Below are 57,370 nucleotides of genomic sequence, written 5' to 3'. Positions count from 1 at the left end.
GCGTGATGGGCGAGCGTGCCTGATGCCCAAGAGGGCGATCTCATGTCTGCACCATGACATGAGAAAGCCCGTGGCCCGCATCTGCATGGCAGGACTTTCGCTCCCCAGAGCCTGTGTCATGACGGCGTGAGGGTGCGGACGTCTTTGCTGATCTCGACCGTTGCGTTCACAAGAATGGCCCGCGATCGTTCCTCCGGGGAACAGGATCGCGGGCCGGTTGTGGTGTAATTGCTCTGGCTCAGCGTGGTTTCGAAGTTCCGTTGCGAGTTGACTGCGGATTGGACCCATTCCCTGGCCTTCGGCCACCCGCGCTCCCATCACCCGGGCATTGGAAGATCACGGTGAGACTGATCCAACCGTCCGGGAACCACGCTCCCAAGCGAGACGGCTCAACCTAACTCACGACGCCTTCGTTGCAGCGCAGCAGGCCTTGGCGTCGGCACAGCAAGCCTTAGCCTCGGCACAGCAAGCCTTGGCGTCGGCGCAGCAAGCCTTGGCCTCGGCACAGCAAGCCTTGGCGTCGGCGCAGCAAGCCTTGGCTTCAGCGGCCTTCTTTGCGGCGTCGCAGCAGGAGGCGCAGGCGTCGGCACAGCAAGCCTTGCAGGCGTCTTGATCCTTGCAGCATGAGGCGTCGCAGGTCTTGGCTTCGGCAGCCTTAGCCTCGGCACAGCAGGCCTTGGCGTCGGCGCAGCAAGCCTTGGCCTCGGCACAGCAAGCCTTGGCGTCGGCGCAGCAAGCCTTGGCTTCAGCGGCCTTCTTTGCGGCGTCGCAGCAGGAGGCGCAGGCGTCGGCACAGCAAGCCTTGCAGGCGTCTTGATCCTTGCAGCATGAGGCGTCGCAGGTCTTGGCTTCGGCAGCCTTAGCCTCGGCGCAGCAAGCCTTGGCGTCGGCGCAGCAAGCCTTGGCTTCAGTGACAGTGGTGGAGGTAAGCGTGACCTTCACATCGGTGGCGCAGCAAGCCTTCGCTGCCCCTTGATTTAGGGCGCACGCGGCGGCGGGTGTGTCGGCAGAAGCGGGTACGGCCGCAAGGGCCATGGCAACAAGCCAGGCACCCAGGGCGAACAGATTCGATCGGCGCGTCATGGGTCTCAAACTCCTCAGGAAAGATCAGTCGAATTCGGTTCCGAACATGAAATGCACGTGATGGACGCTCTCCGACCGCAGACGGGACGCGGGCCGGTCACCGATCGATCAACACCTCAACCGGTTCGGTTCAAGGGTGAATCGCTCGGCGATCTCGGCGGCGAGTGTCGCGTGAGGGAACGGTGATGCGAGGCGCGCCCGGTCGGATGGCGCGCGATCACTCGCGACCCGTCGGCGTTGGCAAACACACGGGGCAGCGGCAGTTCAGGGATCGTTGTAGAGAGGCACCTGATCCGATCCGTCGACCCTGGAAGAACGCGACCAGGGAAGATCACGGGGCGGATGGAGAACGCCAGACAACAACAACGAACGGAATGCGCCGGCCTCAATGAGCGAGGGGCGAGGCCTTGCTAATTCCGCAACCGAGAGGTCGTCAGAATGAGGGGAACCGAGGATGGAGCCGGTCGGGGGAGACCGCTCGCGAGAAGGAGGGACGCCGACGGCGAGCTTGGAAGCGTGAGCGTCGGCTCGAAGGAGTGGGATGTGCGGGACTGATCGCGCGAAATGCTGGAACGAACCGAGCGATCGACCACCGGTTGCGCGACGTTCGTCACGCAGCAACAGGAGTTGGTTCGCGTCCGACAGTGTCCGTCAGCCGCTGGGGAGACGGGAACCGGCACCGCTGATCGGGTGGGAAGGGCGTTCGGAACCCCTGGAACAGTGTGACAGCAGTGGTGCTTTGACGGCTCAGGCTCCGGCAACGGCTCGCAGTGATGCGTCGAACGGGCGCCGGCTGGCAACGGGCAAACGTCGACGGTCGGCAAACCACCGATCATCAACCCGAGCAGAATGCCCAGGCCGATCCAGCCACGATCCCGTTTCCGATCGCCTCGAATCATGCGAGTTTCCTCGACCAGGGAGATGTGGAACATCGCGAACCCTGGCAATACAGGATCTTATCTGTCAAGGTTGTCGGAGTCAATCGAGAACGAACTTGAATCCCCTCGTCCAACTTCCTGTTGGGAGCAACCAGATCGAGGGGTGGGTGAGCGGTTTCCTGATGGGTCTGCGCTCGGGTGCCTTGGTTGTTTGGGGCGCGCGAACAACTCGTCGGTCGTGACGGCCCGATGGCACCGTTGTCAGTCGGTTCGGTTTGTCGATGGACCGAACTGCCGATTGGATCGGAATTTGCTCGGACATGGTGCCACCTGGTGGTTGCTGTCGTAGCTGCCAGGTTCCGCGGCACTTGAGCCGGGAGTCCAAAACGGCGTAGGCTGAAGGGGTGTCGTTCTCGCAAAGCCGGATTTGTGAGCAGGCTGCGCGGTTCTTTGAGGTCGGGAGGGAGCAGATGAAGGCGATGGTCCTCCGAGAGTTTGGGTCGATTGAGCACTTCCACCTTGAAGAGGTGCCCGACCCATCCCCCGGTCCCGGCGAGGTCGTCATCCGGCTCCGGGCGGCGGCGCTGAACCACCGCGATCTCTGGATTTCGCGGAACATGTACCCGAATGTGACCTTGCCCGCGATTCTCGGTTCCGACGGTGCCGGGCAGGTTGCAGGGTTGGGAGACGGAGTCGAGGGGCTCCGGATTGGGCAAGATGTGATCATCAACCCGAGTCTCGATTGGGGCCGGAATGAACGTGTTCAGGGAGAACGGTTCCGGATTCTCGGCATGCCCGATCACGGGACCTTTGCCGAACTGATCGTCGTGCCCCTGGAGAATGTCTTCCCCAAACCGGCCGGGCTGCATTTCGAGCAGGCGGCCGCACTGCCCCTGGCCGGGTTGACGGCGTATCGGGCCGTGGTGACCAAGGGGCAGGTCCAGCCCGGTGAGGTGGTGCTCGTGACCGGCATCGGCGCCGGGACGGCGATCCATGCCTTGCAAATCGCCCGAGCCCTGGGAGCGAGGGTCTTCGTTACGTCGGGAAGTGACGCGAAGCTCGAACGAGCAAAAGAGCTGGGAGCCGAGGGCGGCGTCAACTATCGAGATCCGAACTGGCCCGACACGCTTCGGGCGCTTGGGGGCAGGCCTGACGTGGTCATCGACAGCGCCGGCGGAGAAACCTTTGCCCATGCCGTCGACCTGCTCCGGCCCGGCGGTCGGCTGGTCAACTTCGGGACCACCACCGGACCGGTCCCCTCGCTCAACGTGTTTCCAATCTTCTGGAAGCAACTCCAGTTGCTGGGCACCACCATGGGCACCCCGGCTGAATTCGCCGCGTTGCTCGAACTCGTCGAGGACCGTGGAATTCAGCCCGTCGTCGACCAGACCTACTTCCTGGACGATTTACGCGATGCCCTTCGACGCATGGAGCACTCTGAACAATTCGGAAAAATTGTTATAAAAATTGATTGATTCGGCGATTGTGGGCCGTTGCTACGCGACCAACCGGACCAAGTTCGTTCTTCCGAACCGAGGAGAGGAGAGGCAGGAAGAACGGGGCCTGGTGTTGATGTGTCTTCCGAATTTCGCCGAGCGAGGTTGTCAGGCGGGATCGCCGGTGACGGCCTTCATCTTGCGAAGCCCTTCGCGGGCAACCTCAAGCGGATCACGGGTCCAGTACGTACGATTGAACAGTTCGAGCGAGAAGGTGCCGTTGAAGCCGATCGCACTGAGGATCTCCCTCAATCGATCAAAGGGGGCAACGCCGTCTCCCGGAAACACGCGATCGGCATCACTGATCGACTCCCGAGGGGGTTCGGCGGGGTAATCGTTCAGATGGAAGACATGAATCGAGGCTCCGTTGAGGTACAAGAGCCCTTCAAGGCTTGATCCACCTTTATATAAGTGATACACGTCGGGCAAGATGCAGGCGTCGGGTCGGCCGCTTTCGACCGCGACAAACGCCACCTCGCCAAGCCGCTGGAAGGTTTGGGAAAAACCCCAGACCTCCAGTTGGGGGACCACGCCGAACTCGGTGCCCAGTTCGAGCAAGGTGGCGTAGCGCTCGGCCAGGGTGAGCAAATCGCCGTAGCGTTGATCGGTCAGGCCGACAGGAGGGGCGGCCAGCCGGGTGCCGCCGATCGCGGCCAGCGTGGCCATGTCGCGTCGGGCTTCCTCCAGGCCGGCGGCCCGTTCGTCGGTGTTATCAACCGCCCACCGGGCAAAGCCGATAGCGCTGGGCACGGCCAGTCCTGCATCGGCAATCTGCTGCCCGAGATCACGGACGGAACCGCCCTCATCCTTGAATCGGTTGATGTCGCGGAGCCAGGGTTCGATCGCGTCGTAACCAGCTTCGGCCGCGATGCGAATCTGATCGACAAGACCGACCTCGGAATTGGCCCCCCGGATCGTGCTGGTGTTCAGGCAGTAGCGAGGGGGGTTCAGGGGGGCCCCTTTTGGGGTCGCCAGCAGGGTGCGAGCCGCGGCCGGAACCATTGCCGTCCCGGCGAGGGCACCGAGCGTTCCCTGAATCCACTGGCGCCTCGAAAGGGTTCGCGACCCCGATGGTGCCGTCGCGTCGTTGCTCGTCATGGGTTCCGGGCCTTTTTCTGTTCCGGAGCAGGGGCCAGCCCCGAAACCATTTCGGGAGGCGATGCCGCGCCGAGGGCTCGCCGTGCCGGCCCCGGCCGGGCTCGAATGATTTGAAACGGATCTTACCCACCCCCCGGCTGGGCCTCCAGTCCCGATCAGGCCGACGCGTCGGCCAACGGGCGATGCAGGACGTACGCCTGCCGACGTTCCTGACCCTCTCCGGTTCTGACGGTTCCGACCGCCCGGTAGCCGTTGCGGAAGGCCGATTCGAATGCCTCCCGAGCGGCCAGTCGCCAGCGGTTCGCCCGTTCGGGAGACGAGGCGCGGAGTGCGGCGAGGTCGCCCGGGATTTCGAGCAAGACGATCGGTACGCTCGGATCGATTGGCTTTGCGGTGGGACCATCAGGATCAATCAGCAAGGGCAACTCTCCAAAGGGGTGCTCCGGGAGTGTCGGGCGAGTCAACTGCTTTGGCTCCCAGACGGCGATGAGCCGATCGGTCGGAATGCCTGCGTTCAGGTCGTCGGTTCGGGGACCGTACATATCGACCAAATAATGCGATGCCGTGGCGTGCAGGGTATCGAGGTTGAACCGAGCGTTGCCGGCCTGGAGCGGATCGAACGCCCAGGCAACACAGGCCAGCCCTTCGGCCTCGGCAATCATGAACTGAGCCTGCTTCATCCGACGCCCGAGACCTCGTCCCTGATACTCGGGAACGACGCCGGTCAATTGCGAGTAAAGCCCGAGCTTCTCGTCGATCTTCCCGAGAAACGCAAACGACAAACCCGCTGCGGTGCCGTCGTCCAGGAAGGCACCCAGGACCAACCCTCCATGCAGGTTCGCGCCCACCAGGGTCGCCACCGGCACGACGTACGACTCATCAACCAGGCCCCACGATCGGCGCTGGGCATCCTGGCAGGCAATATAGTCGGCAGGGCTTTCAGCGCGGCGGATCACGATCGGTTCAATGGTGGGGTCGCTCATCCGTCTCGTACTCCACACGCTCAGATTAAAGAGACTGAATCAAGCTTGCGATCAACGCGGCGCGGAGGGGGAGGGAATCGACCTCGATGTGCTCGTGAACGGCATGGGCACCCGCTCCCAGGGGGCCAAGACCGTCGAGGGTGGGCAGGCCGATTGCCGAGGTAAAGTTGGCGTCGGAGCCTCCCCCCGTGGAGCCTTCGGTGAGGTCAAGGCCAAGCGGTTGTGCCGCCTCTCGGGCACGCTCGAAGAGTGAAGCCGTGGCAGCGGTACGCTCCATCGGAGGGCGGTTGAGCCGACCAGTGAGGGTGAGCGTAGTGCCGTCGAGGGTGGGAGTGAGGGCGTGTAAGGCATGGTCCACCCGGTCGGCCTCGTCCAGGGTAGAAACGCGCACATCGATCTCGGCCGTGGCGGAGGCGGGAACGACGTTCACGGCTCCTCCTCCTTCCGCGCGACCGACGGTCAGGGTGGTGCCGAGGGAAGGGTCGGCAATCGCGTGGATGGCGATGATTTGATGAGCGAGTTCGAGCAGGGCGCTTCTGCCTTTTTCGGGTTCGATGCCGGAATGGGCGGGAATGCCGCTGACGTTCAAGGTGTAGCGTCCGACCCCTTTTCGGGCCGTTTTCAGGCCGCCTCCAGGCAAGGGAGGTTCGGGCACCAGGGCATAAGCGGCGTTCTGAGCCGTCGCTTCAATCAGGGAACGCGAGTTGGGGCTGCCGATTTCCTCGTCGGAGGTGAGGAGGAACTCGACCGGACGAGGCGGGCTCAGATTCAGATCGCGCAGCGCCGTGAGGGCGGTGAGCAGGAGCGTGAGCCCTCCTTTCATATCGAAGGTTCCGGGGCCATGCACGCGACCATCCTCGACCCGAAAGGGCATGGTGGTCAGGGTTCCCACAGGCCAGACCGTGTCGAAGTGTGCCATCAGGAGGGCGGGCCTGGGGGCATCGGGTGCAGTGTGGCCGAAGTCAAAACGCGCGAGGAGATGATCGCCCCCCTCGACGTTGGCGATCCGATCGACGGACGATGCTCCAGCATGGTGCAGAAACCCGGTTAGACGATCGGCGAGGGCGTCGAGTGCGCCCTTGTCCTTGCTGGGAGATTCATGTTCGACAAGCGTCCGCAACAGCATCACGATGTCGTCGAGCCGGGACGAAAGGTGAGGGAGAAGGTCGTGAGGTGGCATGGAGGTCGGGTTCCGAGGAGAGGGTGATTCGATCATGTGTTGTGACTTGTAGGCCGAGTGAGTCGGGGCCTACCGATCGACCTCGTTCGCGTCGAGCGTCACCTCACGCCGGGTGTTGCCGATGATGATTTCTTCGACCGGTTCGTGACCGAGTCCCGGACCTTTGGGAACGGGTACGTCGCCGTCGAAGGCGAGGACGGGGGGATCGACGATGTCCTGAAGGTAGTACTTGTCGGAACCGGACACATCTCCCGGGAAGACAAAGCCGGGAAGGCTCGACAGTGCGACATTGGCGGCGCGGCCGATGCCGAACTCGTGCATGCCGCCGCACCAGACGGGAACACATCGCGTGAAGCAATAATCATGAATGCGGCGAGCTTCCATCAAGCCGCCGACCCGGCTGACCTTGATGTTGATGACCCGGCAGGCCTCAAGTTCAAGCGCCTTGCGGGCATCATCGACCGAGTGAATCGACTCGTCGAGGCAAATCGGCGTCTGCAGGGCAGCCTGGAGTCGGGCGTGGTCGATGATGTCGTCGTGCGCCAGCGGCTGCTCGATGAGGAGGAGATCGAACTCATCAAGACGACGCAGCATGTCAATGTCGTCGAGTGTGTACGCGGAATTGGCATCGACCTGAAGCAAGATGCCAGGGTAGACGCGACGGACCTCTCGGACCACCTCGACATCACGCCCGGGACCAATTTTCAGCTTAATGCGCTTGTAACCAGCCGAGAGATGCCGCTCGATCGTATCAAGCAGGGCGGACAGGTCATCCTCGATTCCCAGGCTCACCCCCGAGGCGATCTTCGGCCGCACGCCACCGATGAACCGGGCAAGCGAGATGTCTTGCGACCGGGCCAGTAGGTCGCAGCAGGCCATCTCCAGGCCGGCCTTGGCGAAGTTGTTCCCCTTCACCAGGCGATACAGGGCGGTGAGATCGTCGATCGTCTCCCAGTCCTTGCCCAGCACGAGCGGCCCGAGAAAATCGCGCAGGATGTGCCAGCACGTTTCGGTCGTTTCGGGGCAGTAGTACGGGTCGGACGGGCTGGCGCATTCGCCCCAGCCAACGAGTCCATCAGCCGACTCGGCGCGCACAAGAATATGTGCAAGATGATCCTTCACATGCGAGCTGGTTCGGAACGGACGAACCAGCGGAAGACGGACAAGCTTCAGGTCGATACGGCGGAGCTGCATGGTTGGGGGTGGTTGGGGGAAACCGGATGGAGGCACTCCGGCAAGGGGAGGGACGGTCGTCAGCGAATCACCGACGTTGCGTCAGGAGATCGGAAGCGTTCAATCGTCGTCAGGGTCGGCCGCCAGGGCGGAGGGATCGTCGAAGGGAGTGGTCAGGGCGTCTCCCTCCTCAGAGGTGCCGGTGAGCAGGGCGACCCGCCGCTCGGCGGTTTGGAGCGTGGTGCGGCACTGCGCGAGCAGGCGGACTCCGCGTTCGTAGCGTTCCAGCGAGGCATCAAGGTCGAGCGTTCCCCGTTCCAGATCGGAGACAATCGCCTCGATCTGTCCCAGGGCGACCTCGAAGGACGGGGGATTCGGTTCAGAAGCCGTTGGGGAGGTCTGAGGGTCGTCGGGCATCAGATCAGCTCCGTTCGGGATCGGTGCGGAAGGGGCCGGAGCCTCCGGGGGCGAGGCGCTTGCGGGGGCGATCAGTCGGCACGGGGGCCGCGGCACCTGGGGCGGGGCGGCGGTCGCGGCGGGCAGGCCGCTTGGTGTCGGCCGAAGAGGCGTTCAGCTCGTCGTGCGCGGGTTCCCCGTCGGTTGGGCTCGCTTCGACCCTGCTGAGGATTGATCCCGAGGCGAGCCGAGTCCGGATCACCGTCCCGGGCCGGGCATCGTCGGGCGCTCGCACGACTCGGCCGTCGTCGAGCCGTTGCGTCAGGCTGTAGCCTCGGGAAAGAACGGCGAGCGGACTGAGGGCATCAAGCTGACCGGCCAGGGCGGCCAGGCGATCGCGGCGACGATCGAGCAGGCGAGCCATCGCCCGATCGGACCGATCAGCCAGCGATTCGAGCCGCGATCGAGCGTCGCTCGATCGGAGCGCCAGCGCGCGGGCCATTCGACCAGAAAGCGTTTCAAGCCGATCCAGCACATCACGAGCGTCGGGCACGGCCAGTTCGGCCGCGCCGCTGGGGGTCGGGCCGCGCAAGTCGGCCACGAGGTCGGCGATCGTCAGGTCGGTCTCGTGCCCGACTCCGGAAACGATCGGAACGCGGGAAGCAACGATTGCCCGCGCCACCACTTCTTCATTGAATGCCCAGAGGTCTTCCAGGCTGCCGCCGCCTCGGCCGACGAGGATCAGATCGACCTGGCGGAGGCGATTGGCCATGGCGATGGCGGCGGCCACTTCCTCGGCCGCCCCCTGGCCTTGAACCTTGGCCGGGGCGATCAGGATCTCGGCCGACGGCCAGCGCCGACCGGTGATCGTCAGGATGTCTCGGACCGCCGCGCCGGTCGGGCTGGAGACGACCACGATTCGCCGGGGAAACTTCGGAAGGGGGCGTTTGCGGGCCGGGTCGAACAGACCTTCGATCCGGAGGCGGTCGCAGAGCTGCCGGAAGGCCAGTTCGAGCGGCCCAATCCCTTCCGGCTCGATGGTCCGAACATTGATCTGATACGAGCCGTGCGGCGGGTACAGATCGACGCTGCCCCATGCTCGCACTGCCAGGCCGTTTTCCAGATCAAAAGGAACCCGGGCGGCCTGAGTCCGCCAGAGGACGGCCCGGATGCGGGCCCCTTCGTCCTTGATGTCGAAGTAGACGTGGCCCGACTTCGGGCGGGAAAGGTTGGAGATCTCGCCGCATACGGCCACCTCGGCAAATGCCGATTCGAGCAGCTCGCGGATCAAGCTGGTCAGTTCGGTGACACTGAGCACCGGTGGAGCGCTGGGCAGACCAACTCCCCCGGCGGTCGCCTTTGGATCACGGTCATGAGGATCAGGCAGGGAATCGAACAGCGACGGACCGGGCATGGCAACAACGATCTCTCGACGAGCAGGGCGTCTGCACCAGGCCAGGGCCGGCCCGATCGCTCAACGAACCACGGTACGCCCAGTGTAGCGATTCGCCGCGATCCGTCCCAGATCGGATGATTGGCCGGTCCTCCGGGTGCCATTGCCCTTGAGTCGGTTTGCCGCACGGTCGAGGGATCGGAAACCGGGGATTGCCTCTCCCCGGTGCGTCCCGGATTCACGATCAGGTGAAGCAGCGTTCGACAGATGCAGATGTCACAGCACAACGTGTGCGGGGAATCATGCAACCCAAGCTGGCTTGAGTACCGGGGGGCGTAGGCCACCCCCCGGAACCGCTCCCGGTTTACCCGATGCTCAGGCGGCGTACTCGGAGTGTGCCGAGAGAGCCTCGCCCGTCTCCAGCTCCGACTTCGTCGCGGCAATCGAGTAGATGTACAGACCAAACGCAGCCTTGGCCAGCACGTCGGCAATCGAGTAGCCCACCTGCAAGGCGACTTCCGCGCTTGCTCCCGAGAGGCCGATCATCGGGGCGAGGTAGGCGATCGGGTAGAACGACCAGGTGATCACAATCAAGTATCGAGCAAAGCTGATTCGTCCCCGGACCTCACTCGGTTGGCGTTCGAGCGAGGTCGACAGCTCGGTCAGCAGGACAAACAGGATATACAAGAATGGGAGCATGCTCAGGCCCCAGAAGAGCCATCGTGTCCCATTGTCGCTGGAAATCTCACCAGGGTAGCCGAGGATGATCATCAAGACAGCCGCCCCGCCCAACCGCCACGAGAGCGAGCGAGCCACGGGGGCCGCCAGGGCCATGACGGCAATCAGCTCGATGACAAGCAACGGCACGGTCAAGATCCAGTCGGCATAGCGGTAGTAGTCGTTGAACGGCGTGGCCGTTTCCTGGAAGACCACGCCCGATTCGGTCTCGGTCAGGGCATAAGCGTCGTGCCAGCTATCGTAGATCCGGACGTAGTGGTAACACGCCAGGGCGACGACCACACCCGAGACCAGGACGGCGAGCCGGTACTTCGGGTGGATCTGAAAGCTGGTGAAGAAGAAGAACAGGGCCGCCGCTCCCATCGCGGCGATCGTAAAGGAAAACATGTTCGAGACCAGCTCGAACTGGGAAAGGGACAGTTCCACGGCGTCGTTCCTCCGGGTGCGGGAAGATGTGACCGTTCACGACAAGGGCGAACGTGCGCAGACCGAGAACCACCCGGTCCGCACAGTCGGAACGTTTCAAGACTCGCCGAGATGTCGTTGGTCGATGCGGAAGGCTTCCGGCGATAATGTGATGGGCGGAACCCACGCCGTGCGAGACGTTCGTCCGGAGTGGTCGCCGGTATGTTGCACTTCCTACAGGGTGGCATAGTCGAGGGGAATCCGTCGTCAAGAGAAAATCGCCGGGAAAACCCGGCTGAATTGTGATGAGCGTGCGGTTGCAGACAGAAGGGGACATGTTTCTCAAGGGGACATGTTTCTGCGTTCGCTTCGACTCAAGGCTCGACGACGACGGAGTCATGTCTACAACATCGCCGGGGATGCAGCCACTTCCATTGAACGACCGGATTCTTTATGGGGTTCCCCGACCCGAGTTGAGGGTCACATGTCATATCTATCTGCGTCGATGAGCCTGATGGCATCGGTTCCAGGGATTCTGGCCTGTACCGCTGCGCTGGGGCTGGTCGCACTTGCCCCTGAGGTTGCCGAGTGGCCGGCGGTGCAGTGGGCACCCTGGGGGGTGGGGCTCCTCGTGTTCGGGATTCCCCACGGAGCGCTCGATCATCGGATTCCTACCGAGAGCGATCGGTCGCCGGGCGGCCTGGGGTTTCTTGCGGGGTATTTGGGGGCAATCGCGGTTGTCTTGATGCTTTGGTGGATCGCGCCCATGGCGGCTCTGATTGGGTTTCTGGTCGTGGCAGCATTCCACTTTGGCCAGGGCGATCTCTACTGGAGCCGAGTCGACCGGTTCGGGCTGCAAGTCGAGGGAGATGATTCGCCTGACCACACCGGCGAATGGCCGGCCTGGCGGTCGGTGCTGCTGCTTCTGGTTCGGGGGGTGGTGCCCATCGCCCTTCCGGTGCTGGTCTTCGACGCCATGTTCGCCGAGGCGGCCAATGCCCTCACCGGCCGTCTCTTTGGCGATTCGGCCCGCTGGGCCATTCCGGAATCGATTCGGAAAGCCGGTCTGGTCGCGGTGGGACTTCTCGTTGCTTTTCATCTGGCAACGCTCGCCGTGGAAGCCTGGCGACGTCCCGATCGCCGAGCCGTTGCGCTGAGCGAGGCGGCGGGTTCGGCGTTGCTGGTCGTCCTGTTTTCGGTCGTGCCGCCGGTTCTGGCGATGGGAGTTTATTTCAATGCCTGGCATTCGGTTCGGCATGTCGTGCGTTTGCTGCCGGTGGCCGAGCCCACCCGATCGGCGGCCCGTGCCGGCCAATGGCTCACCGCACTGGCCCGGTTCCATCGTTCCACCCTGCCGACCACGTTGATCGCCCTGGCCATGATGGGGGGCCTTTGGTGGTTCGTGCGAGCCAGAACCGGAGACGTGGCCGATTTCGGCCTGGCAGCGTTGGCGATGGTCAGCGCATTGACACTGCCTCACGTCATCGTCGTGCTGGGGATGGACCGCATGCAGGCGGTCTGGGATCGGCCGAGGGCAGGGGAGGTGCGGTCGTGATCAGTCCACCCAGGATGCCCCAAACCGCGATCAGTGATTCCCGCGACTCGATCCTCGTGCCCCGGCACCGAACGCCGCGGCCGTCGACGACGACCTACGATCATGTGATCCTCGGAGCCGGATGTGCCGGGCTGAGCCTGGCCTGGCACTTGCGGTCGCTCGGCGATCGCGGGTCGATGGCGCTGGTCGATCGGCGGCCGGGGTACGCGAACGACCGTACCTGGTGCTACTGGGATGTGGAGCCGACCCCCTTTGACGACCTCGCCACCCACGCCTGGACTCGATGGGCCGTCGTGGATGAGCGGGGGAACTGGATCGAATCGCAGTCGACGCGCTACCGATACCGACGCTTGCGGTCGATCGACGTCTACCGCCGCATTCTCGATCGCCTGGCCGGGGACGACGCGATCGACCCGTACCTCGGCGCGTCGATCCGAGCGACGACCCTCGAAGCCGAGACCGTTGCGGTCGATCTGGCTCAGGAGACGATTCGCGGTGTCCGGGCCTATACCAGTGCTCGGCGACCGGCAGCCCTGGCCGAAGCCGCGCGTTCGGGAGAGGCCGCCATGGTCCAGCACTTCCTCGGCCAGACGGTTCGGACCGAGCACTCGGTGTTTGATCCCGCCTGTCCAATCCTTATGGACTTCCGTGTCGATCAGTCGGATGGGCCTCATTTCGTCTATGTCCTTCCACTGTCCGATCGCGAAGCGCTGGTCGAGAACACGTACCTCTTTCCCGATCCGGTTTCGGCGAGTCGACACCGAGAGGAGATTGCCTCCTACCTCGATCGCTGCTTCGACGTCGAGCGGTACGAGGTGATCGAAGAAGAAGCCGGACGCATTCCCATGACAACCCATCGGCCGAACACCGCGCCAGGAGCCCGGATCGTGCCGATTGGCCTGGCTGGAGGAGCGGCGAGGCCATCCAGCGGGTATGCCTTCGTCCGGATCCAGCGGCAGTGTCGGCGGATCGCGGAACAGATCGCGGGCAACAGATCGACCCGCGCACGGCTCGATGCACCAATCGCCGATCGGAAATATGATTTCTTTGACGCCGTGTTCCTTCGGGCGCTCCTTGATCGACCCTCCCGCGCTCCCGATTTGTTCGCTCGGATGTTCGACGGGGTGGACGCCGACCCCTTGGTCCGTTTTTTAAGCGACCGGAGCACGCTGACCGACGACCTCCGCATGGTGGCCGCCTTACCCAAGGTTCCCTTCCTGATCGCCGCGAGCCGATCGACCCGCGCCTGGCTTCCCCGATGCCTGGGGATTGGCAGCACCAACGACGAGATGGATCCGTCTTGAGGCGAGCGAACCGCCTCCAATCGCCTCAAGTGCTGTCGCACCCTTGTCGATGGAAAAGGTTGCGGTCATGATCGAGAGTGCTTCAGGTGGCGGATTCCCCCGTGTTCGAGCAGATTGCCCGATCGGAGGAACCGATTGAGTTTCGGAACAGGGATGGGTGAGAGGCATGGTTGGCCGCATGATGGAACCCTCTGCGGTCATTGCTAATTCGAAGACCTTACCCTCGGTCGGTTCGACGTCGACCGACCCCCTTTCCGTCCGTTCCGCGCTGGTCGTCGCGTTCTATGGTCTGACGTTATTGCTGGTCAATTTCGGTCAGCCCTGGGCGTTGACCTTCCATGAGGTGAACTTTGCCGGACCCGCGCGGGAATTCCTGCAATCGGGCGACTGGCTGGTTCCCCGGATCATGGGGATGCCAATCTGGGACAAGCCCCCCTTGATGCACTGGTCGATCGCCGCCTCGCTGCTCGTCTTCGACACCGAGGCCGAATGGGCTGCTCGGCTTCCGGCAATGGTCTCGGCCGTCCTGACCAGTCTGGTCATCGCCTGGCTGGCGGCTCGCTGGTATGGCGACCGCGTCGGCCTCTTGGCGGGTCTGATTCAGTCCAGCTCAGTCTATGTGTTCATGCAGGGGCGGCTGGCGGAAGCAGACATGATGCTCTGCGCCATCGTGACGATGGCAATGGCGGCCTTCGCGGCCGGCGTGCTCGATCGCAACGGCGACCGGCCTCCGATCGGCTGGCGTCTGGCCTATTTCGGGGCGGCGGGCCTGGCGTTTTTGGTCAAGGGGCCGGTCGGCCTGGTCCTGGTCGCCGTGGGCAGCGGCCTGTTTGCGATCGCGGAACGCAAGTGGCTTGCCTGGCGATTGCTCCTCGACCCCATCGGCTGGATGGTCATGCTGGCCCTGGTCGTTGCCTGGCCGGCGGCGGCGATGCTTCGCGAACCGGGCCTGCTCGATGTCTGGTGGCGGCACAATGTGGAACGCTTCAGCGGCGATCTGGGCGGCGGTGGCAAGGACCCGATGTTCTATGGCTACACCTCGGCCTGGCTCGCCTTGCCCTGGACCCCTTTGGCGATCTTCGGAGCCTTGACCCACGCGAAGTCCGTTCGAGCGCAGAAGACGAGCGATCCTCGAGGGCGGTTCCTGCTCTGCTGGACCTTCGGCATGATGCTCGTGCTTTCCCTCTCGGCCTGGAAGCACAAGCACTACATCATTCCGGCCTTGCCTCCGCTGTCGATCTGGGCGGCGCTTGGCCTGATTCGCATCATGACCGGAGCGATCCCCGATCGTCTCCGACATTGGCCGATCGCCCGCATCTCCCGACTGACCATGCCGTTGCTTGGCCTTCTCGGGATCGTGGGTGTGCTTGGCCTTGCCGCGAGCGGTAGGTCGGGATTGCCCCTGGCCGGGGCGAGTATTGCGACGCTGGTCGGCCTGGGGCTGACGATCACCGATCGACTTTGGCACGCGGGTCAGCCCCGAGCGGCCGTTGCCGGCACGTTCGCGGTGGTCTGGGGAGCCTTTGTCCTGGTGCAATCGCTCGCGATGCCCGAGGTCGACGATTATCGCGGGCAATCGGAGCTGGCCACGCGGTTCTCGGCCGAGTTGCCTCCCGACGCCGATCTCTCGGTCGTCGGGATTCCTGATCCCCAGATCACCTATTATCTGCCCATTCCGGTTCGGCGACACGATGATGTGGCGTCGTTTGCGGATCGGCTCGTCATCGAGTTCGATTCGGACGAGGAACGGGTTTACGTCGTGGGTCCGCAGTGGATTCTCGACGATCTGGAGCATCTGGGACGGGTGCGCCTGCTCGATCGCGCCACGTCGATCCATCCGAGAAAAGGGGAGCCCGATCGGATGCTTGCCCTCGAACTGCGGCCCGACCGCACCCGGCTCGCCTCGAAAACCAGGCCCCACTGAGTCGATCCGCCGGCAAGGGTCGGCTCGTGCGTTCCCTCCGTCACGGGCATGTTCAGGCTCCAGGGAGCCTGCGCACGGATGTCGTCTGCTCGATTGTTCGGGAGGGGATGCCCGGGGCGGTCGATCGCAGCCGAGGGGCAGCAGGGCCGGGGATGCTCGGACGATCATCGGTCGGCCAGAGGAGATGCGAGATGGCCTCGGCCGGTTCGTTCGCAATCATGGCGTCGAGTCGCGCAAGGTAGTGGTCTACCGCGTCTTGCTGACTCCCCGGAGCGATCCACCAGGGGGGATCAATCGTCATCGCGAATCGCCCCGCGGGCCGGTGCGAGCAAAAGATCGGTACGACGGGCACCTCCGTCACCACGGCCAGATCGGCCCAGGCCGACTGAATCTGGACCCGACGCCCGAGCAATCGACCCGGTCGAGCACAGCGGGAGTCCCAGGCGACATCACCGTTGATCAAGACCGCCAGGCCCTCGACCAGGGCCGATCGCGCTCGAAGCACACGCAACACCCCGTCTCCCGACGGCATGGCTCGTCTCAGAAACAAGGCCGATTGCGGGTGGCGGGGCAGGCCGTTCGGGTCGTCGAGCGTTCCAGCCAGGTCGAACCAGCGTGACAGCTCATCGGAGACATGGTGGGGACGTTGCAGCATCATCCGCAAGGGGACCCGACGACGGACGAGCCAGTGCATTGCCGCCAGGTAGGCGCCGAAGTGCGACCCGAGCAGGATCAGGCCCGATCCCGATCCGATCGCCGTATCAAGGTGCTCGGCTCCAGTCACGTCGAACCGGCTCAGGGCGGCCTCGTCCGACAGCCCGGAGAGAAGGCAATCACGCGCCGAGAACCGCGCGAGATTACCGGCAAGCGCCCGTCGGGCCGCGTCGAGATCCCAGTCGGCCTGAAGCCCTTCGCGAGCGTCGGCCAGTCGAGCGGCGATCCGCCGGGCTCGGTACGGCGAGCGAGCCACGAGACGGCCGAGGGATTCCAGGACGGCATCCGACTGCTCGGGGCCAAGCCGCCGCAGTGCCGGGATCAAGGCCCGGTAATACCAGGGCTTCCAGCTCGTCAGGTGACCGGGAATCAGCCGCACGAGCACCTCGGAACGTTCCGGAGTCCAGGGAAGACGCCCCCGCCGTCAGGCCGCCTCGGACGAGGCCTCGCCTGAGGCGATCGCCATCAGCCGGGGATAGTCGATCTTGTCCGTCGAGGTTGACGGCAGAGCGGGCAGAAACCGGATGGCATCAGGAATCATGTAGGCAGGCAAGTGCGCGGTGCAATGCCGCTTGACCGCGATGATTGAGCCTTTCTGCCCCGGTTTCATGGCAACGAACGCCGTGATCGTCAGACCGGCGTCGCCCGGTACGGCAACCACCGCGGCTCGGGAGATGCCGTCGAGGCGATCGAGCGCCGCCTCGATTTCTCCCAGCTCAATCCGGTAGCCTCGCTTCTTCACCATCCGGTCGCGACGCCCGTGATAGGCAAAGCAACCGCCGCCCTGGTCTGCGACAAGGTCTCCGGTCCGATACCAGAGGGTGCCGTCGGGGCCTTCCATGAAGGCTGATTCCGTCAGATCATCGCGCCCGAAGTAACCACGCATCACGCCCGGCCCGGAAATGAGAAGCTCCCCCTCGTCTCCTTCGGGAACGTCGTCGCCTTGCTCATCCACCACTCGCGCCTCAAGCGGGGGGCAGACCGGGCCGATTGGGAAGGCCTCGGTCCGGTCGTCGTTGATCGAGGCGGGAATCCGGTACGCCGTGCAAACGTTCGTCTCCGTCGGCCCGTAAAGGTTCCAGAGCGTGGCCGATGGCCAGAGCTTCCGAAGCCGCTTGAGCTGCGTGATCGGGAACACCTCTCCCGCAAACAGCACGAGCGACGGCGCGTGAAATTCCGGGCGATCGAGGCGGCCGAACTCGGCCAGCAGGCCGAGAATCGACGGCGCAGAATACCAGACGTCAATCCGACCTTCGGCCAGGAAATCGCCCAGCCGAGCCGGGTCTTTCCCCATCGCCTCGCTCACAAGAACAAGCGTTCCCCCTGCCCGGCACGAGGCGTAGAGATCAAAGACCGACAAATCGAAATGAAACGGCGCATGCGAGGCAAAGCGTCGACCCGGCTCGGGGCCGAACGTCGAGACGCACCAGTCGAGAAACGACAACGCATTCTGATGCGTCAGGGTCACCCCTTTGGGCGTGCCGGTCGATCCCGAGGTATACAGAATGTATGCCACATCGCCATCGAACCGAGGGGACGGATCGGGCGTGGGAGCCTCGTCGGCCATCACCTCGTCCCAGGTCGCGCAATCGTCGTCGCCGGTCTCTCCCACAACGATCAACTTGGGCAGCGGGCCAGGGCCGGGCCAGGCGTTGCGCAGGGAGGCGACCAGAGACGCATGGATCACGATCGTCTTGACGAAGGCGTCGGCCAGAATCCCGGCTCCCCGGGCGACCGGAGCGGTGGCATCGACCGGTACATAGGCAGCCCCCGCACGAAGGATGCCGTGAATGGCCGCGACAGCTTCCCGAGACTTCGGCAGCATCACCCCCACACGGTCCCCTCGGCCCACACCATAACGCGCCAGGCGGGCATCGAGCCGATCGGCGGCGTGGTCGAGCTGGGCATAGGTCATCGTCTGACCGTCTTCGGTCTCGACCGCGACCCGATCAGGCCATCGGCTGGCGGCGCGATCGAGCAACTGGGCCAGGTGGATCGTCTCCCGAGGAGCCAGCGCCGGCCGGTGCGCGGAATGTCCCGTATCGATCCGGCGATCGGGATGGAAGCGAATCGAAGAACCGGTCGGAGCCGAGGTCGAACGTTCGCTGGTGGTCCGTGGTGGAGCGATTCGGTGAGGTTGCATGGTCGTCAGTCCTTTGACGGTCATCACAGGAAGGGTCACGAGCCGCAGATGTGATCGAAAGGCGGTCAAGCCGGTGCGAGCGAGACGCAGGCCACCCCGGCCGCTTCGGTCGATTGGTAACGATTACGGATGCGAGTCATCGAACTCATCGAGCGGGTGAGCCGTCAACAGACGCCCACCGCCTTCGGCATTGAGCAAGAGCATCGAAAGCTCGGGATCCGCCACGAGGGCTCGGGCCAGTTCGAGAAAGATCAACCGATGGCCTTCGGCGTTCGGGTGGTCGTCCCAGGGGGCGAGCGCGAGCGACGAGGGATCCTCGTCGTCGAACGCTCCGGTCAGGTCAATTAAACGAATGCCGTGGCGACGAGCCATTTCCTGATGCCGATAAACTCCTTCGTCCCGGTTGCCGGGAAGATCCGACAGGCCGGCCCGAGGAATGATCAGATACACCAAGGGCAGGCGCCGGGATCGACATTCGGCGGCCAGCATGCCGACCGCGCCGTCGCCGACCGTCCAGAGGTGCGGCGCCAGTTTCGCCTTCAGGCGGCCTCGGCGCTTGAGCTGGCCCTCGGAGGTCAGCGCAAGATCGTCGTCGGTCAGGGCAGCGACCTCAAGCACCGCCCGCACAAAGTCGTACGTCGGGTCGGCTCGATAGCGCAGGAGGTCGCAAAGGTGGATCTCCGAGAGCCTCGGGTCGAGCATCGTTCCCGAGTAGAGCACAAGATCAGGATCAAAAGTGCTCGCGAAGGTGCGGAACCGTTCCAGGCGTTGCGCTGGTCCGTGAGCGGCCATGGCGAAGTTGAGCACCTCGAACTTGCGATCGAGCCCGATCTTCACCGCCCGGGCATTGAGCCATTCTTCGAGCCAGTTCTCGTACGTTTCTGAAACGTCGACACCCCAGCCCATGTCGATCGACGAGCCGAGCAAGACGATCCGGAACGTTCCTGGAGGCTTGGCGACCTGATAGCCTTCCAGATCGCGCAGGCCGTGCTCGTTTGTGGTGAACTCATGATCGAACACCGGCTTGCGAATGTTCGGATAAAGCTGGAACTGAATGAACGAATCGGGAATGTAGTGCGTGGCCCCCATATCGTGGAAGCTCACCCAGCGGCCGGGCTTCCCCAGCAATCGCAAGGCAACTTCATCCGAGGCCCGGTCCTCGGGATCACCGCGGTTGATGAGTCCCTCATAGTACCCGCCGGCGTTGGCGTCGCGGTCAGCGTTGTTGCCCTCGGTCGATCGCAGCGACTGCATGGCCGATCGTGCTCGACCCGCCGGCCAGTCAATCAGGCCGACAGCGAGCAGCGCGGCCGAAAGCAGGAGGGCCGACAGCAAGGGGGCTCGTACGGTGAGGTTTCGGGTCATCAGTGTGCGGCTCCCCCGGCCGATCCGGGCCGGCTCGGTTGGGTCCAGGGGGCACCCGGCCGATTGGCCAGCGCGTCCTCCAGGCGTTGGGCGAGGATCGCATGCCCTTGGGCGTTCGGGTGGTAGTCGTTCGGGCCAATCGCCAGAGTTGCGGGGGAGAGGCCGTCGAAGGCGTCGGAGAGATCGAGCACCGGATCGAACCCCGAGGCCTTCGCAAGGTCAACCAGGGTCTGTCGCTCGGTCGCGCTGACCGACCGTCCCACGCGAGGCAGCAAGATCCAGACAACCGGAACCCCTCGGCGACTGCAATCGGAGCCGAGCGCCCGATACACATCGCTCAGGATTCGAAGTTGCTGCGCCTCCAGCCCCTTCTTGATGCTCGACGAACTGGCACCCGGCTTCAGGCCGGCGGCATTGATGGCATCTTGATAAATAGGAATCTCCCAGCCATACCCCGCAGAAAGCAGGCGCCGAAGCCGCCCTTCGTCCCAGTCCAGGTCGGCGGCGGTCGCCTGCACGATGACCAGATCGGGATCGAGCGACCAGCCAAGCCGCTCCAGATGCTCTCGCCGTTGGGCCGGCGCATAACCCGGAACACAGAGGTTGAGGATCTCAATCCGAGGCCCGCCGACCGTCGAGGATTGCGTATCGAGTGCCTTTTCCAGCCTCGGTTCGAAGCCTTCGCCGTCATGCACGCCCCAGCCGACGCCGATCGAATCACCGATCAGAACCGCTCGATAGGTTCCTTCCGGCTTTTGTGCTTCGTATTCCCGGTCTCGCAGACCCAGGGCATTGGTCGTCCATCGCGCCTGTTGAAAAATCGTCGTGAACGACGGCTCAAGGACACACTCTCGAAAATCGTCGACCGGCCGCGCCAGGTCCGTCACCTTGAACGGAGGCGGCTTGGGCGGAGAAGAAACAAGAGTCTCGCCGTCGAGCCGTCGTCCCGTATCAAGCAGGTGTTCATAGTAACCGGCCTCCATGCGGTCGAGGTCGGCGGTATTCTTGCCGGCAAGCAAGAGCGATTCGGCTGCCTCGGGACGAAACTCCTCGGGTGCCAGCCCCCAGCAGAGCAGGGCGGCGGCTAGCGCGAACTGGCAGAGCAAGGGACGATTCACCGTCATGATCGCATCGCGAGGGGCAGAGGATCGAGGCTCCGGGGCGCGAGCGGGGGGGGGAAGGTTCTCATTCACGACCCCATCCCCCGGCGAAGCATCGCCAGCCAGGCATCGAGGCTCGGGCTGGTCCAGAGCGACCAGAGCAAGGCAATCGTCACGAATGTCGCCGACACCTTGGCCGACCAGACCAGTCCTCCCCGCACTCGGGCCGAGGTCGAAGGGATTGTCTTCGCCTTGCGGCGGACCCGCGATCGCCGGGCGTCAAGCTGCACGTTGATCAGCACAAACACGCCCAGAATGCTCCAGAACAGGGCATCCGGCACGCTGAAGTGCCACGAACCGCTCAGCCAGAATGACTGGTACGCATGCAAGAACCACGTGGCGACAAACACCACGGTCGTTGCCGCGGCCAGGGCCTGCCACTGCGGTCGGCGCTTCAAGCGGAACGCCACCGGATTGAAGAAGACGCGGACCATGAAGTCTTTCCAGTAGATGTTGATCCGGCGCCAGTAGTCGGTGAAACTCGTCGCCAGCAGATAATGATGATGCGTCTCAGGCAGCTTGAAGCCGAACAGATGCAGCATGCCGCACGCGATGTGAAACTGCCCTGAGACATGAAGGTAGAGCAGATAATTGCACGTGAGGAATCGTGCCAGACTGCCGGGTCCGGCCACCTGCTCAGGGCTGATCAACAATTCATGATAGACGAACCGATAGAGCATCAGGTGGACGAATCCCCTGAGCATCATCTTCAGTCCATCGCGCTGCACGGCGTGAACTTCGCCCGAGAAATAGCCGCGCTGCATGGTCCGGTAGTCAACAACCGGGAAATGCAGAAAGCAGTAATTTGGCAGCAGGAAGAAATAGCTCAGCACATCGCTGGTTGGTTCGGCCTGCTGGGCATGCTTCAGCTCATACAGGAAAATGATGAGCCGGAACATGAACATCGTTCCCAGAATGGGCAGCACCGGCGACGGCAGGCTCGACTCGATTACCCCCGCCTGAATCAGGCCCAGCCCAACCCCGACCCCAAGCACCCCCAATACCTTGGCCTGCCAGGGCAGGGGGGCCAGACAAAGGCCGATCAGACCCAGTGCGATCGGCAAGACCACGACTGCGGTCGACGCGCCGAAGACCCAGACAAGCCCCACGATCGAAGCGCCCACGAAAAACGGCTTCTTCCAGCGAAATGGCAGGGCGTAATGAATCGGGAGGGCCGCGGTTGCGATCGCCAGCAAGAGGTGGAAGCCCCGACCTTCAAGGTTGTACACATTTGCAAGCCCAACCAGCAAACCAAGCTGAAGCATCACCGGCAAAAAGTGCCGGAGGCTCCGTCGGCAGGTTTCCGGCTCGCCAGGAAACAGTCCTGGCGATCGGGGTTGGGGTTGCGGTTGCGTTTCGGTGCGCTCGCGAACGAACCGACGGTGAGGCGCACGGGGTGGCGCGACGATCCTGGTCATGGCGAGCCGCATGGGGCCATCCCCCTTCCATGGCGGACGTGTGATTCGGCCTCGGGTGCGTCGGGACCGGCCGGGATGGGCGATCATCACAGACGCTCGACGCAATCGATCGCTTCCGGAAAAAACAAACGGGGAGCGGTGCGTCGGACCAAAACATTCCCCGTTGGCTGACCGAGGAAAGACGTGTACACGCGTCGTGATGCAAGGGGGCCGGGCCATCCCTGTGCCCGTTGATGCCCCCTTGCCATCGCATCCGTGCGTCCTTCCGACGCCTCGAAAAACCCCCAGCACACCGAAGCGAGTGTCGACGTGAAGGGTCCGGACGTCGTCAACCTGAGAGGCGATTGCGGCACGATGACTCGCGAATCGCACATCAAGTTGATTGGGGCTGGGATATACCCGAAGGTCCGCAACCCTGTCAACACGGGCCGATTGCCTGGCATTCCCGGTTTTTTTTCTCGAATCGACGCAATGTGAGTCAGGCCAAGCGGGTCGGGTACTTTACTGACACTCGATTTCCCGACCGCTTCAATCCCCATCGTCCTTGCCGAGAGGGTTCCCCTTGTCGGCCGCGATGCCTTGGGCTATGGTGCACCAAACATCATTCGAGAGACCAGCCCGCGCCGCGCCGTGTCGCCGGGCGGCAGGTTGAGCAGCGTCTGCGACGGCCAGGGAGGGCGAGTCACGATGCCGCTTCGTTTTTCGCATTGGATCCGTTCGAGAGGGCCCGAGGCGGTTCTGGCTCTTGCATCCCTGGCAACCTTTCTCGGGTTGCTCGGCGCGGTCGATCTCTGGGGGAAACGCGAGCAACGAGCCGCGGCCGAGGCGCTTGACACCGTCGAGCACGGCCACTGGCTCATCGCCGATATTCAGAGTCGCCCCCGGCTCGAAAAGCCTCCCCTTCCCCGGTGGGTCAGCGCCAGTTTGATGCTCGTGAGTGGCCGAAGCGATGAGCTGATGGTCCGGCTGCCCTCGGCCCTCTCGGCAGTCGGCGTAACCTTGCTCGTCTACGGGCTGGGCCGTCGGCTCGGCGGTCGATCGGTCGGCCTTGCCGCGGGACTGGCGTACTGTACCACCTTTTATGTGATCACCGAGCACCGTCAGGCGGGCAACGACGGCCCGCTCGCCTTCTTCACCACGCTCGCGCTCTACGCCGCCTGGCGACGCTTGCACGGTGATCGCGAGGGAGCCGAGCTGGCCGCGCCGGCCGACGAGCGGGGGTCCTCCCGATGGACGCTGGTCATGTACGCGGCGATCGGGCTCGGGTTTCTCACCAAAGGCCCGGTGATTCTTGTCCTGGTCGGGCTGACGGTCCTGCCTTATCTCATGCTCTCGCGACGCTTCGGTCCGGGAGTGCGCTCGCTGGCCGACTGGCGAGGCATCCTCCTGATGCTGGGGCTTTGCCTTTGCTGGCCGGTCCCGGTGCTGGTGGCTCGGTTTGATGCCCTGAGCGTCTGGTGGCTGGAGATCGGCCAGAAGGTCGGATCGGCCGGCGTCACGCATCATGGCCGCCGAACTCCGCTGGCCGCCGAGTGGTTCTGGATGGCGATGCCCTGGACCCCCTTGGCCCTGATGGCCCTGGTCCTCCCGTTCACGAAGAAAGGGCGATCGACCCGGCCGACCATCTGGTTCGCCTGGCTCTGGGCCTTCGCCAATCTCTTGATGTTCAGCACCTGGTCGGTGGCCAAACCCAACTATTACGTCCCCTGTCTGCCCGCCGTGGCCCTTCTGGCGGGATCCGAATGGGTCCGCCTCGCCCGAGCGGCCCGGACCGGAGCCTTCGGCCCGAGGCTCATGTTGCAGACGACCTGGGTGGCTCTGTTCGTCATTGCCTGTGCCGCTCCGGTGGTGCTCTCGCAGCGCATGCCCGATCTCGTCACTCCTGCGGTGGGCCTGGCCGTGGTCGTCAGTATCGGAGTGATCGGCTCGGCCTGGGCCTGGCGTCGAGGAGCCGAAGGCATGGCGCTGGCCCCGATCGCCGGGGCGGTGTCGTGCAGTGTGCTGATCATCTATGGTGCCATTGCTCGGCCGGTCGTCTCGAACCAGAGTCATCGGCCGCTAGCCGCAACCATCGAGCGGATCGTTCCGCTAGACCAGACCACCGTCATGTTCTTTCACGAGCTGGATGAAGGGCTCTGGTTCTATCTCCGCGATCGAAACCTGGCCCCGGTTCCCGGCAGTCAGCCCGAAACCAACGACGCGCACGATCTGTTCATGGAAGCCCAGCGCGGCCTTTTGATCGAAGACCCTCAGCTTCGCATCCAGCGCGATCTGAATACCCTGCTCGGCTGGATTGCCGACCCCGACCGCTCGACCAGTTACATGCTGATCCGCGACCGCGTCTACGATCGCTTCTCTCCCTCCTTGCAAGGCAAGGTTACCGAGCTCTACCGCGAACCCGACCTCCAACGCAACGAGCTGATCCTGCTCCGGGTCGATCCGGCCGAGGGGCTCGCGTCGGCCTCGGCCGATCTTCGACACGATGAGCAAGTCGAACCCGCCTCCCGACGGTAAGCGAAGTCGCGGTCTTCCGCGGACGAGCGGATCCCCTTCGACTCACCGGCCAGGCCCTTGATCTCCCTCCGATCCCGATCACTCGGGCTGAGCGAGGTCAGGGGCCTGGTTCCGTTTCGCCCTCACCATGGGTCGGGGCTTCCTGCGGGTTGAAGAATTTCCGTTGCGAGCCAGCCCTGAGAAGCTCAACGGATCGGCGAAAGCCTGTGGATTGCGGTGCCGAAAGGGTTCCGGTCTGCGCGGTCGTTTCGGTTGATTGGGCGTCACGGTTTACCCAGGCGGAAGCGGCTCTCGGACCGGGACGACCGGCAAGTCCGTTCGCCCTAAACCCTTGTCAGAAAAGGGGGAAGGCGTTCAAGGGACCGCCCGGGGATGACGATACAACGGGTGGCTCGCCAAGGGATCGCCGCGGCGAGGACTCGGGAGCATCGAGACCCCAGGGGGTGACCTGATGACGGTCGGGCCGGTCGGCCCCAGACGCCGGGAACGTCTGCCGAAGTGAGGTCCCAGTCCATCTCGAACCGAATTGCATCGCGATGACGCCGACCGACCGATCGGCCATGTTGATCGCGTGCAGACCGAATCTTTGAGGAGATTGCTCTCCCATGTCGAAGCTTTTGACCTTGAGCGTCTGCCTGGCCCTCGCTCTCGCCTCCACGAGTGGCGTTGCCCTGGCTGGCGGCCACGGCGGCCTGATGCCTTCTCCGCAGGTTGTGGCTGCTCCGCAGCACGTTGCCCCGAGCGGCCAGGGTGTTCTTCCCACGGCCCAGGGATATGGTGATGTCTGCGCTCCGGCCCCCAAGCACTGTGGGCTGAAGCTCCCCCACATCAGCCTGCCGAAAATCTGCCTGCCGAAGATCGAACTGCCCAAGATCCCGCCCAAGTGCTACGAGTACGAGTGGGTTCTGAAGAAGAAGCGCGTTGGTGGCGGCCTGCTCGGCATGCTCCACCACAACAAGGGCTGCGCCCCTGAGGTCGTTGACTACGGCCACGCCGTTTACCCGACCGGCCAGGGTCTCGTCACCCCGACCGCTCAGTACACCGGCGCTGTCTATGGCACCGGCCAGGCCTACGGCTCCGGCCAGGCTGCTCCTGCCGCTCCTGGCATGATGGAGCCGGCTCCTGCTGAGGAAACCGACATCGCCCCCGAGGCCCCGGTTGTCCCCAGCGCCTACGGCCGTCTCGGCTCCTCGCTGTTCGGCACCACCCGCTGATCGAGTGGTACCACGATTCGGGCGATCGCATCGTAAAGCCCTGCCAGCAGTGCTTCCGACGCTGTGATCGAGCATGAACCCACCTTCCTGATTCCGCACCTACGGGGCGGCCTTCCTGACCGGGAGGCCGCCCCGCCCGCATTTTCCCCGGACCTGCTGCCGCGATTGACAAGACCCGGGGTTTGTCGGATAACTCGCTCCGCTCGGAATGAATGGCGCTCGGCCGGCTCTCGCCGTCCTCGATGAGCACCTTCAACCCCGAGGCATCGCTGTGGTCGCATCCGATCGGATGGCCTGGCTCTGAATCATTCGATTCGGTTCGAGCCTTGCACACCGCGGATCGAGCAAAAAAAAGGGCGGGGCGATTATGCGGAGCGAAGATCGCGAGCCGGGCGGGGCCAGATCAGCCCCGGGGTCCGGGAGGCGTCGGCTGGGAGAGCGGCTGAAGGGGCTCTCAGGCTGGCTCCGCGATCGACAGCAGGCCCCCTACCGCGTGGCCGCGCTCGCCATTCTCGTCGCCATCGTTGCCCTGGTCTCCTCGTCGCTGCTCACCCCCAAAGCCGATCAGACCGAGTGGCTCGATCAGGGTCGAGCGTTTCCTCCCGATCAAGCCGAGGCCCTGCTCAACGAGCTGGCCCTCAAGGGAATCGACGCTCAGGCCGATGACCGGGGTCGCGTCTCCGTTCCTCCCGCCCGTCTCGCCGAGGCGCTCAAGGTGCTCGACCAGCTCGGGTTGAGCCGCCGTGCCTTGATTCAGGAAGTGGAAGACCCGACTCGCCCCCCTCTCATGGCCGACGCCACCGAACGGACCGAGATCCATCTCCGCGCCGAGGCCCGCAAAATCGAACGTGCCCTGGAGGAAATCCCCGGCATCCAGTCGGCCGTCGTCGTCCTGATGCCGAAACCCGGCCGCCCCTTCGCCCGACCTGAAGCCGCCCGCGCTGGGGTCCATCTCCGGGCCGATCGCAGCCGGTCCCTCTCACCCACCACCGTCGATCGCGTGCTCAACGTCATCGCCACCTTCACCCAGTTGAAGGCCGACGACGTGACCATCATTGACGCCCAGGGAGACGCCTTGCTCAAGGCCGGAGACCCCGGTTTCGCCCGCAGCATGAGAGCCGAAGCCCTGGCCCGGAGCTGGGAAGCGGCCATTGCCGAACAGCTCTCCCCAGTCATCGACGGCGCCTTGGTTGAGGTTCGCCTCGACACGCCGATCGACTCCGATCCTCCCGCGCCGGTCGTCCCCACGATCGACGAGGACGCCCCTACGTTTCAGCCGACTCCGCTCGCTTCGCCCGCTCCCCCCTCCTCGTCGATGATCGTTAAGGTGGTTCCGAACGGCCCGCTGTCGCTCGATCCGCCCCCCGAATCGATGGCCTCCGAACCCCCCGCCGCGTCGAGCCCGGTCCCCGCCGAGCCGCCTCCCGCTCGGGCGAATGTGCTGGTCAAGGTTCCGGCCTCGTACTACCTGGCGCGGCACGATGCGTTTCTCAACGCTCGCGAGCCAAAGCAAAACGCGATTGATCGCTTCGTCGCGTTCACCGAGGACTATGTGCGCACGATTATTGCTCACGTGATTCCCGAGACATCGCTCGGACGTGTGCAGATTCTCATGCAACCCTTGCCCAATGAACCCGACACGCCGCGCCCGATCGTGCGTGAGGCTCGCCAGGAAGCTGCCCTCTGGTGGGTCCCCGCGGCCGTGCTCGGAGGCGTGGCCGGGCTTGCTTTGATTGCCGCGGCCAGCGGTTGGCTCTCCGGCCGTCGGCCCGCCTTGCGTGCCTCGTCGGCGATGGCCGGCACGTCTCGTCCGCATCTGCCTCCCATGCCAGACGACGACACTCCTGGCCCGGCCGATCGTGTCCGAGAACTGGTCAGGAGTGATCCCTCCGCGGCCGCGGCCGTGCTCCGACGATGGGTTGAACAGGGAGCAGACACATGAGCACAACCGCGTTTGACGGTCCTGAGCATGTCTCAGCAACCTCTGGCCGCCCTGGCGATCCGATCCCCCCCATCCGCAAGGCGGCGATCCTCGTGGTGAGCCTGGAACAACCCCTCGCCTCGAAACTGCTCGCCGAGCTTGATCGCGCCGCCGTCGAGGCTGTCACGCTCGAGATCGCCCGGCTCGACCGCATCGACCCGGTCGAGCAGCGCCGCGTGCTCGACGAGTTCTTCGACCTCGGACTCCGCCGACTCTGGTTCGCCTTCGACGACGTGGTCAAGCTCAGCGACCGCGACCTTCGGACCGCCTACCACGACGAAGACGCGACCGTCTGGGCCCTGGCCCTCGCCGGTGCCGCTCGTCCCGTACGCCAGAAGGTGCTTGAGGCCTTGCCGCCCGAGTCGTCCACCGCCCTTCACCAGACCATGGAATCCCTTGGACCCTTTCGGCTCGACGATGCCGAGTCGGCCCAGTCCGAACTGGCCGAGCACCTCCGCCGCCTGCACGACCGAGGACAACTGACCCTCCCCGAGCCCGCCGGCCGGGAGTCCATCTTCGTCTAGTAGGGTACCTCCTGCACGACGGACCCTACGCATGCTCATCCCTCTCCCCCGCCCACCGGGTAGAGGGTGCCCGCAAGGCCGGGTGAGGGGGCCGAACGATCGTCGAAGAATGCCGAGCGACCGGAGCCCGCACGACGCGAATCAATCATGGTCTTCATCGCCCGATCGCGACATCCCCGCCCGTTTTTCCCCCGAACCGACCGGCGCACGATGATGCAAGGCGCAGACCACCGTGGATCTTCGACCCGAATGGCCCGGCCGAGTCTGGTCTTCCTGCTGGTCCTGATCCTTGCCCCAGCACTGGCAGCTCAGGAACCGGCGGTCAAGCCCGGCGCTCCGGCCGCCGAGGCGTTGCGGGGCAGGGGGGGGATTGGCGACCCAGCCACCGTGAGCCTTGTGCTCACGGCCGTCCTGGCGATCGTCGGCGTTGGGATCGTGCTCGGGACCCGGAGAAAACCGACAGGGTCCGCGGGGGTCTTGCGCGTGGTCGGCCGGGCTCATCTGACGGGAAGGCACGCGGTCTATTTGCTCCGAGCCGGCGATCGGACCCTGATCGTCGGCGTCGGCCCGCAGGGAGCCCCATCGCTCCTCGGGGAACTCGACCCCTCCCCCTCAACGCCCAATTCGCACCACCCCGGCGACGCATTGCAGGACGATTGCAAATGAAACGAACCATCGTTCGATCTGCCTGTGTGTGCATGTCAGTGGCCTTGCTGTTCGCGCTCTCGTCCGCTTCCACCGGACAGGAGGCGGCCACCTCGCCACTCGACACCACGCCGATGGCGTCCGCGATCCTTCAGATCGGAGTCGACCCCGAGGCCCCCGCCTTCGAGTCCGGCTCGGTTGACTCAACCGTCGATCCTGCCGCCGGGTCCGATCCGTCCTCAACTCCTGCGGACGACACGTCGGCCGACCCTCCCACGGCTCGGGCCGAGGTCGAGCGCGTCGCCCGAACGGTCGGCCTCTTTGCCGCCGTTTCGCTCGCTCCCGTGGCGGTGTTGATGGCCACGGCATTTGTTCGAATCAACATCGTCTTGCTTTTGCTGCGTCAGGCGATCGGAAGTCCTCAGGTCCCCGGCAATCAGGTGCTCACGGTCTTCTCGCTGCTCCTCACGGCCATGGTCATGGCTCCCGCCGCCGAGTCCGTCTATCGCGACGCCATCCGCCCCTACGCCGATGGCGAGCTGCCGGTCGAGGAGGCCTGGCAGGTCGGCTCCGGACCGATCAAAACCTTCATGCTCGATCAGATCCACCGAACCGGCCACAGTCACTATCTCGACGCCCTCTCCGTCCATGCGGCCGCAGACCCGATCGCGACCGAGGCAGAGACCAACGGAGACGGAAGCCCCTCGCCGGTCGCTTCGCCTCCCTTGCGGGTTGTGGCCCCGGCGTTTTTGATCAGCGAACTCACCACGGCGCTCTGGATCGGCTTCCTCATTTACTTGCCGTTCCTGGTGGTCGATCTCGTGGTTTCGGCCGTCCTGGCGGCGACCGGGCTGATCATGCTCCCCCCGGCTCAGGTGGCCTTGCCCTTGAAGCTGGCCCTGTTCGTGCTGGTCGATGGCTGGTGGTTGGTGGCCGATGGCCTCTTGCGGACCTTCGCGCTGGGGTCTTCGGGAGCCGGTGGGTAAAAGATTCCCAGAATTGTTCACCCGTCGAGGATGAACTGATGGACGATTCCGTACTGCTTGGCGCAACCCGGGAAGCTTTGCGCGTGGCCGTCTTGCTTGCGGCCGGACCGCTCGGGGTGGCGCTCATCATCGGTGTCCTGGCCGCGATGGCCCAGGCCATGACCCAGATGAACGAGCCGACGGTCGGCCTGGTCGCTCGGCTCGGCGGGGTGGCCGCCGTCTCGGTCCTCTTGCTCCCCTGGCTGCTGGCGCGCTGGCTCGACTTCGCGGCCCTGGCCTTCGGTGGCTTCCCCGATCTGCTTTGACCGCATCCTCCCTTTGCCTGCCGTCGAGGTCCTCCCGACGGATCTCCCGAGCGTTCTTCTGGTCCCGAGGCTCCCATGCCCGACCTCTTGCTTCAGATGACCGGCGGGCCGTCGTCGTTCGTCCTGGTGCTGGCCCGATCGAGCGGCCTGGTCTGGGGACTGGCCTGGCTGGCGGTGGCCTCTGGGGTGGGAGTTCGCACCAAGATGGCGGCCGCCGTGCTCATTGCCTCGGCCGTCGTGCCGATGGTCGGGCCTCGGATCGCTGCCCCGGCCGATGCGCTCGCACTGGGAGGTTCGGTGCTGATCGAGGCGGCCCTCGGGGCCGTGCTGGGGGTGGGGGCCGGCCTCATCGTCGCCGCGGCGCGGCTGGCGGGAGAGGTGATCGGTACCCAGGCTGGCCTCTCGGCTGCCTCCTCGCTCGCTCCTGAAGCGAGCGAGGGGATGGAAACGCCGCTGGCCACCCTCTTCGGCCTGATCGCGCTGGCCACCTTCGCCGCGCTCGACGGGCCGATCCGACTGACCATCGCCCTGGCCGACAGTTACGCCCTCGGGTTTGTGCCCGAGGGGGAGACCGCCTCTCCGGCCGGCAGAATCGAGGCCGAGCTGGTTCACTCCCTGTTTCAGAGTATCGGCCAGGCGCTCGGGCTGGCCCTCTGGCTGGCGGCTCCGGTCGCCCTGTCCTTACTGGTGGCTCAGATCGCCGTCGGCGTGCTCATCCGAGGCGCTCCGGCTCTGTCGAGTTTCACGACCTGGCTTTCGGTGCGTGTGACCCTCGGCCTGATCCTCCTGCTGATCGGCCTCTCCTGGATCCTTTCGGGCCTGGCCTCGGCCTGGCTCACCCTGCTTCCCGGCTCCTGAGGCGGCTGTGCTTCGCCCGTTGATCCGCTGTCGTGTTTCGTCCTGACGATCGAGGTTCCTGCCATGTCCGACGATCGCACGCTTGAGCCGTCTCCCCGGCGGCTCCGAGAGGCTCGCGAGCAAGGCATGCTGCCCCACAGCCCCGAGCTGACGGCCAGCGTCGGCATTCTGGCCGCCGTGGCGGTGCTGGGAGCCTCGGGAGGCCCCTTGATCGACGCCATTCTCGGTCTGATGCAAACCGCGCTGGCGGGGGAGACTCCGGGGCTGGCCGATCCCCAGGTCTTCGTTCACCAGCTCCGATCAGCGATCGGAGCGGTGGCGGTGCCGATGCTGGGGGTCCTCGTTGCCCCGGTTCTGGCGGCGCTGCTGGCGCACCAACTCCAGATGGGGGGGCTGTTCGTCCCGTCGCTCGCGCTGCCCAATCCGGCTCGGCTCTGGTCCGGAGCCCGGGGCGGCTCGCCCGCCGATCGCCTCGGCCGGGCTCTCGGAATCGTGCTCCGGGCCTCGGTCCTGATCGTGCTGACCTGGTGGCTGATCCGGTCGATCCTCGCCCGGTTCGATCCGCTGGCCGCCTCGGCCGATCGTTCCGCGATGCTCCGGTCACTGGCGGCGGCCTTGCACGGCGCCCTCTTGCAGCTCGGCCTGGCGATGCTCGTCATCGGCCTGATTCACTACGCCATCCAGTACCGTCGGCTTCACGCCCAGCTCCGCATGACCCCCGAGGAACGCCGCGAGGAGCAACGCTCGAACGACGGCGACCCCTCCCTCCGCTCCCGACGCCGAGCCGCCCGCGAGCGCCAGCTCAGCCCTCGGCAGACCGAGCCCACCTCGGCCGCCGACCCGATCTGAGCCGATTGCGCCGGTCTCGATCCGGTTGCTTCAGAGTGGACGAAAGATCAGGTTCGCCGCGAAGCAATAGCATCCAGAGATTTGAGAGGTGCTGGCGTTCTTGGTTGATTGCACTATAATCGAGGGGTTCATTGAACCTGGGGGAACCGGCGTATTCTGGTCAATCGGTCCTCTCTTTGAAGAAGATGAGGTCACGTTGCTGCCAACGTCCGCGTTTTTTCCCCAGCATCAAGGCCTCGTGATCCCGCCTGGAACGAACGCAGTGAGCGGTTGGGCCTCTGGCCCCTGTGCTGACGAGATGAGAAAAGAACGCGCTCCCGGTCGAGGCGGTTCCGAGGTGTGTGACATTCATGCGAAAATCGCTTCAGGAGGTATCATCCGTGGCTCGACGAATTCTCTGGTCCCGCGTTTGGGTTCTCTCGGCCGTGCTCGGACTCGGCATCTTCAGCGGATGTGCTCAGGAGAATGCGGCCCCGGCCCCTGCTCCTGAAACTGCCACGGGACCTGCCTCGGGTGACGCTCCTGCCGCCGATGCCCCGGTGGGCGGCCGTGCTGCCGATTTCGGCGGCGGCGGCGAAGAAGCACGCGGCGGCGGTCGTGGCGGCCGTGGCGGCCGCTGATCGCTCCCACGGCCTTACCGTGTGACACCCGTTCGTGACATTCGGCCACAACGGTTCGAACTGCCAACCCTGCCGATCCCTTCACCTCTCCCTCTTTGAAACTCCACGCTTCGTCTCCGATCGGGCCCGATCGTTCCGACACCACGAGGGTGTCGCGGCGCGTTGTGCTCGATGGGAAGACGCAATCTTCCTCAAGGACCTTCGTGTCCCATTTCGTCCTGGTTTCGATTCCATCTCACGGATGATGTCCTCACTGAAAGGACCGTTCCATGTTCCGGCCTTCTCCGCGTCGTCGCGGATTTACCCTCATCGAGCTTCTCGTCGTCATCGCCATTATCGGCGTCTTGATTGCGCTCCTGCTGCCTGCGGTGCAATCCGCCCGTGAAGCCGCTCGCCGAGCGCAGTGCACCAACAACCTGAAGCAGCTTGCCCTGGCCGCGGCAAATTACGAATCGACCTTCGGCAGCCTGCCCCCGGGCCATCTGCCGGCCCGAGACATGACCTTCGGCGGCTTCTGGTGGGGGGCGAACAGCCTGGTCATCATGGCCCCTTACTTCGAGCAGGCGGGCGGATTCAATGTCTATAACTTCTCCGTCGCCGGGCTGAACCCGCCGAACGTCACCGCCGCGGGCATCGGCATCTCGACCCTCTGGTGCCCGAGCGACTCCGACGCCGCCAACTCCGCCCCCTTGAGCACGGCCGACTACGACTGGTCGTTCCCGGGGGCCCGGCAGGCCTTTACCAGCTACGTCGGCAATCGTGGCACCTTCTACCAGACCCACCTCAGCGCCCAGCACGGCACCGCGCTTTATCAACGCCGCATCCAGGCCAACAACGGCACACTCTTCAACGGTAGCGCCGTGAAGCTGGCCGAGATCCGAGACGGCACCAGCAACACCTTCCTCTTCGGCGAGAAAGCCGTGAGTGCCTTCCCGCAAACCAACGGCGGCTACTTCTGGTGGAACGCCGGGTTCTGGACCGACGCCTTCTTCGACACCAACTTCCCGCCCAACGCCTACAAGCGTTGCAACGACAGCGTCTACTGGTGGGTCAAGTACGAGGCCACGGCCAGCTTCCACCCCGGCGGCTGCAACTATGCCTTCGTCGACGGCTCGGTTCGCTTCATCAAGGACACCATCCAGACCTGGCCGACCAACGGCAACGGCTGCGACGATCCGATCGGCGTCAGCTTCAACGGCGACGGCGACTACATCTTCGGCAATGCCTTCCCCGCCGTGTACCAGGCCCTCTCGACCCGAAGGGTGGGCGAGGTCATCAGCGCCGACCAGTTCTGAGGTGAGGCAACAGCCGCTCCCGATTCCGGATCCCCTCGCCCCGCGCGGGCGATCCGGATCGACTTCGCCCTTCCCAGCGCCGGGCCGGCGCGGAGGCCCACCCATGCCCCACGCGATCGAGGAGTTCGTCCGCCTCGCCCCCGAGGTCTGGCCCGAGGGCGCTCCCCAGTGCCAGCCGGGTGATCTGGACCAGTGGGCCCCGATGGGCGTCGGTCTGCCTCCGGGCACTCCGATCCCGGTGATGCCCTGGGACTCCCCCGCAACCGCCCTGAAACGGACCTCACACCTCGGCGTCCAGCCGCATTCCGGCCACCCCTTCACCGGAGCCCCGTCGCACGAACCGGCGGGAGGGACGGTCTATTTCGCGCTGCGACGTTCGCCCGACGACTTCGCCGCGATGCTCCGCATGATGGGGGTCAAGTGGCTCGACTCGACCGACTACGCCGCCTTTTTCCGGGAATCGACCGACCCGGCCGACCGCTATGTCTCCCAACTGCGGGTCGTCCCCAGGTTCGCCCTGAAATACCACTTCCGGGTCCCCGAGGGACCGCTTGGCGAGGAGTTGCGGCGGCAGCCCTTGCCGCTCGGCGAGGTCCTCTCTCGCTTCGTCGACCACTTTATGCAAGCCCACCGGGAGAAACGCTACCCCCTCGACGGGCTCCTCGGCGGTGATGGAGACTTCGCCCGCGAGTTCCTCGGCTTCGGCTTCTCCGTCGAGAATCAGTACGCCGGGATTTACCGGATCTGGACCCGGGCCTACATCGCCACGAAATGAACAAAGCCCCCGGGAAAGCGGCGAGCCGTCTCTCCCGGGGGCAATCATTGCGGTCCGTCGGACAGGCCGATCGGCTTATCCCTTCTGCGGCCGATTGCCTCCCGATCCCGATCCCGAGCCTTTCGAACCCGAGCCGGAGCGGTTCCCCTTCGGTTCGGACCCCGACCCCGCCGAGACGCCGGCCGGTTCAGGGGCGATGCCATTGGCCGATCCGGCCTCCTCCGAGCGGTCGGAGTCGCTGTTGACGACCTGGCCGAAGTAATCCGGCATCTTCACGCCACCGATCTCCTGCATGATCTGGAGCATCGGGGGTAGGGTATGCGCCATGTTCCGGAGGAATCCGGCCGTGGCCCCCGTGCCCGTGCCGTCGCCGTTGTGGCCGTTGGCCCCCGAGTCCCACACGACGACCTTGTCGAACTTGATGTTCGAGATCGCCTGCGCAGCCGTCTCGGAGAGCTTGTCCAGGTGTTCGAGCATGAGCATCTGGAAGGCCGCCTGCGGGCCTCCACAGGCATCGACGATCGCCTTCAACCCTTCGGCCTTCTTGGCAAGCTGTTCGTACTGGCCGCGGGCCTCGGCTTCGAGCTGCGCGAAGATGGCGTCGGCCTCGGCGCGGGCTTCCAGGCGTCGGCGTTCGGCGGCGGCCTCGGCGTCGACGATCACGCGGGCCTTCTCGGCCTTCGCCTGGGCTTCGAGCTTCGCCCGCTGCTCGGCCTCGACCTTCTCGGCCTCGGCCAACGCGGCCTTCGCCTGGGCACGGAACTGTGCCTCGATGACGGCGGCCTCGGCCTCTCGCTTGCGGGTCTCGCCGATCTGATACGCTTCGGCCTGCTTGACGTTCAGCTCGGCGTTCGAGGCGGCCACCTTCGCCTTCGCCGTGTTCTCGCCGGCGATTGCCTGGGCGTCGGCGTCGGCCACCTGAATGCGCACGTCTCGCTCAGACTGCTTGATGCCCGCCTGCTGCTGGAATCGTGCTGTCTCGACGCCGACTTCCTGCGCCCGCTTCAGCTCGGCCACTTCGAGCATCCGGTCGCGTTCGGCGGTCTTCGTGCCGATTTCGCGGATCTTCTCGGCATTGGCCACCTCGACGGCCTGCTCTTGCTCGGCGCGGGCCACGCCGATCGACCCCTTCTTCTGCTGCTCGGCCACGTCGATCTCGGCCTGGTTGACCGCCGTGCTGGCCGCCTTCCGGCCGATCGCCTCGATGTACCCCGAGTCGTCCGTCAGGTCGGTGATGTTGACGTTGATCAGCACCAGGCCGATCTTGTTCAGCTCCGGTTCGAGCGAGAGCTGAATGTTCTCCAGGAATTTCTCCCGGTCGCGGTTGATGTCCTCGATCGTCATCGAGGCGATCACCTGTCGAAGCTGGCCGAAGATGATGTCGCTGGCCTGGCTGCTCATCTGCTCTCGGGTCAGGCCGAGCAACCGGATCGCCGCGTTTTGCTGCACCTGCGGGTCCGAGCCGATCGCCACCGTGAACACACTCGGCACGTTCACCCGGATGTTCTCGAACGACAACGCCCCCCGCAGCGGAATCTCGATCTGGATCGGTTCGAGGCTCAGGTAGTCGTAATCCTGGAAGATCGGGAAGACCAGCTCGCCGCCGCCCTGCACGCACTTGGCGGCCTGCTTGCCCGAACCGGCACCCCACTTCACCAGAATCTTGTTCGACGGGCACCGTTTGTAGCACCTCAGCGCCGTCGTCACGATGCCAAACAGGGCGATCGCAAACAGCACGAAGCCGATCACCCACCAGTTGTTCGCCTCCAGGTTGGTGCCCGAGGCACCCTGTGCGATGAGAATCGAAGTCGGCAGCGTCATGATGACGAGTCCCCGGGTCAAAGGTTGCCAGTCGTGAAGATCAATGCGGTTTCGTCAACGGTCGATGACGACCCGACCATCGATCAGTCTGCGAGTGATGCGGTCTTGGCCACATAGGCCGATTGCGAAACGACTTCCAGCGTGCGGTCGTCGATGGCATGCACCACCACGACCGCCTCTCCCGGACGGAGTTCGGGGCCGGGGGTCACGGCGCGGACCTCCTCCGATCGCCCCTGAACCGTCACGAACACCTTGCCGACGCCTCCGTTGCCCCCCGGCACCGTCAGGTACACCCGGCCGATCGATCCCACGGCGTTGCTCATGCTCAGCGAGCCGCTCCCTTGGAGCTTCCGCACGCCCGCGAATGCAAACGCCAGCACCGCCGTCGCCAGCGTCCCGACGACCACCGCCGCCACCAGGCTTCCCACCGACGAGACGCCCGAACCCTGCGCCGCCAGTCCACCGACCCCGAAGAACGTGATGAACGACACCACGCCCTGAAACGTGATCCGCTTCGCCAGGTCCGAGAACCCGCCCGCATCGTGCCCGACGGTCGGTTCCCCGGTGTCTCCATCGGGCAAATCAGGGAGGTCGAGGTCCAGCCCTTCGCCCCCCAGGTCGCCGCCGACCCCCAACAGGGTGAGCAGCAGTTGCAGCGCGAGGATCGTCCCGCCCACGATTGCACAGAACAGGAAAAAGGTGCTCATCGTCCTTGCTCCAAACCAATCAGAACGCCGGGATCATCGGTTCCCTTTGAGGTGACTTGGGAAGGATCTTCGCCTCGCCCGCCCAGATCTTTCGTAACTTGCACCGCGTTCCCCACCTCGGGAATCGCTCCAGGCGATCTCCTAAGCATAGCTGATACAATCGCCCCGTGCGTTCCGGTCCCCGGACCTCCCGGGTCGAGCCCCCTTTTCGCCCGCCCTTCGGCCCCCTCGATCCCGAAACAGAGACGAGGCTCGCTGACCCTGATCGCGAAACAACTTGAGGCACCCGGCCCGCCCCGCCTCCCTCCTCGGTCCTTGCAATCGTCCTTGATCCGACTGGACAGCCTCGCCGCCTCGATGTATCGTCCCCGCACACATCCGGCCAGGCCACCCGCCCCCAGGAGTCTTCGCCACCGAGACGGCCCGCCACCCGCCTTCGGAAGGTCGCAGTGCGCGGCCATCCTGTTCGGCGCAACGCGGGGCGATCGCGGTTCGCGCGGATTCTTCCAGGTAGATCGGGCCTTGCCCATGTTGGCGATTCGGTTCCCGAACGGATTCGGAACGGAGACTCGGATGTCCGCGACCGCCCCGCTTCGCAAGAGCTCGATCGGCCGATCGGCCCTGACCGATGCCGCCTTGCCCGTGGCGATCGTCGGGGCCATCTTCGTCCTGATCGTTCCCTTGCCTCCCGGTGCGCTCGATCTCCTCCTCGCCGGCAACATCGCCCTGGCGGTGCTCGTCCTGCTGACCACCCTTTCCGTCCGGTCTCCCCTCGAATTCAGCGCCTTCCCGACCATCCTGCTCACGACCGCCCTCTCTCGCCTCGTCCTGAACGTGGCGACGACCCGATTGATCCTGACCCGAGGCGGCGAGCACGGCCTCGACGCCGCCGGCGGGGTCATCCGGGCCTTCGGCCGGTTCGTCGCCGGAGACGAGGTGATCGTCGGCGCCGTCATCTTCCTCATCCTCGTCGCCATCCAGTTCCTGGTGATCACCAAGGGAGCCGGGCGGATCGGCGAGGTCGCCGCGCGCTTCATGCTCGATGGCATGCCCGGCAAGCAAATGGCCATTGATGCCGACCTGCACGCCGGGGTCATCGACGCCTCCGAGGCCGCCCGCCGCCGCCTCGACGTCCAGCGCCAGGCCGACTTCTTCGCCAGCATGGACGGTGCCGGCAAGTTCGTCCGGGGCGATGCCGTCGCGGCCCTCGTCATCACGGTCATCAACATCCTCGGCGGCCTGGTCATCGGCATTGCCCGATCGGGCATGGCCCCGATGGAAGCCGTCGACGTGTTCACGAAACTGACCATCGGCGACGGTCTGGTCGCCCAGGTCCCCGCCTTCCTCACCTCGCTGGCCGCCGGCCTGATCGTCACCCGGTCGTCGGGCGAAACCGACCTCGGCCAGGATGTGGTCGGCCAGTTGCTCGGTCGGCCCGAGGTGCTGGCCATCTCGGCCGGATCGCTCGCCCTGCTGGCCTTCACCGAGCTGCCGATGCTCCCGCTCCTGACCATCGCCGCTGCCCTCGGGGCCGGAGCGTTCATCGGTTCCCGATCCCGGAACGAGGCGGACGAGCCAACCGACGAGCCTGCCCCCCATCCGTCCCGCTCCTCGTTCTCCGAATCCCGATCGACCGACTCCTCGACCCGATCCGAGCCGCTCCCCCACCGGACCACCGAAGGCGCTGCCACCGTGGTCGAAGGCCCCGGCGAACGGATGGAAGACCTCCTGCACGTCGATCCGCTGGAGCTGGAGATCGGCTTCCGCCTCATCGCCCTGGCCGACCCGACCCGAGGCGGCGACCTGCTCGACCGCATCCGACACGTCCGCCACCGAGTCGCCCGAGAGCTCGGCCTCATCGTCCCTCAGGTCCGCATCCGAGACGAGATGGGCCTGACCCCGAACGACTACCGGATCAAGATCCGAGGCGTCGTCGTGGGGCAGGGGACCGCCTTCGTCGGCCGATTGCTCGCCGTGCCTCCCGCCGGCCTGACCGGCCCTCAGGTCCACGGTCGAGACGGCATCGACCCTGCCACTGGCCGCCCCGCCGTCTGGATTCACTCCGACGGCCGAGACGCCGCCGAACGCTCCGGATGCCGGATCATCGAGCCCTCGGCCTCCATTGCCGAGCACTTCGGCGAGATCGTCACCCGGCACGCCGACGAGCTGATGACCCACGAACAGGTCGGCCGACTCCTCGACCGCGCCCGGGAAACCTCCCCCGCTTTGGTCATCGAGGTCGTCCCCGGCATGCTCCGCGCCGGAGAAGTTCAGCGCGTCTTGCAAAACCTCCTCCGCGAACGAGTCAGCGTCCGAGACCTCGAAACCATTCTCGAAGCCCTCGCCGAGCACGCCGGCCGGACCCGAGACATCGACGAGTTGACCGAGTGCGTCCGCCGAGCCCTCGGCCGTCGGATCACCCAGCAATATCTCGGCCTCGACGGCCGCTTGCGGGTTGTCACCGTCGATGCCCCGCTCGATGCCCGGCTCTCACTCGCCGCCCGAGAGAACGACCGTCCCGCCGAGGCCCTTGGCGACGATGCCGCCCGAGGCGTCGTCCGGGCCGTGGCCGATGGCGTTGCCGCGGCCGTCGCCGGCGGAGTCCCCCCGGTCATCCTCTGCTCGGCCGAGTCTCGCCCCGTGCTCAAGGACTTGACCCGAGCCGACTTGCCCCGGCTCGTCGTCCTCAGCCGACGCGAGGTCCCCCGAGACACGCCGATCGAGATCATCGGCACCGTCGTCGAACAGACCGACGTCTCCGACCATCCCCCGGTGCTTTCCGAATCGATGCACACGCATCCCGCCAGCTCCAGCCCGATCCTCCGAGGCCCCCACGTGGCCATCACCCCTCGCTCCTCCGCGGTCGGGGCCGGCTCATCGGCTTCGGAAGACACCCCCCCGGACCATTGGTCGGGAGGTCATCGGCCGTGACCTTTGAGGGCATCCAACAACACTGTCCGAGGATTGAGCGAGGCCTCTGGGTGGTCCCGGTTGCTCGTCAACCGGGGCGGCACAGCCGCACGAGGATGCGGGAGGCCGCACCGAGACCTCTCGTCGCTCCGCGACCCCGGTTGGCGAGCAACCGGGGCTACCCCAAACCTGGGACATTGTTCGCGCATGCCACCTTTGGGGGTCGTCTCACCTGGCGAGACAATCGCCCAGGCCTCTCGGGTGCGCCCGGACCCGTTGTGATCCGATTGGTGCTTCTCCATTCGTTCATTTAAGCCCCGTTTCTCCTCGTTCGCCCGATCGAACATTCTCAGCCCCCCATTAGGTCCTTCAAATGTCCCCGACCACCCCCCGCACCTATCGCGCCGGTACGCTGAAGGAGGCCCTGTCCCGGGTCCGCCGCGACCTGGGCGGTTCGGCGGTCATCCTGGGGACACGCGAGGTCCGCCGCCGACGCCTGCTCGGACTCGGAGAGCGAGAGCTGATCGAGGTGACGGCCGCCCCGCCCGACGACCGCACCCACCCGCCGCAAGGTGCTCCGCTCCGAGCCGTCTCGATGCCCCGATCCCCGGTCGCTCCGGCCGCCCTTCACGAAACCGACCCCCCTCGCCCGACTCGACCCGCGCTCGATGATCGCCTTGGCCGCCTGCACGAATCGGTCGATGAGCTGAGCCGAGCCGGACGCATTGAACACCTCGTGGTCGACGTGCCCGCTTGGCTGGCCGGCACCTACGCCCATTTGCTCGATCTCGACGTGCCCGAGCCGATGGCCCGTCGCCTCGTCCGCATCGTGGCCGATTCCGTCGAGCCCGACGAGGCCCACCAGCCCGAGGCCATCGACGCCGCCCTCCGCCGAGCCGTCGCGTTGAACCTCTCGGTCGCCCCTCCCATCGCCGGTGTGCCCGGAGCCCGCCGCGTTGTTGCCCTCGTCGGTCCGACCGGCGTCGGCAAGACGACCACCGTGGCCAAGCTCGCCGCCAACGCCAAACTCTCGCTCGGCTTGCGGGTCGGCCTGGTCACGGTCGATACCTACCGGATCGCCGCCGTCGAGCAGCTTCGCACCTACGCCGAGATCATCGACCTTCCCCTCGCCGTCGCTGACGCCCCCGACCGCATTCTCGGCGCACTTTCCGACCTCGGCCCGGTCGATCTGGCCTTGATCGACACCGCCGGACGCTCCCCGCGCGACGAGGTCAAGATCCGCGAGCTGGCCGATTTCCTCGCAATGGCTCGTCCTGACGAAATCCACCTTGTCCTTTCGGCCGTCTCCGGCGAAAAGAGCCTCCACGCGGTTGTCGAGCGTTTCGCACCGCTCGGCTTCGACCGCCTGATCCTCACCAAGCTCGACGAGGCCGACCGCCTCGGAGCGCTCCTCGGTGTCGTCTCCCGAGCCGGCCGACCCGTCAGCTACCTGACCATCGGCCAGGGGGTTCCCGACGACATCGAATCCGCCGACCGCGACCGCCTCGCCGCCCTGATCCTCGGGCAGGAGGCCGTCTTCGCATGACCCCAGAACACACACCGCCTTCACTCCCTGTTCCGTCCGGCTTCCCGAATCCCAGTCCCCGCCCGATCGGAAGCACGACTCACCCTGATCTCAACCCCCAGTCCGAGGGATCGCTCATGTCGGATCAAGCTGATGGCCTCCGCTCCCTGTTCAAGAACCGCGCCACCCCCCCCGGCCTCCGCGCCGATCAGGCCGCCTTGCCCGCGCCTCCGCACCGGGCGCGGACCCTCCTGATCACCAGCGGCAAAGGCGGGGTCGGCACCTCGAACCTGACCCTGAACCTCGCCGTTGCCCTCGGCGCGATGGGCCGCCGGGTCGTCCTCATCGACGCCGACGCCGGCCTGGCCAACCTCGACCTCCTCTGCGGCCTGGCCCTCGACCGCGACCTCGGCGATGCCATGACCGATGATCGCCCGCTGGCCGGAACCATCGTCGACGGACCCGAATCGATCCGATTCCTCTCCGGCGTCCACGCTGCCCGAGCCGGTGACGAGGCCGTCGATCGCGCCCGAGACCGCCTCGCGGCCGAGCTGCCCGACATCTCCCGAGAAACCGAGGCCGACTTCATCCTCATCGACGGCGGCTCCGGCCTCGGCCCAAGCGGCTCGACCCTGGCCGACGTGGTCGATCAGGTCGTCGTCGTTGCCTCTCCCGAACCCACCGCCCTGGCCGACGCCCAGGCCGTCGTCGCCCGCCTGCGACGCCGACCCGGCGGCGGTCCGCCGATCCGATCCGTGATCGGCCAGGCCCGATCGAGCGCCGAGGCGATCGAAGCCCTCGACCGCCTCGCCTCAGCCTGCCGGTCGTTCCTCGGCGCCGCCGTCCGGCCGATCGGCCCCGGCTTCGTCCGATTCGACCCGAAAGTGCCGACGGCCGTCCGCCGTCGCCGACCGTTTTTGCTCGATGCCCCCGGCTGCGAAGCCTCGCGCTGCATCAAGCGCCTGGCCCGCGCCCTGGCCGCCGAGGCCGACGAGGCCCTCGGTCTGGCCCCCCAACGTCCCGGCTTCCTGTCGGCCCTCACCGGCCGCAAGACGCCCAAAATGGCGGTTCGCTGAGCCGAACCCCGTCGGTAATCTCGGGAGGCCGCCCTTTGTTGGCGAGCTTGACTGAGTCTTGCTGTCGGATTTTCGCGAAAGCGATCTTGCCAAAAAAAGAATTGAGTGAGAGGTTCAAGCCGGTTCGTCCGGTTGTCCGATATAACGCGTGAGAGCGGATCGTTCGGATTGGGTCGGAGGAGTGAAGTGATCTGTAGCAGTCGGCTCGCGAGGTGAGCAGCAACGGAGGGCTTCGAAACCCCTCTGGCAATGGCTTGCCCCGCCCCGGTTCGGCTCGGCTGTGGATCCCCTCACGATTCGGTTCGAATGCACCTCCCGCCTCGACGCCCCGCAGTGGCGGGGTGGATCAGGCGGGCTGACCCCGGCGGCCAGGACGGCGCCCGGGCCTCTCCGCAGACCCCCGACGGAGGTCAAGGATGACAGCCAAGGTGGACGTGGATGTCGCTGAACTCTGGCGGCAATTCAAGGAACACCCGACCACCGACCTGCGGAACCGGCTCGTTGAGCGCTATCTCCCGCTGGTCAAGTACAACGCCGAGCGTATCTGGCAGCGCCTGCCCGAGGGGGTCGATCTCGACGACCTCATCTCCGCCGGCGTCTTCGGCCTGATGGACGCCATCGACGCCTTCGATCTGACCCGAGGCGTCAAGTTTGAAACCTACTGCGTTCCCCGAATCCGCGGTGCGATGCTTGACGAGCTTCGCACGATGGACTGGGTCCCCCGGCTCGTCCGGGCCAAGGCCACCAAGATGGAGGAGGCCCGCAAGTCGCTCGAAGCCGAGCACGGCCGACCCCCCACCGACCGCGAGCTTGCCGAAAAGCTCGGCCTCAGCATGGCCGAATATGAAAAAATGGCGATGGACGCCAACGCCGTCGGCCTCATCTCCCTGAACAAGAAATGGTACGAGACCGATAGCTATAAAGACGTCCGCGAAATCGACATTCTCGAAGATAAAAAGGGCGAGGACCCCACCGGCCGACTCCAGCGCAAAGACCTCATGCGCATGGTCACCAAAGGCCTCAACCGTAATGAACGCCTCATTATTATCCTGTATTATTATGAAGAACTCACGATGAAGGAGATCGGTGCGACCCTCGATCTCTCCGAGTCTCGCGTCTCTCAGATGCATTCCTCGATCATCCTGCGCCTTCAGTCCCAACTGAATGGCCGCCGACCCGAGTTCGGCACCTGATCCTTCATCCCTTGGTCCCGTTCTGTATCTCATCCTGTTCCGGCCGATGCGGCCTCCGAACCCCGGCGGCCCCCATCGGTCCCGCTCTCATCCTGATCCTTCCCGCAGGCCCCGCGCGAGGCTCTCCCCAGAGCTTCTCGCGGGGCCTGCTCGTCGTTACCGTCGCCCCCTCATGCGATGCTCCCCTCACCCCGGACCTCTCCCCGCTCGCAGGGAGAGGGAGACGGACAATCAACCCTCTCCCCGGGTCGTGGGGGAGCAGGTGGCCGCAGGCCGGGTGAGGGGGACGACCTGCAGACGCAGGAACGACTCGCGACGGGGAATCAAGGACCGATCGTCACCCCCAGCGCCACAACTTGGGAGGGAAAGAATGCCATCAATTGATTATCCGCCATCAGGATCACCAGCTTTCGCCCATCTTCCAGATCCGGCCCGAACGCCATCCCCTCCAGATTCGTCGGAATGAACCCCTCGATCGTCCCCAGATCCAGCACCAACCGCTTCGTCACCGGCACCACATCCGCTCGACCCGCCAGCCGATCGGCCCCAAGCACGTTCGTCGCCCCCGCGCTCGACACTTCATAAAGCCGCACGGAAAACCCCGAACCCGTCGAGAACGACCGCTCCAGCGCAAGCCATCGCGATTCGTCGATCGCCAGCAACTCCACCAGCCCCGCGACGTTCGCACCGTTCTTCCCCACAATGGGATCGGCCTCATAAACGAACTCGGCAACCGGCATTCCTGAATCTGTCTCGAACCTCAACACCCGGCAGGGCGAGCCGCGCTCGACGCTTGCCGCCGGTCCATCCTGATGCAGGGCGTTCTCGGTCGCTGTATCGAGAAACCGCCCCCCCGGCGTCAATGTCAACGACTCGAACGCCAGGTTACTCCGCACCCCTCGCCTCGGCGTCGATGCCGGCAAGTACGCCTCCGGCACCTCCATGCTTCGGCGATACCTGCCGGATGTCCCGTCAAACCGATCCACCGAGGGCGGCACCGGAGACGAGGCATTCGGCATCCCTTCCGCACTGATGAAGATGTCTCCATTCTCGCCGAGCGCAATTCCTTCCGCGTCCACCGACCCTTCCGGAACGCGCGATCCGTCCGCCCTCGTCAACTCCAGCATCCCTTCCAGGCGAACCCCCCTCGGCCTCAGCCGTCCGTCTTCCAGGCCGATCGTCAGGCGATACACCCTCGGCGCCGCCATTCCCGGACCCCCTTTGTCGTCCGAGATCGCCAGGTACTCCCCCTTCACCTCGTCAAAGACGATCCCCGACAAGCCCCCGACCCGCGTCCCTTCCACCGTCGCATTCCCGGCCACCGTCGCCTGTCCGAGAAATTCGACCTCCGCGACGACCGGCCCGCCCTCGATCGGCTGCGCCCTTGCCTGGGTCGCAAGGATCATCAAGATCATCGCCACAATGCAATCACATCTCATAATGCTCACTCGATGGCTGTGTGCTTATCCCAGGTGGGACGGAGCACGAGCCCCATCGCTCGTGCCCCTGCTGAGACCTGTCGCGATCACGGCGTAATGGCCCGCATCAGGCCCCCGCGCCTGGCCTGCCGGCAACCTCTCGCACCCGACCGCGCTGGCGGCGCGAGGCAATGGCGTTGACAGCATTGATATAAGCGAGTGCGCTGGCCTCGATGATATCAGTCGAGGCCGCCCGGCCGCGGAAGTCGTGCGCGTCGCTCTCAACCGCCAGTTCGAGCGTCACCTCGCCCTGGGCGTCTTTCCCGCGCGAGACGCTCCGAATCGCGAAGTCGTGCAGTGAGGCACGCACCCCGGTCACGCGCTCGACCGCCTTGAAGATCGCGTCGACTGGCCCGGCGCCGATCGCCGCGTCCTGCACAATCTCCCCGGCCGGGTTGCGAATGCAAACGGTCGCCGTCGGCAGGGTGTGCGTGCCGGTCGTCGTCTGCACGCTGATCAGCTCCCAGGCTTTGGGCACGTCATCCCCGATCTGCTTCTCGATCAGGATCGCGAGGTCCTCGTCGTAGACCTCCTTCTTCTTGTCGGCCAGCGCCTTGAAGTCCTCGAACAGCGCGTTGAGCTGCTCCTCGGTCAGGTGGAAGCCCAGCTCCACCGCCCGGTCCTTCAACGCATGCCGGCCCGAGTGCTTCCCCAGCACCAGGTCGGTCTTCGGTACGCCGACCTCCTCGGGCCTCATGATTTCATACGTCGATCGTTCTTTCAGCATGCCGTCTTGATGGATGCCCGACTCGTGGGCGAACGCATTGCGCCCCACGATCGCCTTGTTCCGCTGCACGGCCAGCCCGGTGATCGTGGTCAGCAACCGACTCGTCGGGAAAAGCCGCTCGGTCTTCACCCCGGTTTCGACCCCGTACACATCCTTCCGGGTCTTCAGGGCCATCACAATTTCTTCGAGCGCCGCGTTCCCGGCCCGCTCGCCGATCCCGTTGATCGTGCACTCGACCTGCCTTGCCCCAGCCTCCACCCCCGCCAGGCTATTGGCCACGGCCATCCCCAGGTCATCATGACAGTGCACGCTGATGATCGCCTTCTCAATGTTCGGCACTCGTTCCTTCAGCGTCCGGATCACCTTGGCAAACTGCAGAGGAGTGGCGTATCCGACCGTATCAGGGATGTTCACCGTGGTCGCCCCGGCGTCGATTGCCGCCTCGACCACCGCGCACAGGAAGTCGATCTCAGTCCTCGCCGCGTCCTCGGGGCTGAACTCGACGTCGGCGCAGTAGCCGGCCGCGCGCTTCACCCCGGCCACGGCCCGGTCAATGATCTGCTCGGTGGTCATCCGCAGCTTGTGCTCGCGGTGAATGGCCGACGTGGCGAGAAAGACGTGGATGCGCCCGTTCTGGGCGAACCGAATCGCCTCCCACGCCCGGTCGATGTCCCGATCATTGCAGCGGGCCAGGGCACAGATCGTCGGCCCGGCCACCTCGGTGGCGATGGCCCGCACGGCCTCGAAGTCGCCGACCGAGGCGATCGGGAACCCGGCCTCGATAATATCGACCCCCAGGTCGGCCAGCGCCCGGGCCAGTTCCAGCTTCTCGGCGTGGGTCATGCTCGCGCCGGGCGATTGCTCGCCGTCGCGGAGCGTGGTGTCGAAGATCCGGATACGTGCGTCGTCGGCCATGGGGGGCCTATCCTCTCTCGTCGTGCTCGGAGTGTGTTGAAACGATCAACGGCCGGCGGGGTCGATCGAACCGAACCAAAGGGCGATGCGAGAACGCAAAAAAAAAGCCCCGAGATCCACCGGCCGGGTGGGTCTCGGGGCTTCGTCGAGTCTCGTGTCCTGTGCGACTCGTTCCGACGACGCTCCCTACTCCCCCACCCGGCCCGTAAGCAACAGGCCGAGTGCCAGGCTCAGTCGAAGGCCCAGCAGCAGGAGAATGGAGGGCGTCTGCATCAGGATCACGTCGATCGCTCGTGATTCAAATTAAAGAAAACGTGGATGAAGTCAGCTCGCCTGACCTCCCATCACCACGTCTCCTGATCGTACGGGCGATCCTCCACCATCGTCAACAGAAAAAAATTGCAAACGCACAACGCCCAGCACGCTCCTCCATTTCACCCCTGGCCCGCGGCCTTTCCGTTCGATCCGGAATGATCGGCATAGGTTGGCCAGGTCGGTTCGTACCCCGCAACCGCCTGGAGTCCCCAGCTCGACCAGCCCGCCCGGGTTCCTCGCGCGAACAATTCCAGATACGGACCACTCGAACACGACTCGATGATCGCATACTGATGGTCCGGCTTCCGGCTATGTTCCTGCTTCCGCGATGCAAACAGGTTGACCTGCCGCCTGCCCGCCTCTCTCGTCCTCGCGCTTCGGCCTCGAACGCCGAACAGGAGCAGCTCCGTCACATTCCGAAAGTAAAACCCGACCCCCCGCCCGTCGCTCCCCCCGTCCTTGCGGACTTTGTGCCAGACGAGGTTCCCTTTGTACCGAAACCCCCACGCCTGCATCACCCTCAAGCCGTCCGGCAAAAGCGCATTCGGCACCCACAAATACAGATGTGCCGGCTCCTCCACCACCTGATCCACCGGTAGGGCTGCAATCTCGTCCAGGGTCATGGTCTCATACCGGTTCAGCCTCCGATGCTCCGGCGCCACCTTTCCCGTCCGATTCTGAAACTGCCAAGGCGGGTCTGCCAGCACCGTCCGAAACCGGTTCTCCCCCGCAAACTCCAGGAGATCCCGACAGCCTGTTTCCATCCTCCACGCACTCCGGGGCCGACCGCCGCCTTTGTTTCGCCTTACCTGCGCCTCGCCTCGCCCCAGTCTACCTCACCGCCCGCCCTGGTGCCCGTGAATCATCCGGTCTTGCGATTTTCGGCGAACTCAGACGGCCGCCCGAGTCTTCCCCAGCAGCAGCACCTTCATGTCGCCCTCGGCCTGCACACTCGCCCAGAGGAGATACGGCGCCAGGAACATCATGCCGCCCAGGAAGGCGACAATCCCCAGCGCGATCCCCCTCCCGGTGAACTCGTGACGCCACGCCACCCAGATGCCCGACAACCCGAGGAAGGTCATGAAGTCGAGGTTGAACTGCCCCGGCCACGACATTTCCGCGATGCTCGAAAAGAACAGCGGCAGCAGGTTCCAACCGTGTTGAATTCCGACAACAACCGTGTAGCCGGAAAGGCACACCATCACCCCGATAAGGTACACGCGAAACAGCGTCATTCGTTCTCTCCGGAGGTCTTCTTCGTTGCCGCGATCCGCCAACCCACCCAAGACTATCCCACAAACGTCACGATCCGCCCTCCCGGTTCATACAGGCTGCCGTTCGGCAAGACCAGCAAGCCATCAGACGTCCGAAGTTTCGCCTCGCTCCGATGCAGAGAGAGGTAATTGAATGCCTCGTCCGTCATCTTCTGAATCGTCCCGTATTTCTGTCCATGTTTATGAAAATGGTACGAAATGTTACAAACGATTTCGTCGAAGCGGCCGTCAGAGGTCTGCACCGGCGTGAACGACCGCGCCGACCAGCGCTGACGAATTTCGGGGGTGATCGCCGCGGCTACCGCCTTCAGTTGCAGCAACGATTTCCCGCGCTGGACCTCGCGCAGGTACTGCAAGTACGCAATCCGGTTGCGTGGCGACTCTCCCCCGTAGAGCAATTCTTCCACCTGATCTCGTGGCATGACCATCCCTCCGTCAGGTTTCTTGAGGCGAGGAACGCCCCGACCCTTCATGGCCCCACCAGCGTCATCCTGCTCCGATGCCCCGCGCCGCGCTCTCTTCGATCCTGTTCGGACCCCCTCATCCCTTGCCACCCACCCGCTCCGGATCGCCCTTGACCTCAAGAAGGTGATGAACGTGGCAAGGCGGAGGGCTCACTCTCACCAACATGTTTAACCATGATCGATTTCACGATCCCGTGCGGATACACCGGATGATCGTATGCGACCTCATAGCCGAGCGTCCTGTAGAATCGCGGTGACTGAAAGCTGAACGTCTCCAGCGAGAACGAGGAACATCCGCGACTTTGCGCGTGTGCCTCGAACGCCAGGACCAGTCGCGATCCGATTCCCCTGCGGCGATACCTCGGGTCGACCCAGAGCTGTTGCAATTCGCAGCAGGAACCCCATCGGCGGCCAATCGCTCCGCCGATCACCTCCCCAGACTCCCCATGAACGAAGCACGCAATCGGCTCGACTTCGTGGAGCGGGGCCATCGACTCATTCGCCTCCCCCAAACCCCGGTCAATCCGAGAGGATTCCTCAGTCGGGTGGCTGTCATGGCATGAAATCGAGTACCCCTCCACGATCCTCTCCTGCCGCTTCACGACCTCGCGTTGCCGACCAGCCCGCCCGAACCTGACCGTCATCGAACGTCCTGTAACCACCGAGGCGGACTGGCTCCGCCGCAGCGAAGGAGTCGGCACCAGCCTCATCCAATCGGCATGCCGATGACCTGCCGCCAATCGCGGTGGTGATTGCCCGAGATGTAGACTTCCCCGCCGCGCCCAAGCACGACTCGCAGATCGCCCGACTCCGCCGACGTGCCGACGTAGTATTCCCGGTAGTAGTCGCCCGGCTTCACCGGCAGGTCGAGCCAGCGATTCTCCCAGAGCCTGTGTCCGCGCCAACCCTGGGGCAGCCGCCCGGCTCGGAAGTCACGGACCAATTCGGGAAGATTCGCCAGCCTCGGATCGCTGAATGGGTTGCTCGCGCCCCACATCACCCGGTCACGGACAGGCATTGGCCACCTCCGATCACATGACGAACGATCGCGGTTCCCTGATCAGCCGGCCTCACGAAGGAAATGAGCCACCGCAGAACCAATCGCTCGCTCACTGGCCACGGCGCGTCAAGGCAGTGAGATTGACATCAGAGGCTATGAGCGTGATTCGTTGCTTCCGCGCAACCAGTCCCAGGCGGCATCCACTTCGGATGCATCGAAGTACTTCACAGTTGCCTGGGTAAACGGTTTGCAAAACCGCGTCATCCATTCCTGCCATGTCGATTCACCGACCATCGCGATCCGATCGAAATCGGCGTAATGCTTCATTCCGAACCTGAGATCGTCCCAGGCGGCGTGCATGTCCCACCCATGAAAGTCTTCGAACTGCGCCAGCAGCGAGACCTTACCACCCGCCTCCGCCAGGGCCGCTTCGACCGTGGGTACAAAGTGCTGATAATCCTCGTCGTGCAGTTTCCCGCTCAATCGGAAGGCGAGAAGCCTCGGGGAATCGGTCTGAAGTTGCTTAATCATCGCACCGCCTCCCATGTCGTCAGACTGCCTCACACGCCAAACGCTCCGCGAATTGGCCCGCCGAGCCTCCTTCCCCATGAGACCCGAACCCGATCCGCCAAGCCCAGTCGCCCACCGTGTAAGGCACGGCGAAGGCCGCTCGCCGCTCAAGTCGTGATTTCGACCACGGTCTCGCGGTCGAGTGCAACCCATGCCTCCTCGTGAATCGATCCCACTTCGATCTCGACTCGTCCGATCGGGGCCTCGACCGAGGCCACACCATCACGGTCGGTGACGGCTGAGGTCTTCCCTCAGACAAAGCCGCAGCCCCGAATCATTACGCGCTCGCCCGCGCACGGCGAACCGTCCTGGCCACGAACAACAATCAGGAGCGAGCCCGTCAACAGCACATCACGCTGCAAGGGGCCCTTGGCATCAAACGACGTCAAATCATCAAGCGGTGACCAGTCTTCCATCAGATTGCCTCCGCCGTCTCACCGACTCAGCCCCTCGGACCAGCCCGCCGGGGTTCTCTCTGATAATACCAGGAACAGGAGCGACCGCTCGTACGAAAGACGAAGCCGCGAAGATTTCCCCCCCCGACGTTCGCCGGGAAGCGATCTCAATCCGGCACGAAATTGACGTGAGTGACCCGTCCCTCCCGGAAGTGGACGATACCACGGTCCGCGTCGTTAGACGGTCCTTGCGGTGGACGCCGATAACGAACGGTTCCGGTCAGAGCCCCCGAACCCTCGGAACCCCTCGTCGAGGTGCCTCCCTCCTCGTTCGTAAGCTTGACGAAGTCGGACATGATCTGGTCGACCTCAGCTTCCAACATCCCCGCCTCGATGCGGTATAGCGTCTGGAGGAACGGCTTCCGAGACACTAATCCCTGCTTGCCGTAATGGGCGGCGACCAAAACGACCATCGCGCAAAGGAACAGCCGGATCGGGAGAGACTTGAGCCGATACCGAACAAACAGCAGCGAGCACGCCAGCAGCGCGACCCCTAGGTAAAGCCACCACGGGAAGGGGTGTCCCCCGGACGATTCCACGAGGAACTCCACATACGCAAGAACGGTCAGCACCATGATCCCGACTGTGGCCAGGATCATTGGTTTCAATGCCATTCCGATATGCTCGAATGTAAATCGGTTGATCACGATTGCGGGGTCCTCACGATTGAGCTCTCATGCGCCGTCTGCCGGAAAGCCTGCGAGCCTAGAAAACGCAAATCAACGCCCCGCGCCAGTGTAGCCAGGGCAAGTGGACAACTCCCCCATCGAACTCGCTCAACCCCGCCGCCATACGGCCCACCCTAGCCCGACACAGAGAAAAACCCCCAGGACCAGCACGCTCAGAAGTCCAACCCCCTCCGCGCCGATCCCCTCCGGCTTCAGCGGAAGCCCCGCAGCGGCAGCCGTTCGCTCCACCTCCTTCAGGGGAAGGAACCACCGCTCGTCCTGCGCATCGTTGCGGATCAGCGTCAGCCCTGAAACGGTTGCTTCTGCCAAAATACGGTTCACATGACTGATCGTAAGGCGAACATCACCGTCGAGGCTCGTTCTCAGCGGATCGATTGAATCGGCCGTGAACGATGGAAAGTCCTCGTCCAACATGATCGGTGCCTGCTGCAATGACCGCCACACGGTCGCAGCGTCCTCGGTCCCTCGATCATCATTAGAACTGCGCAGAACGAGCGTGTCGCTGGCATACACGTGGACCTGAAGAAGGCGGGCAGCCCAGGCAGACGGACAGAACATCAGGCACACGACAAGTGCCAGAAAATTCCCCTTCAACAGACGGCGCCCGTCTCGCCTTCATATGACAAACTCCCCCGTCATCACCCTGACCCAGCGCAGAAGGCCGTTCTTCCGAGCGAACACGGTGCACCAGTCGAATCGCCGCGGCTGGCCGGCACCCCTTGACGGTCACTGTGAGGCAGCCCGGCCGGGATTCAACTGAGCACGGATCTGCTCCCAATCGTGACGCACCAGCGTCATCGTAACGGCCCTGGGAGGCCCTCGAAACCACGGTCGATTCTCCGCTCGCAGAATTTCGCCCTCCAGCCAGTCACGATCGAATCCGGTCCACACCCCGGCGACCGACAGGAGGTTCGGCCAGAGGACGGGGCCGACCTCTCGGCAAAGGATCTCCTCCAGTTCGGCTTCAGAGTATCCGGAAGACGCAAGAACATCAGCGATCCGCCGATGGTCGTCGGGCTGAAGCTCCCGGTCGAGGAACAGATCCGAGAGGGCGTCCCAGACAGGTCGGCGCCGCTCCAGTTCGACCGAGGCTGCTCGCATCCCTCTCCGCCCCCATCCCAGGCTCTGCGGACCGTCCCGCCGAGTGAACCCGGTAAGCCGGCCTTATCCGCCGGTCAGCCCCCGACACGATGGCTCTCTCCTCCAGCTCTTGAGGATCGCTTCCGTCAAGGTTTCAACCCCTGGAGCAACTCAACCGCCGTGGCGACGAGCCGTTCGCCACAACCCGGTTCAAGTGGGCAGGTCGTCGGTTCGTAGTGGCCCTCCTCGAATGCCCGTCGGGTGGGGATATAAAAATCCATGTCGTTGGCCAGCGAGATGACGATCGTCGTCCGGAACGGAGAGGCCGACTTGATCGCCATCCCCAGCTCGACGAAGACCTCGTGCGGCAGTGCGACGACCGCCGTGTCCTCGTCGAGGCGGATTACCTGGACCTCCTGTGGAAGCCGGTCGCCGTGCTCCTCCCGGAACCGGTGCCCGAGCATCGTCCGCCAGGCGGCCACTCGCTCCAGGAACGGCCGGCCCCCGTCGTCGGGCTCCTCCAGAATTCGCCGCGACTGCTCATATTCTGCCTCACTGATCGGTAGGATCGGCGCGGCGACAGTGGCCGAGCGGATCGCGAGCTGATCGCCCGCAATGGGCCGTGACAGCGGCAGGGCGCGGGCGATCGTCGCGGCAAGGCGGGCGCCGACGTACGGCGGGTACGTCTCGCCGTCCTGGGGATCGCTCGTGTTCACGTCGATGTGGTTGACGTCCCCGGCGCAACCCTGGGCGAAGAGTGAGACGAACTCCCCCTCCCCAAGTTGCCGACGCAGGTGCGCTTGAAGATGGCCGGGGTAGTCGGCGCCGAAGGGCGGATCGCCGTAGATCGCCGTGTGCATCGCAAAGACGGTCAGGCCCCCAAGAGGTCGGCCGGTCTCGGCGTCGCGCGCCAGCACGAACGGCAACTCCGGGTCCGTCGGCCCGAGAGGCCGGACAATCTCCGGGTTCAGCTTCCCCGGAATCCACCCGGTGGAGCCATCCTTCATCAGAAAGCGGCGATTGAAGGCCAGTCCGGGTTGCAGCGGGACCACGACCGACAGCGCGGCGCCTCGACGATTGGCGTGGGCCTCGGCAATGACTTCCACCCAACGTTCGACGAGCAGCGCCTGATAGTCGATCGGCTCGCGCGGGTCGCGGCCGCCGTTCTCCTCAGCCGCCCGAGCACTGAAGACATCGCGCAACGGGCCATGGTACTCCGGCCCCCCGTGGGTGTGCGTCGCCGTGATGATAATGTTCGCCGGAGGGATGCCAATGCGCTCGCCGGCCCGCGAGCGGGCCCGATCGGTCAGCGCTCGCGGGACCGAGCACAGGTCGTTGCCGACCAGGACCACCTCGACGTCCCCTTGCGAGAACGCCATCGCCTTTGCTTGAAGCGGATCACGCACACCGGTGCTGATCATCTCCCCGTACCCGCCGGCGCGGCGCCAGCCGACCGGAGGGGTAATGTCGACGGTCGCGAAGCCAACCTCGAACTCCGCCGCCTGGCTCCCTCCAAAGGTCGTGAGGACCAACAGGACCAGCGCGAACACGCTCCAGTGCGGGACGTAACGCATCAAATTTCTCGGAAACGTTTTGGGCAATGCGCGGCCGAATTCTCGAGAGGAAGCCCGTGACTGACAGGCTTTGGTGCCCTGCGGTTGTCCCGAGGCCAGCCACCTGTCCCACATCATGAGCAACACCTTGAGCAGACGCGCGGCCAGGGCAGACGCCTCAAGAATCCATGAACGCCGAGGGTCCCCCGACAGGAACCTTGAGGTGACGAAACGAACTCCCCGGACACCGCCCCGAGGAGCCCCATAACCACCACGACCATCATCGGCCTCAATCCTGGCCCGTTCAAGAGCCTCACTGCGTCTCCGACTCCCGAACAACCACCACGCCCCGACGCCGCCCATCATTCCCCCGCGTGCCGACTCTTGAGCACCGTGACAGCAGAGGCCATGAGCCCGGTGAGGCGGCGTGCCCCGATCAGCACATGGGGAGGATACGCCGGCCCTTCGTTAAGGCTCGGGTCGGGGCGGGTTCCCGCACCGATACCGATCGCGCGGCGTCTCGCTCCCGCACATGATCACCGTCCCCGGCGTATCCCGCCTCCCATAAGCGGAAGTGCGGATATCGACGTTGTCCGCCTTCAGATCGAAGGTGCAAGCGGTTGGCTTCAGCTCGAAGAGGCCCGCAGGGACCCACTCTTCCTCCTCCTCGTCGTACATCGAGCCCTCCAACCTCACGAACAGCCCGTCGATTAGCAGTTTCCTGGTCCCCTCGGCACCGCGTTCCCAGGTGAACGGGGCCATGTTGTAGCGCCCCTCGGGATCAACGCCCTTGATCATGAGGCGCTTGATCCTCGCGGTTGCCACGCCGGTTTCTCCACCCCAGCCGAGTTGGATCGCCGCCCCGTTGCGATGCTACTCAATGGTCACGTCCTCAATCGTGATGTCGTGATAGAGTTTGGGCCGTATCGGATGAGTGAGGCCGACCCCCGGGTCGAGACCTCGGAGAGTCGAATGCATCCAACGGCGAACCTCGATGCGACCGCCCCCGGCAAAGGAGCTGAGCCACTGCCCCAAAAAACCGTCCGCCTCCCGCTTGACCCACCCCCGGCTTCATAGTCGTTCGAGCTAAGCTGCCCGCGGAGGCAGGTGCTGTAAGCCCGGACTGAGACGATAGTACCTCTGGCTCAGGCCGGGCTTACAGCACCTGCCTCCGCGGGTCAGCTTGAGCGAGGGGTTAGCCGTCATCGGCGCGTTATGCCAATAGCAGTGGCCCAAGCAGACCAAGCCAAGTAACCATTCCGACAGCAGCGCCGATTGCAAGTATTAGAAAGCCAAGCCTTCCCGCCCACCGCCAAATCAATACAAGGCCTGCAAGAAAGACCAGTGCCCCGGCTGACGCCAATAGAGGCGCAGGCCAGCCGAGTGCATAAGCCGCAGTAACTTCGTCAAAACTGGGCTTGGCGGGCTCAGCAATTCCCACTGCAACAAGTGATTGTTGAAACATGAATACGACATTGATGACGAATCGCGGGAGGCAAGCCGCCATGAGCGGAAGACCCCATTGCTGCGTGCGAAACATAGCACCGATCGTCATGAGCAAAGCTGTCACTGCCGGCCCTGCGAGAGTTGCAGCCGCAACATAGAGAGGCTCTCCGCCAAAGGGTGGAGTTTCGGGAACCCCGCTCACGCTTGCATAGTGCAGCTGCGCAGGGAAACCGAAGCTTACTGCGACGACGAGGTGCCCGACTTCGTGCAACAAGGTTGCTATTGGGAAGAGGGCAGCGGTCCAAAAGAAGTACGCCCACCGTAGTTCAGATACCCAGTGAGGGATGCTTGATGCGGCGATGCGGAGTTTGGACACTTGTGTGACGCCTAACGACCGCGGTAACCGGGCCGCCGCCAAGGTGCTTTGAGTTCAAAATGGGCGTGCTCGGCGGCTCCGGTTCACCGCTTGGTTCTGCCCGTCTTGGATTCAGGAAGTTTGACGACTGCTTGTTGCAGCCAGTCATTGTACCATTCTAAGAACGTGACGCGTTTCTTGCGTTTCAGTTGCGTGGGCTTCAGCCCCTCTTGGTCGGTGCGTAGGTCTTCCCAAATGTGCCCAGCCTCGGGGCCCGTGACAACAAGCCAGTTCCGATATGCACAACCTTGGTGGCAAATCGGTATTGCGCCGTTTACGTTCTCGGTGTTCCAGTAAATCTCGTAAAACCGTTCCATTGCAGCATCGTAAAGCGATTCATCATCCTGATCTTCGGGAAATGGCGGAACATCATTCCATGCCCTTGTATGCGGAAACGGCTTGCTGAGCGTTCCCACGAAGCCATCGTTTTCCTTCCAGCGTTGGAACGAATCACAATCATCCATTTCATGAAACTTGAATACTCCGTAATACGGTCCCGCACCTCCGTTTCCAAGCTCCGTGATGAAGCGACGATAATCTTCCGGAAGTATGATTTCGTGCTTTGATTCAAAGTTGGCTATGACCGATTTCCGAACCACGGGGTTCAGCTTGAAGCCATGTACTTCGGCACCAAACACTTTAGGTGCCCGCTTGGCAGTTCGGCACCGTTCAAGATCATCGCGAATTGATTCGATGGTTGCGGGCATCAAGTTTCAGGGCAGAACGACCAAGCTCAGCGGACCACCCCGCCGAGAGTAACCGTCCGAGTAACCAGCAAGGGCCGA

General features: G+C 64.6%; 51 protein-coding genes (1 of these 51 cut by a window edge). 21 read left to right on the top strand and 30 right to left on the bottom strand.

All coding sequences use genetic code 11. The annotated features are described in order from the left end of the window. Positions 1-23, top strand: the 3' portion of a protein-coding gene (locus tag HG800_RS15290) for a secondary thiamine-phosphate synthase enzyme YjbQ (protein ID WP_169977752.1). Its footprint begins 400 nt before the window's first position; 23 of the gene's 423 nt are visible here — the last part of the coding sequence; its start codon lies beyond the left edge, outside the window; it ends in the stop codon at positions 21-23. Between the two features lie 376 nt (positions 24-399). Here HG800_RS15290 and HG800_RS15285 read toward each other — a convergent pair whose 3' ends face one another. Continuing rightward, complete coding sequence (locus HG800_RS15285; RefSeq protein ID WP_169977510.1) at positions 400-1,083, bottom strand: hypothetical protein; 684 nt, start codon at positions 1,081-1,083, stop codon at positions 400-402. A gap of 1,348 nt (positions 1,084-2,431) precedes the next feature. On the opposite strand from HG800_RS15285, the gene HG800_RS15280 reads away from it, so the two are divergent. After that, complete coding sequence (locus tag HG800_RS15280) at positions 2,432-3,436, top strand: zinc-binding dehydrogenase (RefSeq protein WP_169977509.1); 1,005 nt, start codon at positions 2,432-2,434, stop codon at positions 3,434-3,436. Positions 3,437-3,565: 129 nt separating this feature from the next. On the opposite strand, the gene HG800_RS15275 is transcribed toward HG800_RS15280, so the two are convergent. From HG800_RS15275 to HG800_RS15245, 7 genes are all read right to left on the bottom strand, one after another. Then, complete coding sequence (locus HG800_RS15275; protein ID WP_169977508.1) at positions 3,566-4,555, bottom strand: sugar phosphate isomerase/epimerase family protein; 990 nt, start codon at positions 4,553-4,555, stop codon at positions 3,566-3,568. A 155-nt stretch (positions 4,556-4,710) separates the two neighbouring features. Further along, positions 4,711-5,538, bottom strand: a complete 828-nt coding sequence (locus HG800_RS15270) for a hypothetical protein (protein ID WP_169977507.1) — start codon at positions 5,536-5,538, stop codon at positions 4,711-4,713. Positions 5,539-5,563: 25 nt separating this feature from the next. Continuing rightward, the gene (locus HG800_RS15265) at positions 5,564-6,718 is read right to left on the bottom strand and encodes a M20 family metallopeptidase (RefSeq protein WP_169977506.1); all 1,155 of its coding nucleotides are present in this window, start codon (positions 6,716-6,718) and stop codon (positions 5,564-5,566) included. Between the two features lie 69 nt (positions 6,719-6,787). Then, a complete protein-coding gene (gene menC / locus HG800_RS15260) occupies positions 6,788-7,912 on the bottom strand; it encodes an o-succinylbenzoate synthase (RefSeq protein WP_169977505.1) in 1,125 nt (374 codons plus the stop codon). A gap of 99 nt (positions 7,913-8,011) precedes the next feature. After that, the gene (gene xseB, locus HG800_RS15255) at positions 8,012-8,308 is read right to left on the bottom strand and encodes an exodeoxyribonuclease VII small subunit (RefSeq protein WP_169977504.1); all 297 of its coding nucleotides are present in this window, start codon (positions 8,306-8,308) and stop codon (positions 8,012-8,014) included. Between the two features lie 4 nt (positions 8,309-8,312). Next, positions 8,313-9,701, bottom strand: coding sequence for an exodeoxyribonuclease VII large subunit (xseA, locus tag HG800_RS15250; RefSeq protein WP_169977503.1), 1,389 nt, complete (start codon positions 9,699-9,701; stop codon positions 8,313-8,315). 354 nt (positions 9,702-10,055) lie between these two features. Further along, positions 10,056-10,844, bottom strand: a complete 789-nt coding sequence (locus HG800_RS15245; protein ID WP_315852046.1) for a bacteriorhodopsin-like — start codon at positions 10,842-10,844, stop codon at positions 10,056-10,058. 463 nt (positions 10,845-11,307) lie between these two features. Between HG800_RS15245 and HG800_RS15240 the strand changes: the two genes are divergently transcribed. From HG800_RS15240 to HG800_RS15230, 3 genes are all read left to right on the top strand, one after another. Beyond that, positions 11,308-12,378, top strand: a complete 1,071-nt coding sequence (locus HG800_RS15240) for a Brp/Blh family beta-carotene 15,15'-dioxygenase (RefSeq protein ID WP_169977502.1) — start codon at positions 11,308-11,310, stop codon at positions 12,376-12,378. Then, on the top strand, positions 12,375-13,682 hold the full coding sequence (locus HG800_RS15235) for a lycopene cyclase family protein (RefSeq protein ID WP_169977501.1): 1,308 nt from the start codon (positions 12,375-12,377) through the stop codon (positions 13,680-13,682). The genes HG800_RS15240 and HG800_RS15235 overlap by 4 nt, the downstream gene beginning before the upstream one ends. Before the next feature lie 166 nt (positions 13,683-13,848). Next, complete coding sequence (locus HG800_RS15230) at positions 13,849-15,606, top strand: ArnT family glycosyltransferase (protein WP_169977500.1); 1,758 nt, start codon at positions 13,849-13,851, stop codon at positions 15,604-15,606. A 52-nt stretch (positions 15,607-15,658) separates the two neighbouring features. Here the strand turns inward: HG800_RS15230 and HG800_RS15225 are convergent, their stop codons facing one another. From HG800_RS15225 to HG800_RS15205, 5 genes are all read right to left on the bottom strand, one after another. After that, positions 15,659-16,705, bottom strand: coding sequence for a hypothetical protein (locus tag HG800_RS15225; RefSeq protein ID WP_169977499.1), 1,047 nt, complete (start codon positions 16,703-16,705; stop codon positions 15,659-15,661). 39 nt (positions 16,706-16,744) lie between these two features. Next, positions 16,745-18,463 carry an amino acid adenylation domain-containing protein gene (locus HG800_RS15220; RefSeq protein ID WP_169977498.1) on the bottom strand — a complete coding sequence of 573 codons (1,719 nt, stop codon included), beginning with the start codon at positions 18,461-18,463 and terminating at the stop codon, positions 16,745-16,747. Positions 18,464-18,586: 123 nt separating this feature from the next. Continuing rightward, complete coding sequence (locus HG800_RS15215) at positions 18,587-19,828, bottom strand: SGNH/GDSL hydrolase family protein (RefSeq protein WP_169977497.1); 1,242 nt, start codon at positions 19,826-19,828, stop codon at positions 18,587-18,589. After that, positions 19,828-21,021 carry an SGNH/GDSL hydrolase family protein gene (locus HG800_RS15210; RefSeq protein WP_169977496.1) on the bottom strand — a complete coding sequence of 398 codons (1,194 nt, stop codon included), beginning with the start codon at positions 21,019-21,021 and terminating at the stop codon, positions 19,828-19,830. Before HG800_RS15210 ends, HG800_RS15215 begins: the two co-directional genes overlap by 1 nt. After that, on the bottom strand, positions 21,018-22,418 hold the full coding sequence (locus HG800_RS15205) for a hypothetical protein (RefSeq protein WP_169977495.1): 1,401 nt from the start codon (positions 22,416-22,418) through the stop codon (positions 21,018-21,020). The genes HG800_RS15210 and HG800_RS15205 overlap by 4 nt, the downstream gene beginning before the upstream one ends. 675 nt (positions 22,419-23,093) lie before the next feature. Between HG800_RS15205 and HG800_RS15200 the strand changes: the two genes are divergently transcribed. From HG800_RS15200 to HG800_RS15145, 12 genes are all read left to right on the top strand, one after another. Beyond that, on the top strand, positions 23,094-24,920 hold the full coding sequence (locus HG800_RS15200; RefSeq protein WP_169977494.1) for an ArnT family glycosyltransferase: 1,827 nt from the start codon (positions 23,094-23,096) through the stop codon (positions 24,918-24,920). A 605-nt stretch (positions 24,921-25,525) separates the two neighbouring features. Then, complete coding sequence (locus HG800_RS15195; protein ID WP_169977493.1) at positions 25,526-26,134, top strand: hypothetical protein; 609 nt, start codon at positions 25,526-25,528, stop codon at positions 26,132-26,134. 367 nt (positions 26,135-26,501) lie between these two features. Continuing rightward, positions 26,502-28,076: a hypothetical protein gene (locus HG800_RS15190; protein ID WP_169977492.1), complete on the top strand. Its 1,575-nt coding sequence runs from the start codon at positions 26,502-26,504 to the stop codon at positions 28,074-28,076. Then, complete coding sequence (locus HG800_RS15185) at positions 28,073-28,639, top strand: FliG C-terminal domain-containing protein (protein ID WP_169977491.1); 567 nt, start codon at positions 28,073-28,075, stop codon at positions 28,637-28,639. The genes HG800_RS15190 and HG800_RS15185 overlap by 4 nt, the downstream gene beginning before the upstream one ends. Before the next feature lie 249 nt (positions 28,640-28,888). Continuing rightward, the gene (locus HG800_RS15180) at positions 28,889-29,305 is read left to right on the top strand and encodes a flagellar biosynthetic protein FliO (protein ID WP_235963714.1); all 417 of its coding nucleotides are present in this window, start codon (positions 28,889-28,891) and stop codon (positions 29,303-29,305) included. Beyond that, positions 29,302-30,270, top strand: a complete 969-nt coding sequence (locus tag HG800_RS15175; RefSeq protein WP_206352286.1) for a flagellar type III secretion system pore protein FliP — start codon at positions 29,302-29,304, stop codon at positions 30,268-30,270. Before HG800_RS15180 ends, HG800_RS15175 begins: the two co-directional genes overlap by 4 nt. A gap of 38 nt (positions 30,271-30,308) precedes the next feature. Then, positions 30,309-30,575: a flagellar biosynthetic protein FliQ gene (locus HG800_RS15170; protein WP_169977489.1), complete on the top strand. Its 267-nt coding sequence runs from the start codon at positions 30,309-30,311 to the stop codon at positions 30,573-30,575. Between the two features lie 75 nt (positions 30,576-30,650). After that, the gene (locus HG800_RS15165; RefSeq protein WP_169977488.1) at positions 30,651-31,433 is read left to right on the top strand and encodes a flagellar biosynthetic protein FliR; all 783 of its coding nucleotides are present in this window, start codon (positions 30,651-30,653) and stop codon (positions 31,431-31,433) included. A gap of 63 nt (positions 31,434-31,496) precedes the next feature. Continuing rightward, a complete protein-coding gene (locus HG800_RS15160) occupies positions 31,497-32,282 on the top strand; it encodes an EscU/YscU/HrcU family type III secretion system export apparatus switch protein (protein ID WP_169977487.1) in 786 nt (261 codons plus the stop codon). A 380-nt stretch (positions 32,283-32,662) separates the two neighbouring features. Then, positions 32,663-32,902, top strand: a complete 240-nt coding sequence (locus HG800_RS15155; RefSeq protein ID WP_169977486.1) for a hypothetical protein — start codon at positions 32,663-32,665, stop codon at positions 32,900-32,902. 269 nt (positions 32,903-33,171) lie between these two features. Next, positions 33,172-34,197 carry a DUF1559 domain-containing protein gene (locus HG800_RS15150; protein ID WP_169977485.1) on the top strand — a complete coding sequence of 342 codons (1,026 nt, stop codon included), beginning with the start codon at positions 33,172-33,174 and terminating at the stop codon, positions 34,195-34,197. Between the two features lie 103 nt (positions 34,198-34,300). Beyond that, the gene (locus HG800_RS15145) at positions 34,301-34,972 is read left to right on the top strand and encodes a hypothetical protein (RefSeq protein WP_169977484.1); all 672 of its coding nucleotides are present in this window, start codon (positions 34,301-34,303) and stop codon (positions 34,970-34,972) included. A 75-nt stretch (positions 34,973-35,047) separates the two neighbouring features. Here the strand turns inward: HG800_RS15145 and HG800_RS15140 are convergent, their stop codons facing one another. Both HG800_RS15140 and HG800_RS15135 read right to left on the bottom strand, forming a co-directional pair. After that, positions 35,048-36,793, bottom strand: a complete 1,746-nt coding sequence (locus HG800_RS15140; protein ID WP_169977483.1) for a flotillin family protein — start codon at positions 36,791-36,793, stop codon at positions 35,048-35,050. A gap of 83 nt (positions 36,794-36,876) precedes the next feature. Continuing rightward, a complete protein-coding gene (locus HG800_RS15135) occupies positions 36,877-37,500 on the bottom strand; it encodes a hypothetical protein (protein WP_169977482.1) in 624 nt (207 codons plus the stop codon). Between the two features lie 573 nt (positions 37,501-38,073). Between HG800_RS15135 and HG800_RS15130 the strand changes: the two genes are divergently transcribed. From HG800_RS15130 to HG800_RS15115, 4 genes are all read left to right on the top strand, one after another. Further along, entirely contained in the window at positions 38,074-40,431 is a 2,358-nt protein-coding gene (locus tag HG800_RS15130; RefSeq protein ID WP_169977481.1) for a flagellar biosynthesis protein FlhA, read from the top strand. Positions 40,432-40,783: 352 nt separating this feature from the next. Then, positions 40,784-41,956, top strand: coding sequence for a flagellar biosynthesis protein FlhF (flhF, locus tag HG800_RS15125; protein WP_169977480.1), 1,173 nt, complete (start codon positions 40,784-40,786; stop codon positions 41,954-41,956). A gap of 116 nt (positions 41,957-42,072) precedes the next feature. Further along, entirely contained in the window at positions 42,073-43,011 is a 939-nt protein-coding gene (locus tag HG800_RS15120; protein WP_169977479.1) for a P-loop NTPase, read from the top strand. A 416-nt stretch (positions 43,012-43,427) separates the two neighbouring features. After that, on the top strand, positions 43,428-44,204 hold the full coding sequence (locus tag HG800_RS15115) for a FliA/WhiG family RNA polymerase sigma factor (RefSeq protein ID WP_169977478.1): 777 nt from the start codon (positions 43,428-43,430) through the stop codon (positions 44,202-44,204). Positions 44,205-44,527: 323 nt separating this feature from the next. On the opposite strand, the gene HG800_RS15110 is transcribed toward HG800_RS15115, so the two are convergent. The 15 genes from HG800_RS15110 to HG800_RS15040 form a co-directional block, all read right to left on the bottom strand. Further along, positions 44,528-45,610 carry an esterase-like activity of phytase family protein gene (locus tag HG800_RS15110; RefSeq protein ID WP_169977477.1) on the bottom strand — a complete coding sequence of 361 codons (1,083 nt, stop codon included), beginning with the start codon at positions 45,608-45,610 and terminating at the stop codon, positions 44,528-44,530. Positions 45,611-45,749: 139 nt separating this feature from the next. Further along, positions 45,750-47,324: a 2-isopropylmalate synthase gene (locus HG800_RS15105; protein WP_169977476.1), complete on the bottom strand. Its 1,575-nt coding sequence runs from the start codon at positions 47,322-47,324 to the stop codon at positions 45,750-45,752. Between the two features lie 434 nt (positions 47,325-47,758). Then, complete coding sequence (locus HG800_RS15100; RefSeq protein ID WP_169977475.1) at positions 47,759-48,403, bottom strand: MT-A70 family methyltransferase; 645 nt, start codon at positions 48,401-48,403, stop codon at positions 47,759-47,761. 126 nt (positions 48,404-48,529) lie between these two features. Continuing rightward, positions 48,530-48,874 carry a hypothetical protein gene (locus HG800_RS15095; protein WP_169977474.1) on the bottom strand — a complete coding sequence of 115 codons (345 nt, stop codon included), beginning with the start codon at positions 48,872-48,874 and terminating at the stop codon, positions 48,530-48,532. A 53-nt stretch (positions 48,875-48,927) separates the two neighbouring features. Beyond that, on the bottom strand, positions 48,928-49,335 hold the full coding sequence (locus HG800_RS15090; RefSeq protein ID WP_169977473.1) for a hypothetical protein: 408 nt from the start codon (positions 49,333-49,335) through the stop codon (positions 48,928-48,930). A 158-nt stretch (positions 49,336-49,493) separates the two neighbouring features. Beyond that, the gene (locus HG800_RS28440) at positions 49,494-49,868 is read right to left on the bottom strand and encodes a GNAT family N-acetyltransferase (RefSeq protein WP_206352285.1); all 375 of its coding nucleotides are present in this window, start codon (positions 49,866-49,868) and stop codon (positions 49,494-49,496) included. Between the two features lie 215 nt (positions 49,869-50,083). Next, complete coding sequence (locus HG800_RS15080) at positions 50,084-50,395, bottom strand: ribonuclease domain-containing protein (protein WP_169977471.1); 312 nt, start codon at positions 50,393-50,395, stop codon at positions 50,084-50,086. Positions 50,396-50,530: 135 nt separating this feature from the next. Then, positions 50,531-50,908 carry a SpoIIAA family protein gene (locus HG800_RS15075; RefSeq protein WP_169977470.1) on the bottom strand — a complete coding sequence of 126 codons (378 nt, stop codon included), beginning with the start codon at positions 50,906-50,908 and terminating at the stop codon, positions 50,531-50,533. A 290-nt stretch (positions 50,909-51,198) separates the two neighbouring features. Continuing rightward, positions 51,199-51,363, bottom strand: a complete 165-nt coding sequence (locus HG800_RS15070; protein WP_169977469.1) for a hypothetical protein — start codon at positions 51,361-51,363, stop codon at positions 51,199-51,201. A gap of 146 nt (positions 51,364-51,509) precedes the next feature. Further along, positions 51,510-52,016 carry a hypothetical protein gene (locus HG800_RS15065; protein ID WP_169977468.1) on the bottom strand — a complete coding sequence of 169 codons (507 nt, stop codon included), beginning with the start codon at positions 52,014-52,016 and terminating at the stop codon, positions 51,510-51,512. A 162-nt stretch (positions 52,017-52,178) separates the two neighbouring features. Next, entirely contained in the window at positions 52,179-52,685 is a 507-nt protein-coding gene (locus HG800_RS15060) for a hypothetical protein (protein ID WP_169977467.1), read from the bottom strand. Positions 52,686-52,817: 132 nt separating this feature from the next. Continuing rightward, positions 52,818-53,192, bottom strand: coding sequence for a DUF7079 family protein (locus HG800_RS15055; protein WP_169977466.1), 375 nt, complete (start codon positions 53,190-53,192; stop codon positions 52,818-52,820). A gap of 125 nt (positions 53,193-53,317) precedes the next feature. Then, positions 53,318-54,745, bottom strand: coding sequence for a hypothetical protein (locus tag HG800_RS15050; RefSeq protein WP_169977465.1), 1,428 nt, complete (start codon positions 54,743-54,745; stop codon positions 53,318-53,320). 447 nt (positions 54,746-55,192) lie between these two features. Beyond that, positions 55,193-55,549: a hypothetical protein gene (locus tag HG800_RS15045; protein ID WP_169977464.1), complete on the bottom strand. Its 357-nt coding sequence runs from the start codon at positions 55,547-55,549 to the stop codon at positions 55,193-55,195. Between the two features lie 1,080 nt (positions 55,550-56,629). Continuing rightward, positions 56,630-57,292, bottom strand: a complete 663-nt coding sequence (locus HG800_RS15040; protein ID WP_169977463.1) for an SMI1/KNR4 family protein — start codon at positions 57,290-57,292, stop codon at positions 56,630-56,632. Between the last annotated feature and the right edge of the window lie 78 nt (positions 57,293-57,370).

The organism is Tautonia rosea (assembly GCF_012958305.1).
Taxonomy (GTDB): domain Bacteria; phylum Planctomycetota; class Planctomycetia; order Isosphaerales; family Isosphaeraceae; genus Tautonia; species Tautonia rosea.
This window is presented reverse-complemented; position numbering and strand designations above follow the sequence as displayed.

Bases quoted from the DNA above. Each gene is read 5' to 3' on its own strand.
- HG800_RS15285 (WP_169977510.1), bottom strand. From the start codon at position 1,083: ATGACGCGCCGATCGAATCTGTTCGCCCTGGGTGCCTGGCTTGTTGCC.
- HG800_RS15280 (WP_169977509.1), top strand. From the start codon at position 2,432: ATGAAGGCGATGGTCCTCCGAGAGTTTGGGTCGATTGAGCACTTCCAC.
- HG800_RS15275 (WP_169977508.1), bottom strand. From the start codon at position 4,555: ATGACGAGCAACGACGCGACGGCACCATCGGGGTCGCGAACCCTTTCG.
- HG800_RS15270 (WP_169977507.1), bottom strand. From the start codon at position 5,538: ATGAGCGACCCCACCATTGAACCGATCGTGATCCGCCGCGCTGAAAGC.
- HG800_RS15265 (WP_169977506.1), bottom strand. From the start codon at position 6,718: ATGCCACCTCACGACCTTCTCCCTCACCTTTCGTCCCGGCTCGACGAC.
- menC (WP_169977505.1), bottom strand. From the start codon at position 7,912: ATGCAGCTCCGCCGTATCGACCTGAAGCTTGTCCGTCTTCCGCTGGTT.
- xseB (WP_169977504.1), bottom strand. From the start codon at position 8,308: ATGCCCGACGACCCTCAGACCTCCCCAACGGCTTCTGAACCGAATCCC.
- xseA (WP_169977503.1), bottom strand. From the start codon at position 9,701: ATGCCCGGTCCGTCGCTGTTCGATTCCCTGCCTGATCCTCATGACCGT.
- HG800_RS15240 (WP_169977502.1), top strand. From the start codon at position 11,308: ATGTCATATCTATCTGCGTCGATGAGCCTGATGGCATCGGTTCCAGGG.
- HG800_RS15230 (WP_169977500.1), top strand. From the start codon at position 13,849: ATGGTTGGCCGCATGATGGAACCCTCTGCGGTCATTGCTAATTCGAAG.
- HG800_RS15220 (WP_169977498.1), bottom strand. From the start codon at position 18,463: ATGCAACCTCACCGAATCGCTCCACCACGGACCACCAGCGAACGTTCG.
- HG800_RS15215 (WP_169977497.1), bottom strand. From the start codon at position 19,828: ATGACCCGAAACCTCACCGTACGAGCCCCCTTGCTGTCGGCCCTCCTG.
- HG800_RS15205 (WP_169977495.1), bottom strand. From the start codon at position 22,418: ATGCGGCTCGCCATGACCAGGATCGTCGCGCCACCCCGTGCGCCTCAC.
- HG800_RS15200 (WP_169977494.1), top strand. From the start codon at position 23,094: ATGCCGCTTCGTTTTTCGCATTGGATCCGTTCGAGAGGGCCCGAGGCG.
- HG800_RS15195 (WP_169977493.1), top strand. From the start codon at position 25,526: ATGTCGAAGCTTTTGACCTTGAGCGTCTGCCTGGCCCTCGCTCTCGCC.
- HG800_RS15190 (WP_169977492.1), top strand. From the start codon at position 26,502: ATGCGGAGCGAAGATCGCGAGCCGGGCGGGGCCAGATCAGCCCCGGGG.
- HG800_RS15185 (WP_169977491.1), top strand. From the start codon at position 28,073: ATGAGCACAACCGCGTTTGACGGTCCTGAGCATGTCTCAGCAACCTCT.
- HG800_RS15180 (WP_235963714.1), top strand. From the start codon at position 28,889: ATGGCCCGGCCGAGTCTGGTCTTCCTGCTGGTCCTGATCCTTGCCCCA.
- HG800_RS15175 (WP_206352286.1), top strand. From the start codon at position 29,302: ATGAAACGAACCATCGTTCGATCTGCCTGTGTGTGCATGTCAGTGGCC.
- HG800_RS15170 (WP_169977489.1), top strand. From the start codon at position 30,309: ATGGACGATTCCGTACTGCTTGGCGCAACCCGGGAAGCTTTGCGCGTG.
- HG800_RS15165 (WP_169977488.1), top strand. From the start codon at position 30,651: ATGCCCGACCTCTTGCTTCAGATGACCGGCGGGCCGTCGTCGTTCGTC.
- HG800_RS15160 (WP_169977487.1), top strand. From the start codon at position 31,497: ATGTCCGACGATCGCACGCTTGAGCCGTCTCCCCGGCGGCTCCGAGAG.
- HG800_RS15150 (WP_169977485.1), top strand. From the start codon at position 33,172: ATGTTCCGGCCTTCTCCGCGTCGTCGCGGATTTACCCTCATCGAGCTT.
- HG800_RS15145 (WP_169977484.1), top strand. From the start codon at position 34,301: ATGCCCCACGCGATCGAGGAGTTCGTCCGCCTCGCCCCCGAGGTCTGG.
- HG800_RS15140 (WP_169977483.1), bottom strand. From the start codon at position 36,793: ATGACGCTGCCGACTTCGATTCTCATCGCACAGGGTGCCTCGGGCACC.
- HG800_RS15135 (WP_169977482.1), bottom strand. From the start codon at position 37,500: ATGAGCACCTTTTTCCTGTTCTGTGCAATCGTGGGCGGGACGATCCTC.
- HG800_RS15130 (WP_169977481.1), top strand. From the start codon at position 38,074: ATGTCCGCGACCGCCCCGCTTCGCAAGAGCTCGATCGGCCGATCGGCC.
- flhF (WP_169977480.1), top strand. From the start codon at position 40,784: ATGTCCCCGACCACCCCCCGCACCTATCGCGCCGGTACGCTGAAGGAG.
- HG800_RS15120 (WP_169977479.1), top strand. From the start codon at position 42,073: ATGTCGGATCAAGCTGATGGCCTCCGCTCCCTGTTCAAGAACCGCGCC.
- HG800_RS15115 (WP_169977478.1), top strand. From the start codon at position 43,428: ATGACAGCCAAGGTGGACGTGGATGTCGCTGAACTCTGGCGGCAATTC.
- HG800_RS15110 (WP_169977477.1), bottom strand. From the start codon at position 45,610: ATGATCCTTGCGACCCAGGCAAGGGCGCAGCCGATCGAGGGCGGGCCG.
- HG800_RS15105 (WP_169977476.1), bottom strand. From the start codon at position 47,324: ATGGCCGACGACGCACGTATCCGGATCTTCGACACCACGCTCCGCGAC.
- HG800_RS15100 (WP_169977475.1), bottom strand. From the start codon at position 48,403: ATGGAAACAGGCTGTCGGGATCTCCTGGAGTTTGCGGGGGAGAACCGG.
- HG800_RS15095 (WP_169977474.1), bottom strand. From the start codon at position 48,874: ATGACGCTGTTTCGCGTGTACCTTATCGGGGTGATGGTGTGCCTTTCC.
- HG800_RS15090 (WP_169977473.1), bottom strand. From the start codon at position 49,335: ATGCCACGAGATCAGGTGGAAGAATTGCTCTACGGGGGAGAGTCGCCA.
- HG800_RS28440 (WP_206352285.1), bottom strand. From the start codon at position 49,868: ATGGCCCCGCTCCACGAAGTCGAGCCGATTGCGTGCTTCGTTCATGGG.
- HG800_RS15080 (WP_169977471.1), bottom strand. From the start codon at position 50,395: ATGCCTGTCCGTGACCGGGTGATGTGGGGCGCGAGCAACCCATTCAGC.
- HG800_RS15075 (WP_169977470.1), bottom strand. From the start codon at position 50,908: ATGATTAAGCAACTTCAGACCGATTCCCCGAGGCTTCTCGCCTTCCGA.
- HG800_RS15070 (WP_169977469.1), bottom strand. From the start codon at position 51,363: ATGGAAGACTGGTCACCGCTTGATGATTTGACGTCGTTTGATGCCAAG.
- HG800_RS15065 (WP_169977468.1), bottom strand. From the start codon at position 52,016: ATGGCATTGAAACCAATGATCCTGGCCACAGTCGGGATCATGGTGCTG.
- HG800_RS15055 (WP_169977466.1), bottom strand. From the start codon at position 53,192: ATGCGAGCAGCCTCGGTCGAACTGGAGCGGCGCCGACCTGTCTGGGAC.
- HG800_RS15050 (WP_169977465.1), bottom strand. From the start codon at position 54,745: ATGCGTTACGTCCCGCACTGGAGCGTGTTCGCGCTGGTCCTGTTGGTC.
- HG800_RS15040 (WP_169977463.1), bottom strand. From the start codon at position 57,292: ATGCCCGCAACCATCGAATCAATTCGCGATGATCTTGAACGGTGCCGA.